Raw genomic sequence first — 53990 nt, 5'->3', positions numbered from 1 at the left:
TTTTATTTATGGCGCGCTTTACGCTTGCCGCACAACGACAGGAGGACACCGATGAGTGCACAGACAGATCAGACCGCCACGGTGATCCGCTTTCCGCAGGAGCGGCGTCGTACGCCGACCCTGGACGCGCTCACCGACGCAATCCTGCCCGAGACGCAATTGCGGTCGCTTGCCGAAATCCGGGCCGTGACGCCGCCCCGACAGGTTGAGCGCCTCCGCGCGTTCGGACGCGAGAGGGCGCGACAGATTTTCGGAGCCACCCCCTTGCCCGACACGCGGGAGGGTCGTCAGCGCATGGCGTCTGACTGGCTGACGCTTCTGGTCGGTCGGGCACTGGGCCGGGTTTCCGACGCACGGTCCCTCACGGAACAGGCGGAGCGGCGCGAGATCGAAGATCCGCAGCGCGATGGCATCTATGACGATCTTGCGCAGGCGCTGCGCGCCGAGATCGTCGCCTGGGAGACGGCCCAGAATATTCTGGGCGGATGGGAGGTCGTTCAGGGACTGATCGACGATCCGGACTCCTGCGCCGTCACGGACAGCGCAACGGGTCAGAGCAGACCCATCTGAACAGGCTGCTGCCGGGACAGGGTCGCAGCCAACGCCGGAGCCAGTGAGGTGCGGCCGGCATGATCGGCCGGCACGCCGTGACGGTCGATCAGCCTGCGCAACAGCGCCTGTTCGCCTCGGAGCGTTTCCTGCCGCAGTTCAGCGCGGTACAGGTCGAGCACCTGATGCTCGACCAGAAGAGCCGCGATCCGGCTTTCCACGTCTGACCAGGTCCAGGCGGGATCGCCGATCCCGCCACACGCAATGATCTGATCGAGGAAGGCGAGACGCCCCTGCGTCGAGCTGAAATACCGGCCCGCAAAGCCGTTCCGGTTAAAGCAGGTGATAAACCCCCACATCTGGCTGACGCGCTGGTACAGCGCCTTGCTGAACCCCTCCTCCGGCAATCCTTTCGCAACAAAGGCGAGGATTGCATTGGCCAGTTTCGCCTTCTCCTGTGGTGAGCTCCACTGGGTGGCGGTCAGGCCCTCGGCCTCAATGCGGACGCGCCGCAGGTGTGGCAACAGCAGGCTCATGCGTAAGCCTCCTGCGCGAGCGCGGACAGAGCTTCCGCGACAGCGCCGGCAAGATCGGGCCGCCGCGCAATCAGCCAGCCCGTCAGTGCGGTGCGATCCGCCGCGTCCACAAGGGAGACGACGCGGTCAACGTCGCAGCGTCTCAGCTGCTCCACACTGTCAGCGGCCACCGCCACGGCCGAGGCCCAGATCTGGTCGCGCGACTGCGGACCCGCAGACACCGTGTCAGGCGTAGCTTCGGACATTTTTCTTCTCCTGAAGGATTTCAAGGACGGCCGGTCAGGCCAGAAATTCGAGGGTTTCCGGGGTGATGGTCATGCGCAGTGTGTCGCCTGAGGCCTGCCTGAGGGCCTGCCGCACAAGCGTCGCCTCCAGGAACTCGCATCCGTCATCCCCGCCAAAAGCCTGGCGTTTGACGTCATGAGCCCTGCCCGCGTTCTGTGCCGGGTCCGCTTCGCGTGCATACGCGCACAGATTGGGCTTCTGACCGTCATCGGACGGCAGAAGGGGAAGCCCGTTCGACATCATGTAGATCCCGTGATCTCCAACCAGCCACAGACCCGCAGGGATCTTTGCAGGATCGACGTCGTCCTGACGGCCCCATTCGCGCGCGCCATGCCCGGGCTTGCGCAGGCTCTTGTCAAAGAGCTGCGTCAGCGTGGCACGGCGCTCGGACGCGGCCTCTGCATGGGCGAGAAGGCGCTCGATCAGCGCGCGGTCGAAAGTGACGATCATGGGATATTTCCTCGGATCAGAAATGAAAAAACCCCGCACGATGGCGGGGCATGGGGGCGTTCGGAGACGTGGAGGCTTCAGCCCCGACCGTGGGTCGTGTGGGAGGCGGAAGCGAGATAATGATGGGGCACCGGGCCCGCCAGAAAGCTCGGCAGGCACGTAAAGGCGAAGACCAGGGCGAGAAAACCGAAGACCCCACCGGCCAGTCCGGCAACGTCCTTGATGTCCTGAAGGGTCTGCTGGGAAATCTGCATGAAAGGTCACTCCTGTTGCCGTCATCTCTTTTCTCTGATGACCTCTCCGGCCCAGGCACAGGATGGCTGCGATGGCACAGGCGCCGCGCAGCGGCGGGATCTCCACGACCCGGAGCCCGCCAGGGCGAGGACGCGTGGAGACCCACCCTTTGCCAGCGCAGACAGCCTGTGCTGCCTCTCTCTCCTTCTGCTTCTTTCCCTCTTTCTTCTTCCTGCTCTCCCTCCACCCGGCTTGCGCGGGTGACGATACGGGGTTCAGGTGTGTCCATTTTGGCGCACGGATGTCTCCTGCCCGGCCTCATCCACCAGCTGATAGGCCGTCAGGGTCAGATGGCCCGTCCAGCGATGTCTCAGGACGATCATGGGAACACCCTCGACCGTGCCATGCTCGCCGCGGCGGCTCGCCTCGGCGATCTGGGCGCGCGTGACGCGTGGCGGCTGCGTCCGGGTTCGGAAGTCCGTCTCCGCCGCCTGTCGGTCCGAATAGGGGCCGTGCCAGTGCTGGGCGGCCTCTTTCGGCCAGAACGACGTCACGCGCAGATAGACACGCCCATCCGGTGCAACGCCAAGATGGACCTTGCGACGATCCAGAAGGCAGGTCTCGATCTGGAGAAGGCTTTCATCGACCATGGAAAACTCGCTCATCTTTTGAACCGTAGGATCTGGCAGGGGAGACCTGGTCCGCTCCCCTGCATTGGCCTCAGGCCGCCAGTTGGTCCGCCTGTGAGGCCGCACTCAGGACGGCGGCGGCCAGGGCAGGATGCTGGTGGGCGCGATAGCGCGACACCAGAGCGTCCCGGGTCTCGCTGCTCAAAGCGGCCGCAGGCGCGCCTCTGGTTTCGAGACTGGCTGCGACTTCCGCGGCCCATCCCTTGAAGCCAAGATGGCCGTCGTCAGACAGGCGTTCGGCCTCGGTGAGCGAAGCCTCGCGCGGCTCTGCACCGTCCATGCGGAACGGCGTGTACCGTGTTCCCCATGAGGCCACACCTGCCGTGCCCTCGTGGGGAACCGGGTCTGCAATCGTGGTTTCCAGCCATTCGGAGGTGCCAAGCGCCTCGGAATCGTAAGCCGCGTCGAAGCCGCGCGGCTTACGGCTGCCACGATTGACCGTGACCATGATCTTGAACGACCGACCAGGGTGCTGAAGGGCGGTATCGCGGCCGAAACTCAGGATGAGCGGCTTGAGGCCATCCACCGACTTTGCCTCGACAACGCGCCGCTCTCCCAGATGGGACATGAGCGCCATCGTGGTGCTGGTGAAATAGCCCTCGCGCTTTGCGGTGGCAGGCGTCGCACTGAGTGTAAAGAAAGCCATGTCGATCTCCAGATATGACAAAGGCCGCCTCGCGGCGGCCTGGAAGAACTGTGAAGGGGCGAGGTGGGGTCAGAAGACGTATTCGGCGCTGCCGAACACCTCCTGCCAGGGGCTCCGGCTCTTGGAGTGACAATCCGTCACGTCGTCATAGAACCCGGATCTGAAGCGCTTTCTGATGTCGGAAACGGTCTGGTGTTCCGTATCGTCCAGCGGAGCGTCGCAGCTGATCGACACCGACCCGTAGGAGGTTTTGCGCACCCGGAATGTGTGGTTTGGCAGGGCGGCTTTCAGCAGGCGGCGGATGTTCTTTCCTGCCAGCACCCCGCTCTGGTCCGATCCCTGCTCCAGATGGGCGTACTCGGGATCGGTGCGCAGGCGTTCGATTTCGGCCGCGTGCGCTGCCTCGGCCTGATCTTTCTGCGCCTGCTGTTCAGCACGGCACGCTTCGGCATGAGCGTGCAGCTGCGCAATTTCCTCAGGCTCAGCCTTGGGCTCGTCGTGGAAGATCGTCCACTGCACACCGTGCAGAATGCTCTCGGGCAGCCTCTTGCTGATACTCCCGCAGGCGAAGACGATGTCAAAGCTGGCATTGCCCCCCGCAGCGATGAAGCCGCCAGCAAGGCGTCGGATCGTCTCGGGACGCGGCGTGCCATGGACCGCATACACGACGCCCCGGCCTCTGTTGTACAGGATGGTGCTGACGCGGGTGCCCACGGTGACAGTCGGGTGTTCGGACATGCTGATCTCCTTCTCTTGATATCTCTTCAACTGTCCTCTCCGGGGTCAGGGCCTGGCTGGCGGGGCAAGGGCGACGCGTCAGCGGCGGTCCCGCAGGCGTCCGCCGAGGACACCACCCCTTGCGGCGACAGACAGGCTCTGGCACCCGCGCCCTCTCCTCTTTCTCTCTCTTTTCTCTTCGCTTTTCGTCCTCGTGCGGGCAGGCTCTTCCCCCGTGAAACAAGGCATCATCTCACTGCACGAAAAAGGGCGGAGCCATGCTGACTCCGCCCTTGAAAATCGTAACCGGTTCGTCCAAGTTCAGAGGTGAGCCGTGAGGGGCTTCGGGAAAAAACACCTCACGGCCCGGTTTACCTTAAGTGATTTACTCGGAGAGGCTCTTCAGTGCGGTGGCAACCGCCTGAAGGGTCTTCTTCGTTTTACGAAGGATCTTCGTAAACCACTTACGGTCCACCACGATCACGAAGATCATGGTTTCCCCTTTCACTCTGACGACTGTGGGCAAAGCGACCCCCGACCCACATCCGGTTACGATTTTCGAGGGCCGCGACGTCTGAACCGTAACCTGAACAGACGTTTCGTCACGCGGACTCATCAGGCAGCCCCGATCTCCTGTTGTGCCAGATCAGGCGTTACGCGCAAGCCTGGCCCGGAACCCTAGTCCGGCCCCGACCCTACCAATGTCACAGTCCTGCGTTCGGCAACGGATTTCAGCGCCTGCACAAGAGGGCTCAGTGTTTTGATTTCCTCTGACAGATCCTCCGTCCGGTCTGAGGCCGCCATTTCCAGACAGAGTACGTCGTGCGCCGTCGCGGCCATCCCGACGTCGATACGCACAGTCTCATGATCTCCACTGGCGATGCTGTCGGCCATGTCGACCAGATCGAGAGAGGCAAGACAGTCACCTGTTTCAAGATCGATGACACAGGCGCCACCACCATAACCGTCGAGGCGGGGCTTGCTACAGTCATAGCTCCACACCACACACCACCTTCTCCCTGCACAGAGCTTTTGACGGGCACACGCCTGAACAAATTCAATCAGTCCAGCGACATTACTACCACCGTCGTCATGAACCCACAGAGGTGCCGTTCCATCTGTCGAGGAATCCTCAATTTCCGCTCCAAAATGGTAGTGTTCATCGTGATGCGGCTGTCGCTCCTCCCACTGAGCGTTGTGGGCGTCCCGGAGCGCAAGCGCACACGCGCGTGCTTCTACGCTTCGGAATGGAATCAAGGCTGAGAATTTTGAATAGTAGTCTGCCATAGGGGCGCTTTCTTCTGTCTTCTTACAAAAAAGGCGGCACTCAGAAGAGCACCGCCTGATGTCAGGTTTCTTCCTGGCCGCGTGTGGCCTCAGATCCGAAGGATTTCCAGCCGCCCTCCCATGGCGGCCTGCATGGCCATCAGTTCCTGCGGCACTGCGAGGTCCGGTTTTGCTGCCGGCTCATCCTCAGGGACGTCCGGATCGCCAGCGTCTTCTCCGCCGTCCTCGTCGATCCCGTCTTCCAGATCCTCCGGATCAGCGCACTCCAGGCCGTCTTCATCCCCGGCTTCCAGATCGTCTTTCAGGGCGGCCCACTTCGCGCGGCGGTCCTGCCTGTTTCGAACCTCCTCGGTCCAGACGCCTGTCGCCTGCGCAAAGCCTGCGGCCTCCGGAACCCAGTGCCCGTCTCCCACGGCGTTCAGCAAAGCGGCCCGCATCTCCTTGCCTGTGTTGAGTGGTACGAGCCCATGCGCCTGAACCGCTTTGGTGATGCCGGGCTTGCTGTAGGTCTTCAGGAAGCCCTCATCGGCCATGCTCGGCATGTGGGCATCCGCGTCGAACAGACAGCCCAGCAGTTCCGCTGCCATGCCGGAGCCGGAGTGCATGCTGACCTCGCAGTTCATGAAGCTTCCGAGGCTTTCCAGCGCGTGGCGGCGGATGAGCGCCTCATCACGCACCAGTTCGCCTTCCGGAAACAGCGCTTCCATGGCGGTCTTCACCGCGTTCTCCTGAGGCGAACTGCTGTCGCAGCCGTAAATATGGACGTTGTTGGCATTCAGCGCGAGCAGCAGGCCGGCCACCAGATCCCACGGATCCGCGTCTTCGCTTTTCGCCTGCAGGGCCTTCTTCAGCGCGAGAGTCCGCACGGAGCCGATCATCTTCAGACCCGTGCCGGAGATGTCAGCGCGCTCCTTCTTTGGGGGTGGCGTCTGCTCCACCACGCGCGGTTCGGAGCGGACGGTCTCTTCACCCGTGTAGCGGAACTTCCGCTCTTCGACTTTCAGGGTACTCCGATTGAGCCAGTATCCGACAACATCGGTCTCCTGCTGGCCCATCCAGTTCGTGACGAAGTTATAGCCCTGAGGGCGGAGGGGAGACCCATACGCGTCCGTCTCGATCGCGAGCGTTCCTTCGGGGCGATGCTCGGCGATCCAGTCTTCCTGCGCCGCCCGAAACGCCGTGGCATCCGTGACGTAGCGATTGTCCTCACTGCCCTGCCCGAACAGATCTTCGGTCCAGACGACGCCATGCTTTTGTGCCAGCGCATCGTCAAACCGGGCATCACGCGCATACCACTCGTCCTGACGCAGGTGCCAGGTGAAGTCACGCCAGTCCACGGTATCATCCGGATCCTCGGCGTTGAGACGATATCCGGCCGGGTCCTCTCCCTCCTCCACACTCTCGGCGAACATCTCAGCCCAGGCAGCGGCCTGATCCTCCAGAGACGACAGGGCCAGTGTCCGACGCTCTTTCAGGTCGGGGCCGCGGCCAATCTCGATGGCGTGCAGGATTGGCGGATGCAGCTTCGCGAGAAGGGTTAGCCCCTTGAGATAGGCCGGTGTCACCATGAGGGCCACGCAAAGCTGCTGGTCGGTATAGCCAAGCTCCTCACGCATCCGGGTCACGGCACGCCACTGGTCCGGCTCGGTCATGCCTTCGCGGATCATGTTCTCACTGGCTGCCGCCAGATCCTCCAGACCGTTGTCGACCTTCGTGACATGGACCTGAATTTCCGTCAGACCCGCATAAATCGCCGCTTCCGTGCGTCGATGGCCCGCGATGATCATCAGGCTGCCGTCCCCCAGCTCACGCACGCGCGGCGGATGGACAAGCCCGACTGCGCGGATATTCAACGCCAACTGGCGAATGCTCGCCTGACCGGGCTTCGTCTGACGGGGATTGTTCGGGTTCGCGATCAGGGTGTTGGGATCGACAAGGCGCAGTTCGTCCATGATGGGCTCCAGTGATGTCGTAAGGGTGTCAAAAAGGTCTCGTGGGGGAGACGTCAGGCGGTCAGGCTGTGCGCGAGGTGGGAGACCACACGCTCGATATGCTCGACCTCAAGCTGCCGCGTTTCCAGCGTCAGCGTGGCCGTGCCGTACGACCCGTCTTCATCAGTGTCGTAATCGGTCTGCACGCGGCGGATAACGGTTTCGACGCAGTGCCAGACCACAAGGTCCAAGCTGTTCGGAAACAGAGGGGCAATCGTCTGGTCAGGTCCAAGCGCTGCAACGGCCTTCTCAAGGGACAGGTCTTCGAACAGATCCGGACTGTCGTCCGCTGTCACATGAAGCGTTGTCCACCAGCCTTCCTTGGCCTCGTACTCAACTTTGACCGTCTTCACGCCATGCGCTCGCATCGCCTCAAGGATCAGCGTCAGGTTTACTCTGAGCGCCACTTCGGCCGCGGGTTGTCCTGCCGGGTCTGACACGCCTCTCTCCTTTTTTCTGTCGTGATGATCTCGGCGCGGGCACGGGGCGTGGCTTCGCGCAAGGCCGCGCGTCAGCGCGCCCGGCCTGAGCCTTGCGCGGAGCCGCGACCTGTGGCGGCTCCCTCTCTCATTTCCGCTTGTTTTCCAGCCCCCTTCTCATCTCCCTGAGGCAGGCAAGGCGGTGGCGGTTCAGTCGTAAAAGGGCAGCGTCTCGTCGATCGACCCGTCCCGATCGAAGTGGATGTAGTGGCAGTCCTGCTCTCGCGCCTGAACCATCAGGGCGGCCAGTTCGGGAGATACGTCCTGCGGGACGTCCTCCGCCTCGGTGGGAACATAAATCATCCAGCCATAAGGCCCGCCAAGACAGCTTCGCCCTGCTGTGCCCCCGCTGCTGAGATAAAGCTCGCACGCATCGCGTTCTGCGGCCGGAAGATGCCCGGTACTGAGATCCAGGTGCCGGCAGACGACGCCTGCGGACGTCGGCAGAACGTCGCTCATGCCCGGGCCTCCGGCCGGACAATGAACGGGGTCAGACAGGTCGCCCCTGTCCAGCGATGAAAGGCCAGAATCATCTCGCCATACTCGTGCGTCTTCGAAAGTGTCCCGTTCAGACGCCTGCGTCTGACATCCTCGGGTGTCAGCACAGGCAGCGCATGGCGGTCCACGAAGTCGGCCTCGGCCTGAGCGGCATCCGCATACGGGCCATGCCAGTCATTCCGGTTGACCGGATAGGCGTCCACGGTGCGCAGCAGCACCTCACCGCTCGGGTACGTGAAAATTTCCACATTCAGGCCGCACAGGACTTTGGAAGTGGTGGTCTGGTCCGTCCGGCTCATGCTGCGCACTCCACGAATGGGGTCAGACCTTTCATGATGGAGTGGCGCTCGTGACATGGTCCATAAACTGTCGCCCGGTTATAGACAGGCGCGTCGTCCAGATTGGAGTATGCCAGAAAGATGGCCGCATCCTTCGGGTCACGCAGCAGGTTCAGCCAGGACCACACCGGGGTTTCGCCTGTCATCTCCGGGGCCTTGATGGCGGACAGCTCGTCCACACGCTTCTGGAGCCACGCTGAAACCGGCCCCTTGCGAAGCGCGAATTTTCCCGTGCAGGTCATGCCGCGGTCAAGAAGCGCCTGCGCGCCCACAGCATCCCGCAGAACAGTCCGGCACTTGCGAATATAGGTTTCTGCCTGCGTCTCGCTGGCACCGGAGAAGCGCATCCCCCCGCCCTCACAGGAGGCAGCATACTGCACCACCTGACGCATGATCTCCCAGTTCTGTCCCGCCCCAATCAGGGACCAGCTTCTCGCGCGCAGCGAGCCGCGCCCCTCATAGACATTATTATCGCCCCCCAGTTCCATCAGCAGATACTGATCGGCATAAAAGCTGCTATCCGCAACATGAGGGCGCAGGGTCGCTGCCGGAAGTCGCACGGCGGCGAGGTCATAGACGATACGATAGGACATGCTCTCTTCCTCTGATCTCTCTTTCAACCTCTCCGCGGATGCAGGGGCTGCCCGGTGCGGCAAGGCCGCGCGCCAGCGCGCCCGGCCTGAGCCTTGCCGCACCGGGCGGGCCATGCCCGCCCCTTTTCCTCTTCTTATGCTGCCGCTTCTTCTTCCTCGCCTTCTCCCCCATTATCGTTGACGCTCAGGCTCTCCATCGCGGCCAGAGCCTCGGCAGCCTCGGCCTCCCGCCGCGCTGTATCCTCGGCCAGATCCGCCTCCAGAGACGCCATTTCCTCCTCCTTCTCCTCCAGAAGTGCGGCCTCGCGGAACGGCATCCCGTCACGGGCGCGGTAGCCGGGCAGCTTGCGCTCCGTCTCGGCAACCACACGCTGCGCATCCGCAAGCTCGCTGTCGAACCGCAGCAAAGTGTTCTCGATGCGGGCGATGAATCCGAGCGGCGCGGTGTCGTGATCAAAGTCGATCCCGATCATCCGGTCCTCGGCCACGATGGCGATGGTCGCGTCCCATTCCGTCTCACCCATGAACGTCGAGCTCCAGGTCTCACACACCAGCTCGAACCCGCCGATCTCGCCCAGTCTCCACCGACCCTTTGTCTCTGCGCGTTTGGCCGTGCGCGCCTGACCCATCAGCCACCTGCCGGCATCCTGACGTTCGGTCATCACATCCGACTTGCGCACAAGCTCGAACGCCTCGCCCCGTGTGGACTGGCGTTTCGCGATATCCGCCCGGATTTTCAGAATAACGGCTTCGGCCACCCTCTGATCGCGTTCGGCTCGCTCGATCGCGCGACGCACGTTGAACTGGTCGTCGTAGTGGGCGGCCTTGAGACGACGCAGACGAGCCAGCTCCGCTTCCAGTCCTGCCTTTTTCATCAAGCGTTCGTCACCCGAGGCCAGTGCCTTCGCCATGGCAAACTGGTTCGCACTCTCGCCGATATCCTCCAGACGGCGGATCGACCGGTCTCCCGACATGGCCAGACACAGGAAGCGCTGCTTGCGCTCCAGAAGCTGCCAGTTCGTGGCATCCACCGAGCCCTTCAGGGCGTAGGCGTAAATCTGGATGACAGGGTTCTGGTTGCCCTGGCGTTCGATCCGCCCCTCACGCTGGATGATGTCGGCCACCAGCCAGGGCACATCCAGATGGTGCAGGGCAATCAGACGCTGCTGTGCGTTCACGCCCGTGCCCATTGTTGCACTCGAGCCGATCAGGATGCGTTTGCGCCCGGAATTGAGATCCCGGAACAGCCCCTGCTTGGCGGCACTCTTCTTGTAGTGCTGCATGAAGGCGATCTGCTCGCGCGGCACACCCATCCGCATCAGCTCGTCGCGGATCCACAGATAGGCCGAGAAGCCCCGTTTCTCCAGCGCGGCTTCCGTACCCAGATCCGAGAAGATCATCTGCACGGCCCCGGGCAGATCATACGGCTTGCCGGTATCGGGATCGGTGTAGCGGTTTTCGCTCGTCGCCTTCCAGATGTCGAAGACCTTCGCGATCATGACATTCAGCTTGTTGCTGTTGTCGTTGGCCTCCCAGGGCCGGACAAACCGCAGATCAATCGCTGCGTGACGCGCATCGTTGATCACGGACAGGATGATGTCCTGCCCTTTTTCAGGCTTGCCCTTGCGCTCCTCAATCACCTTGATCCGCGCTTCCAGTTCCTTCTGGTAATCGCGGAAGGCGGGTCCACTGTCTGCGACGACGATCTGTCGGCTGCCCGTGGCGATTTCAGGCAGCTTCACGTACTGGCGCAGGTCGTCCTGCTGAACGACGTCCGCAAAATGCCGGTACATGGCCATCAGATCGGCCACGTTCACGAACTCCGCAAACCGCGTCACAGGCTTGTACAGCCCGCTCGGCTGAAGCTCGAGTTCCGTGCGGGTCTCCCCGAAATTGGCGGCCCAGGCGTCGAACTCGTGCAGACCACGCTCGATCAGGGCGTCGATCTGCTGGAAGCGCTGCACATTGTACATCTCGCCCAGGGTGTTCGTAATCGGCGAGCCCGAGGCCATGACCAGCTCGCGACCGGGGTTGAGACGGCTCAGATAGCGGGCCTTGACGTACAGGTCCCAGGCACGCCCGCTGCCGTTCGGATCGACCCCTTTGAGGCTGGACTGGTTCGTACCGAAGCTGAGCTTGCGGAACTGCTGCGCCTCGTCCACGAGGATCTGGTCGATCCCGATCTCGCCGAGATGCACCAGATCGTCCTTGCGGCTGGCCAGCCCCTCCAGTTTGGCCTCCATCCCTTCCTTCATGCGCTCGATGCGCTTGCGCGACACGCGATCGTCCTTGTCCACGTCGCACAGCAGGCTCTCGTAAGACGCGATCTGCGCCTCGATCATCGCCTGCTCGAACTTGGTCTCGACCGGAATGAACTTGAAGGCATCATGCGTAATGATGATCGCGTCCCACTGACCCGTGGCCGCACGGGCCAGGAAGCGCTGGCGCTTCGCCTTCACGAAGTTCGTGTCATCCGCAACCAGGATCTTCGCGGTCGGATAGAGCATCAGGAACTCGCGGGCCATCTGCGCCAGACAGTGTCCCGGCACCACAACCATGGCCTTCGAGATCAGGCCAAGACGGCGCTGCTCCATGATCGCCGCACACATCGAGAAGGTTTTCCCCGAGCCAACGGCATGCGCCATGTAAGTGTTGCCCGTGGCGATGATGCGCCAGACCACCCGCTTCTGGTGGGCGCGCAGCTGAATCGTGGTGCTGGCCCCGGGCAACTGCAGATGCGAGCCGTCAAAGGCGCGGGGGACGAGGTTGTTGTAGGTGTCGTTATACAGCCGCACCAAACGCTCGGCGCGCTCTGGATCCTGCCACACCCAGGTTTGGAAGGCTGTCTTGATGGCGGCGAGCTTTTCCTTGGCGGCCTCGGTCTCCTGCGCATTCAGCTGCCGGTGCTCACCGTTCTCGTCGCGCCAGGTGTCCCAGATCTGCGGAATGGCCTGATTGAGCGCATCCTCGATCAGTTCCCCTGCGGGACGGCGTTCGGTGCCCCAGACGGACGTCGCTTCGGCCTTGCCCCGGAACGGTCCCTTGTCCAGGGTCCAGGACGCCACCTCCCTGGTGTGCCACACGCCGGCTTCGACCCCGATCACCTCGGCGATGAAGCCCTCGATGTCGGCGGTCGGGATCCACGGCGCCCCCAGACGGGCCGTAATGTCACTCGGCCGCAGGTCCTCGGGCTGGGCCTCTTCCAGCGCGGCCACGGTGCGGGCGAAGCGGGGATCGGTCTCAGCGGCCTTGCGGGCCTCCGCCAGCTTCGTGCGCACCGCCCCTGACAGGGCTTCGTCGGCCGGCACCCAGACGTCGCGTCCGGGCTGGCTGCGTCCGGCATCGAGGTAAATGGCACTGCCCAGCTCGGCGATGACCTCGTCCTCGGGTCGCCCCAGCAGCTCGGCAATGCGCGGGATCTCCACCACACCCGTCTCGTGCAGGCAGACCGCAAGCGCGTCATGGGCGCTGTGCACCTCCGGCTCCAGCGTCGCCTGGATCACACGCTCAGAGAACAGTGGTCCCTGTGTGCCGACCTGCTGGTCCTCGTCGTACTCCTCGATCGAACTGACCAGCCAGACGTCCGGATCGTCGTAGAAGGGTTGGAGGTTCGGGCGCCGCTGCGTGGTGCTCTCGTCCCCGGTTCTGGGATCAGTGCGCGTGCTGGTCAGCGTCAGGTTGATCGGCCCGAACTGTCGCACGAACGTCTGATAGGCGCGCTTGAGGTCCGCCTGGAGCGCACTGTAAGGCAGGTTCTCCACCTGGGCGCGCAGGACCGCACGGGCAGCATCGCGGACCGGGATCAGGCCTTCGATGATGCGCGCGTGCTTCTGGAAAATACCGTCCTTCTGCTCGCCTTTCTTCACCTTCACCGCCACCGACTGGCCGTCGATGATCTGGTGCAGCGCGCCCTTCTCGATCAGGTAGCTGCCTTCCTTGAGGCTCGCCCCCTCCCCTGCCGTGCCGACATCTGCACGCCGGCTTTCCCGCAGCGCCTCGACATCGAGCGTCTGCGGCACCGGGAAGCGGGCCAGCGCGGCGAGACGGGAGAGCGCGCTCGGAAGCGCATCCTCAAGCATCAGCATCGGGTTTGCAGTGCAGGTGTATTCCGGCCCGAACTGTCCGCTCGTCCAGCCGTGCCGACCCAGCACCTGCTGACCGTTCTCCGCAAAATAGCGGTTGATGCTGAGCGGTCCCTCCCCCTCGTCGGTGTCGGACAGGTCCGCAACGTCCAGCCAGGCGGTCTCGCCCGGGCTGTCTCCGATCTCGCGACGGCGCAGGACCAGCACGTCCACGACCACGTCAGTTCCGGCATCATCGCGCATCGCGCCAGCCGGCAGGCGTACCGCACCAACCAGATCCGCCGTTTCGAACAGGTGCCGGCGCGCAGTGGCGTCGCGCTTGTCCATCGTCCAGCGTGACGTCACGAACAGACCCATGGCACCGGGACGCAGGCGGGAGACGGAGCGTGCGATGAAGTAGTCATGCAGCGACAGACCAAGCCGCCCCAGTTCGTCCGTGCCGCGCACCGTGCGGTTGCTGAACGGCGGGTTGCCGATGGCGAGGTCGAACTGCTCGGCAATCTTCGCCGTCGTGAAGTCTTCAGACCGGACCCACTGGTTCGGAAACAGCTTGCGGGCGATGCGGGCGGTCAGCGGATCGTTCTCGATCGCCGTCCAGGCCGTCTTTGGGGCAAGTTTCTCCGGGATCGCGCCCATGAACAGACCCGTGCCACAGCCCGGCTCCAGCGCACGTCCGCCACGGAACCCCATCTGCGCGACGAGATCCCACAGCGCATGGACGATCAGTTCCGGCGTGTAATGGGCGTACTGCGTGGCCCGGGCCAGACCGGATCGCTCCTCCTTGCTGGTGAGCTGCTCCAGGAGCACGCCGATGTCCTCCCAGCCCTCCCGAAATGCTTCACCGGCTCGCGGAAACAGGCTGTTGGCCAGCTCGCCGGCACCAAATCCCGTGAACTTCGCCAGCACCGCCTGTTCCTGAGGCGTTGCATTGCGACCTTCGGCCTCAAGTTCGGACAGCAGTCGGATCGCCGTCAGGTTGTCCCGCGCCCGTGCCTTCCATCCCTGGGCGAGCCCACGCGTCCCGCGGAGGCAGAAGTCGACCTTCGGCGCGATAACCGGAGTGCTGACAGCCTGCGCAACGACCTTCGCGGCCTCTTCAAGAGCCTTGTCGCCAGGCAGCTCACCCCAGAAAAGATTGGCGTTCGCGCCCCCAAGGGCGGATGTGTCGAAGAAGCTCAGCTGTGCCTTGCTCATGGGAAAACTCCGGACAAGCGGCCGCGCCCGGTGCTGCGCGCGGCAGACCGGGGGGCCAGAAAAACGGGATGATGGAATTGCGGGGGCGAGCCGCGCCCGGCTCAGGCGCGCGGCATCAGGGGATCAGAGCGGTCCGAACCGAAGGCTGATCTGCTGGCGTTCACTGTCGGAAAGGCGCGCCAGGGCCTCGCGATGGTATTCGGAGCCGCAGCGCGCCTTCTGTGACACCCGCCACCAGGCGTGCTGGTCCGAACAGGTGACGCCTCGGATCTGGGTGTCCATGTTTTCGGGACCGCAGCCTTCGAGGATGGTCCAGCCCTCCTGATGGGCCTGAACCAGACTGAACTGCGATTGTGTGTCCGGGGACGTAAGGGCCAAGCTCGGCATCGTCATCTTTCTCCTTTCCTGACCCTCTCCGGCAACCGCGGCGTCGTGCTGGGGGGCAAGGGCGACGCGTCAGCGTCGGGACCGCCCGGCCCGCAGCGCCAGCGAGGACACGGACGGACCCACCCCTTGCCGCACAGGGCGATCCCGTGGTGCCCCCTTCTCCCTTTCCCTCTCTTTGTTCTTTTTCTTTTGTTTTCGCCGCTTCTGCAGGACAGAAAAAAACCGTGCAGCAAGTGTGAAGACGCTGTTATCCGGAGTAATGTATTGTCGTGGCTGACTTGCAGTCACCGTTCACAGAAACGATTTACAGCTCACCATCATTACACTGAGGGATTTCATGACTGACCTGACACCCGCCACAGAGCCCCCTCACTCTGACCTGCGTTCCCTGACGGCCGAAATCGTGGCCGCCTATCTTTCAAGAAACGATGTCGCACCCGACATGCTCCCGGGCCTGATCCGTTCCGTTCATACGGCCCTGACCGGTCCGGCGGTCTCCGAGGCCGCGGTCGAAGAGGCTCCGGTTCCCGTGGTCAATCCGAAGAAGTCGGTTTTCCCGGACTACATCATCTGTCTGGAAGACGGGAAAAAGCTGAAGATGCTCCGCCGTCATCTCAAAACGGCGTACAACATGACGCCTGATGAATACCGGGCCCGCTGGGGTCTGCCCCCGGAGTATCCGATGGTCGCTCCCGGCTATTCCGCACAGCGCGCAGCTCTTGCCCGGGAAATCGGCCTGGGCTCCAGAACCCGCGCTTCTGCGCCTCAGGAAGAAGACCTCCCTCCGGTAAAGAAGCTCCCCGAAAAACGGCGGGGCCGTCCGGCCCGCGCCTGAAACTAGAGGGGCCCTCCTCCGTTACCGAAGGCACCGGCCGGGAGAGTCCAGTTTTCTGTCAGAACCGTCTGTAACGGGCGGTCTGACAGGCAGGCTGCGACCAGATCGGGCCGCGACCGGGCCGCTTCATAAACCGTCCCTTCGGATGACAGCTGCGCGAGCCCCCTGTCACGTTTGATCGTGCAGCCGAAGTCTTTTTCATATCCAACCAGTTTCGCAAACCGGTTCGCATCCATCCATTTCAGGGTGGCGAACTGGTCTGCATTGCCGAAGATGCAGAACGCGCAGGACAGGCGCGAAAATCCAACCTGATATGGATAGGCTGGCATGACGCGCCAGCGCTCCAGGATCGCCCAGACCTCTGCTTCGGACCACTGATGTACCGGCCTCCAGTGATCGACATGGCGACGACGACGCGTCCCGTTTCTCGTGTCGGTACGGTGAGGCTCAAAGGCCGCATATCGAGCCCGTGCGGGACTCTCTTCAGCACGCTCGCCTGTCACGACCAGGGTACGGCGGTTGAGGAACCGGTCCTGTCCGCGAACGGCACGATCGGCTACGTCGACTTTGAGGCTTGCCGAACACCAGCGCACGGAGAGGCTGGCCGAGACCTGGGGAAAGCGCAGCCGGGTTCCGTTCTGGCCCTCCCCGCCGGCGACGACGCGCCCCTCCGGGGTCTCGAAGACCACGGGCGCGGTCGGCATATCGTGGCGCAGCATCTCGCGCTCGAAGCCACCCTCGCGCCAGGACCGATAGAGTGGCAGTCCGAAGTCGCGAGCCAGGGCTTCGACATACGGAGCAGTGGAGGGCCAGTCCATGAAGGATCCCCCCTCCCCGTCCACATCGTGGTGCCACAGCTCGATGCGTTCGGCCGGAGCACCGGCTTCCAGCAGGGCGAGCAGACAGGCCGTGCCATCCTTGCCCCCGGACACTGCGACAATGATGCTGTCATAGGACGCGAGATCCGGGCTCATGATGTCCACCGACTGACCGGGGCGCCTGTCCGCACAGAGCGGCACATCAGGGCGTGGGCGATCGGGCGCTCCCGCAGCAGCAGCGGCTTTTCATGGCGACCATCCCAGGTCAGTCCCTCACAACGTGTCAGCAGTCCCATTTGGACGGCGGCTTCGTCGCGACAGGCGCACACACGCTCATTGCCACCGGAGCTGCGGCGGCACGGCTCATCCGCAGGAGCGCCGCAGCCCGTGCAGGCAATCGTCAGTGCCGGATCACCGTCTTCCCAGTGCGTGTTGCAGCGGCGGCAGGTTGTGGGTTCCTGCGTGTCGGTCCAGCGCATCGGAGGCCGGCCACGGGGGGTTGGGACATAGGGAAACTGGTAGCGTCGCATGATGCTCGATCCATCTCTGGTTCTTCAAACATCCTTGCGACGGCCTGTTGGTCGCCCGCGCTGCAACAGTGCCGCGCAGCGGCAGGATCGGCGTCACCCGCACCCACGCGCAGGCGGCGCAGCCGGCGAGCATGGGGAGGACTGACGCCGACCCACCTGTTGCAGTGCGGGCGGCTGACAGGCAGCGGTTCTCTCATACGCCTATCCTACCTCTCCTTTTTTCCTCGTCTATTCTTCGTCTGTCAGTGCTGGTGAGGTAAGGGGGATACTTTCAGCAAGCTGTGGACAGCCAATGTTTCCGCGGTATTTACGGTCGGTCTACCGTTTACCGTCCATGACAGGACGAACGCATCAAGCGTCCGGGTCTACGGTCAGTCTACCAAGGGCAGGCACTGAAACACGGGGCAGGGAGTGTTCCCCACCCTCCACGTTCAGAACGTCGGGAGAAAGGAATACGGTCGGTCTACCGTTTACCGTCCATGACAGGACGAACGCATCAAGCATCCGGGTCTACGGTCAGTCTACCAAGGGCAGGCACTGAAACGTGGGGCAGGGAGTGTTCCCCACCCTCCACGTTCAGAACGTCGGGAGAAAGGAATACGGTCGGTCTACCGTTTACCGTCCATGACAGGACGAACGCATCAAGCATCCGGGTCTACGGTCAGTCTACCAAGGGCAGGCACTGAAACGTGGGGCAGGGAGCGTTCCCCACCCTCCACGTTCAGAACGTCGGGAGAAAGGAATACGGTCGGTCTACCGTTTACCGTCCATGACAGGACGAACGCATCAAGCATCCGGGTCTACGGTCAGTCTACCAAGGGCAGGCACTGAAACGCGGGGCAGGGAGTGTTCCCCACCCTCCACGTTCAGAACGTCGGGAGAAAGGAATACGGTCGGTCTACCGTTTGCCGTCCATGACAGGACGAACGCATCAAGCATCCGGGTCTACGGTCAGTCTACCAAGGGCAGGCACTGAAACGTGGGGCAGGGAGTGTTTCCCACCCTCCACGTTCAGAACGTCGGCAAAAAGGAATACGGTCGGTCTACCGTTTAATAGGGTAGGAAAAGGGAGCTTCCCTATTTGAACAAGAATCCCCCGTTACGGGCATTTTCATTTGATCATGGACGATTGTCACGCTCCAGTGCCGCTATAGCTAACTCAAACGTCTCCGCAACTTTCAAACCTAATTTGTCTGCGAGCTCATAAAACCGTTCTGCGTGTTCATTTGTAGTCTTCACACTCACTACGCGATGTCGTCCAGTTCGATACGCTCTTGGTTTCCTCGTGCCTTGATTAGATTGAGCCTTGCCTGCGGAGTTTTCGGGCTCGGATACACTTTCTCTACTGACAAATCGGGATCCTTCCGAGATCCGGTCAATCTCCTCAGGCGCGGGCCTTGTATCTTTGTTTTTCGGTGCGGGCTTGAATTTGGAAAGATCCATAGCTCCACCCTTTTGCGGATCCGAAAAGATGCTTGTGCGTGACTTCATCGATCTACGTCCTGTTCGCTGGATAGTAATTCTATCACTTCCCTAGCAAGGGCTTCGATATTCGCTGCGGCACTTGGAAGATTGCGCGCATTTTTGGGATCGAGAGTACGAATAGTACCTCCGAAAGAAAAAATCGCTCTGTATGCATCACGCTCATGAACTTGAACCGAGAACACGGGTACGCCGTTCTCCCGGAATTCCGCTTCAATAGCAGATAAAGTCCTCGGTCGTATTGCTGCGCTTGTGCAGGTAAATAAGATGGCACAGGGAATGTTGATTCTAAATGCCTCTTCCTGCTGCCTGACCTCTCTAACAGCAGAAACAGCTTCAACAGCGTCGAGGGCTGAACCTCTCGTAGGGATGATTACAAGATCCGCACGGCTCATTGCATAAGGTACCATTCTTGACGCGGTACCTTCGAGATCTACTATTACAAACGAACTCTCCTCTGCCTCGTGGTCAATCGTCTTTATGATAGTCCGCTCGGTGACGTCTTCAATCACCTTTAACGTCTCCGGTTTTCCAGGAAGTGATGCCCAACGAGCAACCGGCTTATTTGGATCAGCGTCAATTAGAGTTACGGAGGCACCGTTATGTGCGAACTCCGATGCCAAGAGAATAGCTGTCGTAGATTTCCCTGCCCCACCTTTCGGAGAAGCGAAGACGATAGTTGGCATTAAGGTTCTCCAAAATAGTATACTGCATGGAAACGGAAGACCTTCGGTATACCCCCCCATTCCGCTTGCAGACGAACATTACGCCTCCTCTTAGCTGCCTTGCCCGGGTAGGTCAACGGTATACCAATGGTAATCCCGTCTTTATGAGAGTGTTTTTGGCTTAACTGGGGGAGGGGAGGGAAACAAGGTTGCGCCTGTTCGGTCGACGTCAACTTTCGCAGCAGGATAAACTGCTAATGCCAGTCCCAAATTATCTAAAAAGCCTGTGCGGAAATGGTCCATACGGGCAACGCCTGGTCCAAATTGTAATTTTAAGGCCGCCCAAGTAACGGGTGTCGGTTTTTTTAAGACGTGTAAGCGATACGCTAGCCAGCAATAAATATCCAAAGCTTGGGAATGACCATTTAGATGCCTAATGGCGGCCTCTTCTATCGGAACCGGGTGGCGTTTTAATTGCTGAAAAAAATTCTCGGACAATTTTACTGCGTCAAGGAATGACGTTGGTTTCCCTGTCGCATCGTCGTACTCAGTGATCATTCCTGAGTCGATGATATTTTGATTTAGGAATCCTGTGCTATCGGCAGTTTTTATATGAAAGCTTAGACGACAACGCGCAATCCGTTCGGCTTGATCACGAACGTCTGCCACTGCCTTTCCTCCGATGGGAATGCCCATGCGGTTCAACCATGATCGGAGGCTTTTCCCTATCTCGATTTCCCGGCTATTTGTCTTGAGTGCCTCGGTCTGAAGATAAAGCATAATCAAACGGGCTTTACTTCCATAGGGAACTCCTACGTACTCAGGCTCGGCATCTTTTCCCGGTCTCCGTCCCGGTTCAACGAGCAGCGTTACGTGATCGCTCTTTACTTGCCATGCAGCGCTCGACTTAAGTCTTCTATGCGGCAATGCAGCTTGGGCCCAACCAGAATACAAGAAGCCAATGCCAAGTTCTTCGCTCGACATATACCCACTCGCGATGTCGATCACGCGTCGATCTATATCGAGCTGAAGCGCGCCTTGGCGCCCTATCTGCTCTATAATTCGATGAACTTCAGCCATGCCTATCTCTCCGACGTGGAGAGTATGACTAAAGCTAGTTAATCTGTCTCCGTGAACTTTACCGGGGAACGGAAATGCTTTGGCACGGCTGTGCACTTTAGAGGGAAGAAGCTTAGTAGAAGATATTAGTTTATATATTAGTTTGTCCCGTTAAAGTGCACAGGACAACACGGAAGAGTCCCGTTTTTAGCGTATCACTCTCCGGAAAAGTGCACACTTCCGACGCTAAAGTGCACACCTTGCCCGCAAAAGTGCACGGGATAGCCAAGATATCTTACCAGTTCCGAGCGATTCTCCTGCCCTCGCGGATGGCTCCGCTAAAGTGCACACTTGCGAGGCTTAAAAGAGGATCGAAAAGATCGGGGATTTCATCGCAAATCCCGGTAAAGTGCACATTCGGATTCATCCTCGGACCAATCAGAACCGATTGCGCCCTGGATGCTTGGTCATGGCGTCCTCGACCTCGATATATTTTTCCACCACGCCGAAGGTCTGGTGGCGCGAGAAACGCTTGAGCGAGACCAGATCCGTACCGTCACGAGCTCCTGTGGTGATCGCTCCGCGTCGCAGGCTGTGCCCGCTGAAATCACCTGTCACTCCCGCATCCAGGCAGCGCTTCTGAATGATGCGGGCCACAGACCGGTCAGACAGCGCCTCTGAACCCATGGCGGGCAGGGCAGGGGGCTGACCGGCCTCGGCAGCAGGCGGGAGCCACACGCGCCGGAAAACCGGTCCCTTGGCCTCGGCCAGTTTCGCCTTCCGAAGCCACGCTTCATAGGCCCGGACCGGACACAGGGCAGTAATCCCCCTCGGGATCGCCACCTCGACACCCTGACTGGTGCGATCGCCCTTTGAGCGGTCCAGCCGGATCCGCATTCCGTCATCATCGAGCGCCACGTTGTCCAGGCACAGCGCCGCCACTTCGGACCGTCGGAGGGCGCCGGCAAAGCCGAGCAGAAGAATGGCCTTGTCGCGGAGGCCCACCAGCTCATCCGTATCGATCTGCTCGATGACCTCGCTCAGCAGATCCCAGGTCAGCCCCTTGACCTGACGGGACGCACTTTCCGTTGACGTCCTGCGGATGCCCGCAACCGTTTCGGACACAAGAGCATGGGAGGTCGGGACGGGAACCTGGGCAACATGGTGCAGATAGCGCAGTGCAGCACGGTGCAGATCCACCGTCGCGGGTCGCTTCTTCTGCAGCGCAAGATCAGCCAGATAGGCGGCGACATCCTCGCTGCGGGCGGGCAGGGCAGGGAGCCCATGTCCTGCCGCCCATGCGCACCAGGAGCGCACGGCCGATCGATAGGTGCGACGTGTGTTTACTGCCTTCGCCGCCCGGGAATAGGTCTTTGAGGCGCGCTCCGCCGTCACCAGCGTCCCGTCATAGTCGGGCAGGGCCTCGTCGGTCAGGGCATCGAACCACTGCAGGACCGCGCCAGACTGCTGACCCAGAGGAGAGGCCAGCGGCGCCAGCGTGGCCGCCTGCGATCCCGCCTTGCGCCGTCTGGCGGCCTTCGGCCTGAGCCAGGCGACGAACACCGGTTCGGGTTCGAGATCCAGAGCGATCGCCAGTTCGTGCCCGGAGGGCAGGGCGGTCAGATGGGCGCTGGCGATGGCCAATGCCTCCTCGGCCGTCTCGACATCGGTGGACAGGACCGTGTCTTCGGCAAATTCGTTATCGCGGTATTCGATGCCCCGAATGACCAGAGAGAGACGGGGGGAGAAGCGACCGGTCGAGAGCAGGGCCACCGCTTCTGTCAGATCGCCGGCAGGAAGCTGCTGCCGGGTCTTCTGGTCCAGCCGGTCCAGGACGGCCTCACGGGCAGCCTTTGCCGAGCCTGCGATGTGAAGATGGCTGAGCATGTACGCCTCCGCGAAACCAGAACCTGGCTTCTGATAGCACGAAGCCGGGGTAGGGCAGAGAGGAGAACAAACACTGTCCAACGCAGGCCGGAAATGTGTTAACGAAGACTGAATGCCGATCCGACCGGAACTGAAAGCGCTTTACCCTCCCAACTGGCCCGAGCTGAGCCGACAGGTGCGGTTCGAGCGGGCAGGGGGTCTCTGTCAGCGCTGCGGCCGGCCGCATGGACATCACCTTCAGGTGCTGCCGGGTGGCCGGTGGAAGCATCCGGAGACGGGGCACTGGTTCAATGGCCGGGGCAGGCGGATCTCGCCTCCGGACCTGATCGAGCATCTGCAAATGCGACAGACGAAGGTGGTTCTGGCAGCGGCCCATTTGAATCATGATCCCACCAGCAACCGGCTGCGCAATCTGCGCGCGCTGTGTCAGCGCTGCCATCTGCTGCACGACCGGATGTATCATCTGGCTCAACGACGCCTGACCTTGCGACGGCGCCTGGCGCTCGGGGATCTGTTCGAAGGTCTGTATCGGGCCGGGGTCCCGCCTCTGGGCCTGTAACGGGTCAGATCAGGCAGCCGTCTGGAATGCGACGGGCCTTCAGCCGGCGGGGGAAGGGGGCTGTTTCCTATCGCTCACCGATCAGATGTTCAATGTGCGTAACGTGCCCGGCCCTGATGCCAACGCGCGTCTGCGCCTGCCGCACGAATTTCCGGTTCAGCTCGCGGGCCAGCGTTTCGCCGTCCCTGATCGGCACAACACTGTAGGTTCTGATTGCCCAGGAAATGTCGCACTGCCAGTCGGTATGGCGGCTGCGCGTATGCCATTGCTTCATGGCCTGGTCTCCGCACCGCGCCGCTTCGGTGTGGCTCCAGCCATTCACCTCTGCCATCCAGGCCAAAGCAGCATCCTGCCTGCCCTCGGTCATGGTCTTTCCCCAGTGACGCACGCCATGACAGTCAGGGCAGAGGGAAATCACCCCTTTGAGGGTCTGGATCCGCCGCTCGTCGTCATACGCCCACCCTTCGTCAGCCTCGACCGGCCATTGGGGACCCCGTCCTCCGCACACCCGGCAACGGGATCCGGATCGCGCATAGGCATCCTTCCGGATCCGGTTCCAGTCTTCGGGCGCCAGGAAGGCGCGAAGATTAAAGCCCCACAGAGCCTGGGGCACCATCCACGGACGGATGTAGGGGGCCTTGCGGTCCGGCCGATACCGGTAAGGCACGAAAGGCAATAGAGCGTCGAGCTTGTCCCGGTGCGCCATCCAGCACTTCTGCTCCCCGTTGAACGTGGCACCGCCCCGGGCTGCTTCCTTACGGCGCTCAAACGGGACGCAAAGAGGAATGAGTGTCGTCAAGGCAATCACCACAAAAGGGACGGCCGAGCGTGGCCGCCGTGGAAAGAGGGAATGTCGAGGCGCTCGGGATATATCCCGTCAATGCTGATGGGACGACCCCGGATCACCCTCCCGCTTCGGGGCCACGCTCGCGTTTCCCTCAGTCGCGTCAGCAGAACTGTCCTTCGGCCGCGGGCTTTCCGAAGAGGCCGTGCGGCTGCGCGCCTCCGCCACGAGGCGTTTGACGCGCTCGACTGCCATTGCACCACCATGCTCCATCGTGTTCATCGGCTTTCTCCGTTCAGAATGTCAGCTCCAGGTCGGGCACCTGCCCTGTGAAGGACACTAGCTGGCCCGTTTGTGAGTGCAGACCGGAAGAGCCCGATTTCCATAGCGCTGCCTGCGTCATTGTAGTAATGTCGCTACATAAGAAACAGGAGGCTCCCGAGATGACTGTCACCACATTTTCCAGTCGTGAGTTCAACCAGGACACGTCCCGGGCGAAAAAGGCTGCCGTTGAGGGGCCTGTCTTCATCACCGACCGCGGCAAGCCGGCGCATGTTCTGCTGAGCATCGACGACTATCGCCGGCTGACCCACAGACCGCGAAAGATCGCGGATGCACTCGCCCTGCCTGGTGCCGAAGATATCGACTTCGATCCGACGCCCATGACCCTCGGCCTGCGTCCCGCGGACTTTGGCTGATGTTCCTGCTGGACACGAACGTTGTTTCCGAACTGCGAAAGGTGCGGGCGGGCAGGGCCGACCCTAATGTCGCCAGATGGGCAGAGCAGGTGGAGGCCGAGACCCTTTTCCTGTCTGCCGTCACCGTCATGGAGCTGGATGTCGGTGTCATGCGGATCGAGCGCAGGGATCCCGCCCAGGGAAGCGTTCTGCGGAACTGGCTGGAGAACTACGTGCTACCCGAGTTTTCGAAGCGGGTACTTCCCATCGATCTGGCGGTCGCCCGCCGCTGCGCTCACCTGCATGTTCCGGATCCGGGCCCGGAGCGCGACACCCTTATCGCCGCGACCGGCCTGGTACATGGCATGACGGTTGTGACACGGAATACGAATGATTTCCGGTATTCGGGGGTGCCACTCCTCAATCCATGGAAAGCACAGCATGACTGATCACCGGCAAGACTGCAGCATGGCCGATTGTGAAGCCCTGTTCGTCGAGGGACTGAGGCAGTTCGTGGATGCCTGCGCGTATATCAACGCCGCCCTCCCGAACGAAGCGGAAGACGCCCCTTGGACAGTAACGATGCATCGTCTTGCAGCGAGCGCTGCTGAGGCAGCGGAGAACCTTGAAAATCCCTCCGCAAGTGAGATTGCCCTATGGGCAGATGAAGCAATGAAAGTCCGCTAAGGGGGGAAACCGGAATGTCCGGTTCTAGAAATGTGTGAAAGAATCCGGACGTCGATAATCTATGTTTTACTACCAAGACGATCCTGCCTTTTTGTCTCAAAATCGGATGCGTCGTGACGTTCATGAAGCTGGCTTGAGAAGTCTCCGGATGTTCGGTTGACCATACGGCCACGCTGAACGGCAGGCCGTTCCAGAAGTCGATCTGCCCATGCCCTGAGATGGGGATAGTCCTGAACGCTCAGGAATGTGGCAGCATCATTATAGAGCCACCCCTCTACCAGGCCACCGTACCACGGGAAAATGGCCATATCGGCAATTGTATAGTCTTCGCCAGCTATGAAAGGGCTTTCCGCTAGACGCCGATCAAGCACATCCAGTTGCCGTTTGGCTTCCATGGCAAATCGATTGATCGCATATTCGATTTTCTCTGGCGCATAAGCATAGAAGTGCCCTAATCCGCCACCGATATAGGGCGCACTGCCCACCTGCCAGAAAAGCCAGTTCAGGCATGCTGTCCGATGGGCAATATCCTTGGGAATGAAAGCACCGAATTTTTCGGCCAGATACAGCAGGATTGACCCGGACTCAAAAATGGCCAGAGGCTGATCGCCGCTATGATCGACAAGGGCCGGAATCTTTGAATTCGGATTGATCTCCGTAAAGCCCGAGCCGAACTGATCCCCTTCGCCAATGCGAATAAGCCATGCGTCATATTCGGCTTGTGTATGACCCGCAGCAAGCAGCTCCTCAAGGAGGATCGTGACTTTCACACCATTGGGAGTGCCCAGAGAATAGAGCTGGAGCGGGTGACGGCCAACGGGAAGGATCTGCTTGTGGGTGGCGCCGGCAGTCGGGCGGTTCGTACTGGCGAATTTTCCGCCGCTTGGTGCAGTCCATGTCCAGACTTTGGGGGGTGTATAATCGGAGGGTTCACTCATGAAACTGTTCCTTTTGACACTGGAAAGACACTGGTCGGGTACATGGCCTGACGCACATCTTCGTCTATCACGGTCTTGAATGCGTGCCCGTTCATGATGGCATGAGCACGATCGACTGCCGGACGAGCATTCATCCTGTCCATGAAACGGCTTAGATTGGGCCAGCGTTCAAGCGGCCGCTCATCACCTTTCATGATCCGTGCTGCCCGTTCCAGCCAGCCCCATGCCGACATGTCCACAATCGTATAATGATCGCCGACAATGAAAGATCGCCCTTCCAGGTGATCGTTCAGGACCTGATAATGCCGTTCCGCTTCACGACGATATCGATGGACCGCATAGTCCAGACCTTCCGGTGCCGCATGCTGGAAATGCACAGCCTGTCCTGAGAACGGACCAAGACCCGTTGCAACAAACATCAGCCACGACAGAAGCTGGGGACGATCCTCCGCCGTTCCAAGGAACTGTCCCGTTTTCTCAGCCAGATAGAGAAGGATGGCCGTTGAATCGAACAGGATTGCGGGACTGCCTTGTGGACCATCCGTGTCTACGAGAGCAGGTACTTTGCCATTGGGATTGATGGCCCGAAATGCGGGATCATGCTGGGCACCGCGATAGATATCGACCGGGACGGCTTCGAAAGTCATGCCTGTTTCAGTCAGGAACAGTGCAATCTTTGCCGGGTTCGGACCGGGGCCATAGTAGAAGTGAATCATGGGCTACTCCCTTGGGGTCAGTGCAGGAAAAGCTTTTGCCTGATGGCGACCGGGCTGGCCCTACCAAGAGCTGATAGGGCCATATCCGGACGCCAAAAGGCTCATAATCAGTTTGCCGAAGCCTGTGTTGCTTTTCGAAGTGCTGGCAGCATGTCTTGCGGCTCCGGACGGCGTGTGTAGTCCGGATTGACTTCGGCATAGAGGATCACGCCATCCTGCCCGATGACGAAACGGCCGGGCATCGGCAGGGTCCAGCTCTCATCACCATTGAAAGACGGAAGATCGTTTTTCAGGCTGGTGTAGAGATCCACGAGATAGTCCGGCAGTGCAAACCGCAGACCGAATGCCGCTGCAACGTCATTATGGACATCCGACAGGATGGGAAAATCGAGATGGTTCTGACGGACTGACTTGCGGCTGTTCACGGCCGTCTGCGGTGAGATGGCAATCAGACTTGCGCCGAGTTCGCGGAAAGACGGAAGTGCAGCCTCAAGAGCCTGAAGCTCCATATTGCAGTAGGGGCACCACACACCGCGATAAAAGCTGATGACCAATGGGCCTTTTGACAACAGATCTGCGGAGGATACCGGATTGCCTTCCGGATCATTCAAGGCGAAAGGCGGAGCTTTGTCGCCAGCTTTAAGCGCTTTTTCTGCTGCACCTGAAGCGATCAATTCAGCGGTTGCACGATGCATGACTTCAATCACGGACGCGGGAACATTGTAAGGCGGCTTGCCCGCTTCGAAGTCAGCTTTGAAAGCATCGAGTTTTGCTTGAAGAGACATGGGTATTTCCTTTGAAATGAAGCGACACCTGACGATAGGGCCGCTGGTTTTTTCAGGGATGATGGCACGAAGGACTATTGGTCATTCCCCGCCGGAATGGCCGTCAGTCTGAAGTCGGGGCCTTGGGATAATCGGTGTATCCTTGTATCCCGCCGCCGTAGAAAGTTGTGCGATCGTATGGAGTGAGCGGCAGGTTGTGGCGCAGACGATCCGGCAGGTCGGGGTTACTGATGAAAGACCGGCCAAACGCCACCGCGTCGGCATCACCTGCCTGAAGAATTGCTTCTGCGCTCTCACCAGTGAAGCCGCCTGCAGCAATGATGGTGCCATGGAAATGCTGGCGCAGTTGCTTTGCCGCTACCGGCTTTGATTCCGAGATCAGTTCCGTTCCCTTGATGCGGGGTTCGACGACATGCAGATAGGCAATGCCCAGAGCGCCAAGTTTTGCAGCGACATACCCGAAGGTCTCCTGCGGAGTACTATCTGACATGGAGCCATAAGTGCCACTCGGGCTAAGCCGGACGCCGACGCGATTTGCTCCCCACACATCAATGGCAGCCTGCGTGATCTCCAGCAGGAACCGCGCGCGGTTTTCGATCGGGCCGCCATACTCATCCGTGCGGTGATTGGTCCCGTCCTGCAGAAACTGGTCCGGGAGGTAACCATTCGCACCATGGATTTCCACCCCATCGAAACCGGCGGCTTTAGCGCGGGCTGCACCTTGACGGTACTGGTCGATCACAGCCGGAATTTCATTAAGCTCCAGCGCATGGGGCATCGAAAACGGTCGGGGCCCATTGGGCGTATAGGCGTCACCCTCGGCCTGAATGGCTGACGGCGCGACCGGGGCTTTACCGTTTGGCTGAAGGTCTGGGTGAGACTGCCGTCCAACATGCCAGAGTTGCATGACGATTTTCCCACCGCCTGCATGCACGGCGTCTGTGACAGCGCGCCATCCTTCGATCTGCGCATCCTCGTAAATGCCAGGGGCGCCAGCATAACCGTAGCCTTCCCGGGCCACCGGGGTTGCTTCGGAAATGATGAGGCCGCCTTGCGACGTTCTCTGAGTGTAATACTCGCGGATCAGCGTGCCTGCTTTGTCGCCGGGTTCTGACCGCAAACGTGTCAGCGGGGCCATGACGATACGATGATCGAGCGACAGCGGCCCTGCCTTGAACGGGGTAAACAGTTTGGACATGATTTTTCCTTGGAAGGATCTGTCTCAGTCCTTGGGGACCAGAGCTTCGATACGGGCAATGCCGCGTTGCACGGCAGGTCGGCTTTCGATATCCGCATACCAGCGGGCCACATGAGGCGTGTTCTCAAACGTGATATTGGGAAAACCGCGACGCCACAGCCAGCCGAAATGGGCGATATCGGCGATGGAAAACTCGTCTCCAGCCACGTACCGGTTTTTCTCCAGAAGCGTATCGAGGACATGGAGCGTGCGGTTTGCCTCGGTGGAGAAACGCTCTAGAGCAATCGGTTCGGGCGTTGCCGCAAACCGCTGAAAAAAGCCGGATTGTCCGAAGGCCGGGCTGAGGCCAGAGGCATGGAAGAACAACTGCTCGAAAACAAGCGCACGAGCTTCACCATGAGCGGGAAGAAGTCGGCCTGTTTTCTCCGCCAGGAAAACGAGAATGGCGGCTGACTCTGTTAGAGAAAATGCCTGTCCCGTCTCATCCGTTTCCAAGAGAACTGGCACCTTGCCATTAGGGTTCAGGGCTAGAAATTCCGGGGTCTTCTGCTCCCCTTTGCGGACGTTCACGCCATGAAGCGTGTAGGGAAGATCAAGCTCTTCCAGTGCAATTGTCACCTTGACGCTGTTGGGTGTTGCGAAAGCGTAGACGTCAAACATCGGCGGTTTCTCCCTGTCTTGTAGAAGACAGGCCGGACATGACATGCCCCAGAAGGGTAGAGGCAGCGTGCAGCAGGCTGCCTGTCAGCTGAAAAGCCAGAAGACTGTCTGCAACGACCAGTCCAGACGTAGCGCGTATGAATGAACCGGACATCTCTGGGCTCCTTTGAAACCCGGCCTGTCCGGGTTGATGCACCAGAGATGCCTCTTCCATGCTCGACAGGGCAGAGCTCTTGAGGCGATAAGGATCATTCCCTGGAGGAATATCATGGACCGGTATCAGGCAATGGCCACGTTCATACGCGTGGTAGACACGGGATCGTTCTCGAGCGCCGCACGACAACTCGGAGTGGGGCAGCCCGCAGTTTCGAAGACCATCGCGCAGCTTGAGGCGCGCCTTCAGGTCAGTCTGCTCATCCGTTCCACACACGGCCTGACACCGACCGAGGCCGGACAGAACTTTTACGAACGGGCAAGGAACGCCATTCAGGAGGCCGATGAAGCGGAGCTTGCTGCCAAAGGTGCGGGCGCAGGCCTTTCAGGGCGATTGCGGGTGTCGGCGGCAACGACGTTTGCAAGACTGCACATCATTCCTGAACTACCGCGGTTTCTAGCGGAACATCCGCAACTGACCGTCGAGATTATTCTTGATGACCGGATGATCGATCTCGTGGCGGAAGGCGTCGATATTTCCTTGCGGATGGGGACACTCGCGGATTCCACGGCAATCGCCCGCAAGATCGCCACAGGACGACGCTCGGCCCTCGCTACGCCTGCCTACCTCAAACGGGCAGCTGCCCTCCGCTCTCCCGCGGATCTGGCGAACCATGAGGCGATCATTTACAGCCAGTTACCAAGCGCCTGGTCCTTCCTGCGAGAAGGGGCCACGGTGTCGGTCTCTGTCAGCGGACGACTTAAGATCAGCGCTGCGGAAGGGCTCAGGGCCGCCGTTCTGGCAGATATGGGACTGACAATCGCGTCCGACTGGATGTTTGCACCAGAACTCGACACTGGCACCGTCGTTCGCGTTCTTGAAGCGTGGTCCCTGCCGACAATCGATCTCTGGGCCGTCTTTCCCGCAGGACGGATGATGACTGCCAAAGCCCGTCAGTTCGCCGATTTCGTGGAAGGCATTATGCAGGCATCCAAGCCGCCACCGCGGGAGACCTCCGTGTCTTACGTTAAGAAAAAATCGGTAATGTCCGGTATCGGGAAAGCGGGGCGCCTTGTCCTATGACCAACATGAGGCGTAAGCAGCAGGTCCGCTTACGCCTTGATTGTGTTGAAAAAGCCTTGCTGTGATTGCGGATGAAAGCACCGTGGGGTTAGCCTGATTGGCCTCTTCACCTCACTCTGCCGCCATCGCTACCCGCGGTGGGACGAGCTTGGCCATCTTGCGGAGGTTTTGGGCGGTTGCGGCGAGGAGAAACTCATCATGAGCGCCCTTTGGACCGCGCAATCGCAGGCGGTCCAGTTTTAGAATTCTCTTGAGATGGGCGAACAGCATCTCGACCTTCTTTCGCTGTCGACGCGCCGTGACATAGGCGTCCGTCAACGCGAGGTCGCGGGCCATATCCCGGGCGCCTTCATGGATCGAGCGCATGATTTTGCGGGCTGGCGTATTCGGCGTGCAGCGCTGTCGAAATGCGCAGCCGTCGCAATCGTGCTTGCTGGCACGGTAGCGAATGAACCCGTCCTGATCGACCTGTGAGCGAGACACCGCAGAGTTGCGTTGCGATGAACGCAATTCTTTGTTGGCCGGGCAAATATATCGATCGTGCTCGTGGTCAAACCTGAAATCAGACCGGGCAAACGTCCCGTCGCTGCGGGCAGATTTGTCGAACACCGGGATATGAGGTTCGATACCGCGTTCGTCGACCAGCCACGCCAGGTTCGGCGCATCGCCATAGGCGGTGTCGGCGGCCAGTCGCGCCGGCCAGACACCGAACCGCTCCTGCACGCGATCGACCATGTGGCGTTGGGCGGTGACTTCGGCCTGACGCACAGCAGTTGTGGCTTCCACATCCATGATTACGGCGTGATCCAGATCGATCAGGTAGTTCGTGCTGTAGGCAAAGAACGCTCGTTCCGGCGTGGCGGCCGTGAAGCGGGCGGCCGGATCCGTCGGCGCCAGCTTCTTCGGCACGACGGGTGTTGAGCCGCCGAAGGCTGCGTCGTCCAGCGTTTCAAGATATTCCTGCACCGCGCGGCCAGCGGCATCGGGCGGTAGTCCCTCGTCTCCGGGGACGGCCCGCTGCCGATTGACATCGGCCCGGATCAGGCTGGCGTCGACACCAAAGCTCTCGCCGCCTACCAGGTTCTCGGCAATGCAACGGCGAACGGTCGTCTCGAAAACCTGCCGAAGCAGGTCGCTCTCCCGAAAACGGCCATGCCGGTTCTTGGAAAACGTCGAGTGATCCGGCACTGCGCCGTCCAAACCAAGACGGCAGAACCACCGATAGGCGAGGTTCAGGTGAACCTCCTCGCACAGGCGACGCTCGGAACGGATTCCCATACAGTAGCCGATGATCAGCATACGGATTAGCAGTTCAGGATCGATAGAGGGGCGACCTGTATCGCTGTAGAACGGCTTCAAGTGATTACGAACCGCAGTCAGATCTGCGAAACGATCAATCAGCCGCATCATGTGGCGTTCAGGAACATGTTGCTCAAGCCTGAACTCGTAGAACAGCGCCTCCTGCATCACGATCCGCTCGCCCATCATCCGCATCGCCCTCCAGCCTGTGACGATACTGAATCAGCAGGAAACAATTACCGCAAGACGGAGTTTTTCAACACAATCGCCTTCATGTCGGACGTAAAGGATCTATCTTTATATTCTTGAAAGCGGATGTTCCCGGGTGATCACAATTCAAGATTGGATAAGGGCCCAACCACTTGAACGATGAGTAAAAATCTTCTGGAAAATCGTTGTTGGCATAAGTGAATGAAGCCTTACCGGAATCGCGAAGTAACTCCATAACATATTCGCACCGAATTATCAGGATCAGGATTTATAGCCAGAACATGATGGCTGTCGTGCAGAAATAATCGAGAAGAAGCGGCGCCCGGCATCTGTCATATCTGCGGGCTTTCCGGCCTGACATTCTGGTTCCCTCCCCTTTTTTACCACAATGGATATAAATATGACGGGTGCCTTGTGAAGTTGCTCACTTATCGAATTGCAGAAAAGCTTTGGAGAATACCGACCATCTTCCGCCTGTTTTGATCAGATTAAGATATTCACAACAGTCAGAGCCAATGGCATCATTTTCGGTAATAATGCGCACGACCGCCGTGACAGGAGTAATGTCGAGTATATCGATATGAGATGTGATTTCCGGGGAAGCTCCGTGGGCCCTGATAAATTCGGCCGCCAGATTGCCAGTGCCCCCCACAAGCTCACCGTCGACGATACCATGCGTCACGACATCTTTATGAAATATGCCGGACATGCTGTCGGCATTGCCAGTGCGCAAGGCCTCGACATATCTTTCAAGGAGCCCTCGAACATCTTTATATTCACTTACCGGTATATTTTTCTTGTTCATGATCAGCCCTTTTTTGTCCCAATGCCTAACGATAAACGTGAAATTTTAGATCTGTTGCGAAAAGGTATCAAGATACGCCTTGCATGTTGTCCCTCTCTCTGCATTCGATCTCGGTGACACGCACCTTATCCGAAATGACCCGGTAAGAGATTTCCAGCTATGAAAGACATATTCAGCCTGGCGCTCATATGTGAGATTGCCGCCGAATTTCGTGCCGTGGATATCTCTTTTGATGCCGACGCCTTCATCGCGCGTTCAATGGAGGGCCTGAACAAACTGGAACTCACCGGTCGTGCTGCACATATCGCGGACGCCATGCGTGTATATCTGCCTGTGCGGTTTGCTGAAGCCGCCGCTGTCATTGACGCATCTCTTGGTCCAGAATTGCCGCCGACCGGTAAAATTGGTGGTGCGGCGCTTCGTTACATGCCGCATGTCCTTTTTGTTCGAAAATATGGCCTTGACGACTATGAGGCAGCCATGCGGGTTCAGGCTGAACTCACCAAGAGGTTTACTGCTGAATTCAGTATCCGAGCCTTTCTGGTGAAGTATCCGGAACGAGCCTACGAGCAGATGCTGGTATGGGCTGATGACGACAACGCGCATCTGCGTCGATTGGCTTCGGAGGGGATGCGCCCGCGCCTGCCATGGGCGCCTCGTTTGCGCGCGTTTCAGCACAATCCGCGCCCTGTAATTGAATTGCTTGAACGTCTCAGAGACGACCCTGTGCCCTATGTGCGACGTTCGGTCGCGAACAATCTGAACGATATCGCTAAAGATCATCCTGAATTGGTTATCGAGACCTGCCGCCGTTGGGCGCAAGAAGCGCCTGAGGGACGTACCTGGATTGTCCGCCATGCTCTTCGCTCGCTCGTCGCCACTGGCAATCAGGATGCAATACGCATATTGGGAGGTGCAGCAAATCCTTCGATACGTTTATCAGGCGTCGCGATCGCCCCGCAGCGTGTCACACTGGGTGGAAACACGCGCGTTTCTTTTGAAGTCGTGAGCACTGCACAACAGAGCCAGCGCTTGCTAATCGGCTATACCGTGCATTTTGTGAAAGCCAACGGAAGTTCACGCGCAAAGTTTTTCAGGCTTCGCACCCTTACGATACACTCCGGAGAAAAGATCGCGCTCAGTGCTACGGTGTCTTTGGCGACTATGACCACACGTCGTCATTTTCCAGGCAACCACCGTATTGACGCCATCATCAATGGCGAAGCCCATCCCCTCGGGAACTTCGAAGTAATAACTTCAATGTCCGTCCCTGCGTGATGCAATTTACCGGGAAGAAGATTCGTTTGAATGACCGGTATATGAGGGTACATCGGTAAACCGGACGTTCTGCTTACCCCCCAAGTCAGCCGCGAGCCTCAGAATGGTTACAGACCTGCGTAAGTTGAAACGGCAATCGCGAAGAGGGCCAGAGACGATCAGGCTGTCTTTCTGGAAGCAGACGTTGTCCTTGCATGAGCATCATTGGAACACGCCTCGAAAAGACCTTTGTGGGTCTTTTTTGTGCTTCACCCCTATGTCCGATAAAGTAAAAAAATGGACATAGATTTTATGGCGGAAAACTGCGGATTTTTGGTATTCCTTGAGGTTTCTGAACGGCTGTTTGTCTAAATGCCCATCACGCCCTTCATGTCTCCGAACTATACGCCGTTGACGTATGAGCCAATGACGTATAGATTTTTGTGAATGTCAAAGCTGCAGACCGTTGTCGAACTGCCTGAATTCATAAAGCGGGCAAAAGCCCTGATGTCAGACGACGACCGGACGGCTCTGATCGACATGCTCGCTGCGATGCCAGATTCTGGCATTTCTTTAGGTGGCGGTCTGCGAAAGGTCCGCTTTTCCCGCGAGGGTGGTGGGAAGAGGGGAGGGTACAGAACTCTCTACGTTTTTGGCGGAAGACAGATGCCTCTGTTCCTGCTGACCGTTTTTGCCAAAAACGAGAAAGACAATCTGACGCGATCTGAACAGGCCGCCCTGGTAGACTTGAGCAAGACGCTTGTTGCGAAATACGGAGAACCATCATGAGCGCTTATGACAGCATTCTGCAGGGGCTGAATGAGGCTCTCGCCTATGCGGAAGCTCCGGTCGAGGACAGCGTGACCCACCAGGTCCGCGTTCCGTCGGTTGACGTAGCGGCCATCAGAACCCGGACCGGACTCTCTCAGGCACAGTTTGCCAGAAGTATCGGGGTCGCCAAGGGGACCCTTCTGAACTGGGAGCATGGCCGTCGTCAGCCAACCGGACCAGCCCAGGTTTTGCTGGCGATGTTGGAGAAGCGGCCGTCGTTGGTGAGTGATCTGCTTTCCGCGGCTCGCTGAGAAAACATAAGTCCCGATACGCTTATTAAAATGGCCGCTATGGGGGGGACAGCGGAACATCTGTTGTACAACGGAAGCCGAAAAAAGCTGACGTTGTTGGCAATCCAGCATCACGATGCTGCCCAATCATGAAAATCAGATAGGTTCCCGATCGCAATCACTGACTGAGTGAGGAACCCCGCGGCAGCATGCGTCCAAGCACTTTGTCTTTCAGGACAAACTGATGAAAAAGCGCCGCCGCGCCATGGCCTGTCGCAAGACCCATAATCAACCAGGCGTTCCAGTAATGTAGCGTCTGAAACCACGTCACGGTTTCCGCCGGGAACCGCGCGAACGGGGATGGAATCAGGAGGCCGAAAAAACTCATCGTCTGCCCGGCACCCCATCGCCAGAGATAGCCCAGCAAGATTTCCGCCAGAAGCAGCACATAGAGCGTGTACTCTGCTCCAAGGGCGAATACCCGGTCCACAGGCACGAGAAGGTCCGACAGATGCCGGCCTTTCGTCAGACGCCAGACAATGCGGAACACCATAATTGCGGTCAGCAGGATGCCGGCTGTCAGATGCGCGACCACCATCAGATGATGGACGGGTTTTGTTGGCCAGTTCCAGGTTTCGCCAAGAGCAAACTGAAGCAGCACCAGAAAGGCCGTCATCCAGTGAAGGATGATCGTCGGCCTGTCGTAACGCAGCAGGCTATCTGTGATGTCCGGCGTTGAATAAGGCATATACGTCTCGGCAAAAAAGAACCCTGAATCCACTTCCGTATCATGCTTACCTGACAGGATTCTGAACAGAACAGATTTTCCTAAAACATAAATAATATTGAAAATAACTCGCAATATCAGAATGAAATATCTGTTGTCGCGGCAAATGATGCATCTTAACCTTTATTTGTATTCACCAGAAGCAGCAGGTCATCTTATGTCGCGTCTCCATCCTTTGGCCGAACGTCATGCCGTCGAGAAACTGGGATGGCTGCGTGCGGCTGTTCTCGGCGCCAATGACGGAACGCTGTCGACCGGCAGCCTCATCGTCGGCGTTGCCAGTTCTCATGCGACACGCGGCAGCATTCTCGTCGCGGGACTGTCCGCGCTTGTCGCGGGCGCCCTGTCCATGGCGGCGGGCGAGTATGTCTCGGTCAGTTCCCAGGCCGATTCCGAACACGCCGACATCGCCCGCGAGAAACAGGAACTGGTCACGGACTGGGAGGGCGAAGTCACCGAACTGGCCGGGATTTATCAGAAGAGAGGGCTGGATAAAGACCTCTCGCGCAAGGTCGCCGTTGCCCTCATGAAGCATGATGCGCTCGGTGCCCATGCAAGGGATGAACTGGGTCTGTCCGAAGCCACGGCGGCACGCCCCATACAGGCGGCATTCGCCTCGGCAACCGCCTTTTCATCCGGAGCACTACTGCCTGTGCTGGCGGCGGTTCTGACGCCCGTGGCGTGGGTGTCCTGGGGCGTGTCCCTGACGTCCGTCGTGGTTCTCGCTGTTCTGGGGGTCGTTGGCGCGATTGCCGGCGGCGCAGCGCCTCTGCGCCCAGCACTGCGTGTGACGTTCTGGGGTATTGTGGCAATGATCGTCACGGGCGGGATCGGCCGCCTGTTCGGCGTGTGAAGCCGCGTTCCAAGCTCTGAACGAGGCATGTCCTGGGTAGTCTTGACTTCATCCCATATATCCGTGATCGTCGATTTATGGATACAGAATCCGCACTCTCGGCCCTCAACGCGCTGTCCCAGTCCACGCGGCTGGAGATCTTCCGCCTGCTGGTGCGCCACGAACCGGACGGGCTGCCCGCCGGGGACGTCGCGCGGCACCTCGATGTCCCGCAGAACACCATATCGGCCCATCTCGCCACCCTGACGCGCGCTGGCCTGCTGACCTCGCAGCGCCATAGCCGGCTGATCGTCTATCGTGCGTGTCTTCCGCGCCTGCGCGACCTGATGCTTTTCCTCGTCAGGGACTGCTGTGCGGGCAGCCCCGAACTCTGCGCGCCCCTGATCGCGAACCTGTCTTCCTGCAGCCCGAGCCCGGCCTCCTGCCCATGACCGTCACCATCTACCACAATCCGGCCTGCGGCACGTCGCGCAACGTGCTGGCACTGATCCGCAATAGCGGCGAGGAGCCCAGGATCATCGAATATCTGAAAACGCCACCCAGCCGCGCGGAACTGGTCGATCTGATCGCCCGTATGGGGGTTCCGGTGCGCGCGATCCTGCGGGAAAAGGGCACGCCCTTTCACGAACTCGGCCTCGACAACCCGGCCCTGAGCGATGATACGCTGATCGACGCCATGATCGCACACCCGATCCTGATCAACCGGCCCATCGCCGCAACGCCACTCGGTGTTGCGCTCTGCCGTCCGTCCGAAACGGTGCTGGATATTCTTCCCTCCCCACAGCGCGGCGCATTCGCCAGGGAGGACGGCGAGAAGATCGTGGATGAGGCCGGAAAGCGGATCGTCTGATGCTGGCCCTCGCCATTTTCATTGCAACGCTGGTCTTCGTCATCTGGCAGCCACGGGGTCTCGGCATCGGCTGGAGTGCGATGGCCGGTGCCGCCGTGGCACTGGCGACCGATGTCATCCACTGGCACGATATTCCTGTCGTCTGGCACATCGTCTGGGACGCCACCTTCACCTTTGTCGCGCTGATCATCATCTCGCTGCTTCTGGATGGGGCCGGGTTCTTCCATTGGGCGGCCCTGCATGTGGTGCGCTGGGGCAAAGGGCGAGGCCGGACGCTGTTTCCCCTCATCGTGCTACTGGGGGCGGCCATCGCGGCCGTGTTCGCCAATGACGGTGCGGCCCTGCTGCTCACGCCCATCGTCATTGCCATCCTCACACAACTCCGTCTGAACCATGGCGCGGCGCTGGCCTTCATCATCGCGACCGGCTTTGTCGCGGATACCACCAGCCTGCCGCTGGTGATTTCCAATCTGGTGAACATCGTCAGCGCCAATTTTTTCGACATTCCCTTTGACCGCTACGCCGCGATCATGGTCCCCGTCGATCTGGCTGCCCTTGGCGCGACACTTGCCGTCCTGTGGCTCTATTACCAGCGGCAGGTGCCTGCGACCTATCCCGTCGCCGAACTGCCCGCACCTGCCACGGCCATTCGTGACCCTCATGTATTCCGGGCGGCATTTCCACTGCTGGCCCTGGTTCTGGCGGCCTATTTCCTGACGGCGCCGTTTCATATCCCGGTCTGTGTCGTGGCCTGCCTGGCCGCCGGAATCCTGTTGCTCGTCGCCGGATATGGTCGGGTCATCCCTGTTCGCAAGGTGCTGCGGGGCGCCCCGTGGCAGATCGTGATCTTCTCCCTGGGCATGTATCTGGTGGTCTACGGGCTGCGCAATGCTGGGCTGACTGACTACCTTGCGACCGCACTGGTCTGGCTCGGTCATCAAGGGACGTTCACGGCCACCATCGGCACCGGCTTTCTAGCGGCTGTTCTGTCGTCCATCATGAACAATATGCCGAGTGTGCTGGTCGGGGCGCTGGCGATCCAACAGGCTCACGACATCACGCCACTGACACGCGACCTGATGATCTATGCCAACGTCATCGGCTGCGACCTCGGGCCGAAATTCACGCCGATTGGTAGTCTCGCAACACTGCTGTGGCTGCATGTGCTGGCATCCAAGAACCATCGGGTCACATGGGGGCAGTATATGAAGGTCGGACTGGCGATTACGCCGCCCGTCCTGCTGGCAACACTCGCGGCGCTGGCCCTATGGCTGCCCCGGATCAGTCACCCGTAATACACGACAGGACCGATATATATGACCGAACCTGAGCTGCCAGCCTTGCATCCGGAGTATCTCGAACGGGTCGATCTCGCGCGGCTGGAACCGCAACCGCGTGTGGACCATCCGCCGCGTATCCTGCTGCTCTACGGCTCTTTGCGTCCCCGATCCTTCAGTCGGTTGCTGGTGCTTGAGGCGGAACGCATCCTGAAGGTGCTGGGGGCCGAGACACGGGTGTTCGACCCGACCGGCCTGCCGATAGCGGATTCCGTGCCTGCCACGCATCCGAAAGTGCAGGAACTGCGGGAACTGTCGATCTGGTCGGAAGGCCAGGTCTGGTGCAGCCCCGAACGGCACGGCAACATAACCGCTGTGTTCAAAAACCAGATCGACTGGTTGCCATTGTCCGAAGGCTCGATCCGTCCGACGCAGGGCCGCACGCTGGCGGTCATGCAGGTCTCAGGCGGATCGCAAAGCTTCAATTCCGTCAATGCCCTGCGGGTTCTGGGCCGATGGATGCGGATGTTCACCATCCCCAACCAGTCCAGCGTGCCAATGGCCTATACCCAGTTCGGTGACGACGACCGGATGAAACCGTCTCCCCTCTATGACCGCATGGTGGATGTCATGGAGGAACTGATGAAGTTCACATGGCTATTGCGGGACCGGGCCGACTACCTTGTCGATCGCTACAGCGAGCGCAGATCAGAACACTGCCTGCCTGAAAAGCTGTGAGCCGGGAAATGGCGGAACAGTTCGATGTGTTTAGTCCCAGGATTTGATGGATAGAGCGTCAGAGTTCCTGGTCCGTTCAGACGTAATCTTTGATCTAACTGACCTGCAATCGAACTGTCACCAGGACGCCTCTGTCCGTTCCAGGTATAGGCGAACTCACCACCATGTCTGCATGCAGCTGCTGAGCTATCTGTCGCGCAATCGCCATGCCGAGGCCGCTGCCTTCGGCATCGGTCTCTCCTCTGACGAAAGGCTTTTCCATATCCCGCAAAACTTCAGATGGCAGCGTTTCGCAATCATTGCAGATCAGGACTTTATGATCTTGCGTGATGATCACACTGACGGCTTGCACAGATGAACCATGAAGAACGGCGTTTTCGAGAAGATTGCGAAACAGGATACCTGTTGCATCCATATCGCCCCGGATCATGAGATGAGATGCTCCAGAAAATTCAATCGTCTGGTTTTTTTCCCGCTCAAGTTCTTCTGCCAGAAATCGAATGACAGGCACCAGATCGAACATGCTCCCGGTGAGTGCGATCCCTGATGTCGCTCGTGAAAGCTGAAGCAGCTTTTCCATCATCCGGCCAATTCTGCGGGCCTGCTGCATGATGATCGTTGCACGCTCTTCATAGTCCGACCCTACAAGAAAATTCCTGAGAACCTGAACCTGTGCAAGAAGCGCTCCTACTGGATTACGCAACTCATGGGCCGCGTTGGCCGCAAAAGCGCGCTCTGTCGAAAGCGCCATTTTCAGACGTTCAAGCAGGAGATTGACGGCCGAGTGAATGGACACCAGTTCTTCGGGGAGATCCAATGGGGGAACGGGTGCCAGATTCGATCCTCCCCGGCTCCTGATTTCCTGCTGAAGGCTGGTCAGAGGACGCATGGCGCGACGGACACGCCAGCGGACCAAAATCCAGATCGCCGGGAAAAATATTACCATTGGCAGAACTGAAATCAGAATAGCCCGCCTGACAGCTTCATTTCTGTGAAAAGTCGGCTCACCCACCAGAATGTAATGGCGACCAGACGCTGATGGTACGACATACACTCTGAATAATGAGATGTTGTAAAATCCTGACTTCAGACGTGGTACGAATAGCGTCTCCGGCGCATTCTGTGACCTGACCTCAAGGCGACCGTCCGGTGTGGTGATCTGGTAGGCCAACGTTCGCCGGTTCACCCCGGGGAGTTGCGCGATCTGACCACCTGGGGTGGCAGAAGCCCTGTCGGTTCTGTCCAGTTCACTGATGACAAACTCCAGACGCTCGGCCACTTCCTGTAACGAGTTGTCAAGACGCTCCGTAACTTCATAGCGGGTAAAGGCCGCAACAAGAATACTGAGAAGCACCAGGGCACCAAGCACGATGATCAGTGTTCCGGACACGATACGGGACGCCAGACTCCAGCGCTTCATCGGGACGTGTTCTCCGCGAGACAATAGCCTCTCCCCCTGACCGTCATGATCAGACCCGGTCCGGTTTTCTTCCTTATCCTGCTGACGAAAACTTCAATGGCGTTGCTTTCCACATCGTCACTGAGACCATAAAGGGCGTCTTCAATCTGCTCACGACTGCAGACTGCTCCAGGCCGGCGCGCAAGAAGTTCGACAATAGCCCATTCACGCGCAGACAGATCGACTGTCTGTCCATCGCGTTCAAGCTGACGGCGCGCGAGGTCGATCCTGATAGTACCAATCATGACCACATTGTCTGGCAGGGCCGCATAACGTCTGGCAACAGCGTCAATACGGGCGACGAGTTCGTCGAGATCATAAGGTTTGACAATATAATCATCCGCGCCTTCTGACAGCCCCGCGATCCTGTCACTGACCTGATCCTGAGCTGTCGTGATCAGGATGGCCAGAGATGAACAGTCCCGCCGGATTTCCCGCAGCAGGGCCCGACCATTACCGTCTGGAAGACCAAGATCCAGAAGCAGGAAATCATAAGAAGAGGCGATCAGGGCTGCACGGGCATCGGTCAGGGTCTTGAACCAGTCGACGACGTGTCCGGCCTGGCGCACACGGTCTCTTACTGCCGAGCCCAGTGCAGGTTCGTCTTCGATAATCAGGATTTTCATGCAATGCGATTTTTCATGATACGCGCGTAGAGAGAGGGCAGCACAAGCAGGGTAAGGAGTGTCGAGGAGATCAGACCACCAATAACGACCGTAGCCAGAGGGCGTTCAACTTCGGCGCCGGCACTGGTTGAGACTGCCATGGGAATGAAACCAAGACTGGCGACCAGAGCTGTCGCCATGACCGGCCGGAAACGTTCTTCCGCGGCTTCATATGCGGCACGAGCAGCATTCAGGCCCGCCACGCGCAGCGAATTAATGGCGGTGATGAGTACCACGCCATTCAGAACCGCCACACCAAACAGCGCAATAAACCCGATCCCCGCGGAGACGCTGAATGGCAGGCCACGCAGAGCGAGGGCCAGGATGCCACCTGTCGTGGCAACTGGCAGATTGACGAAAACAAGTCCGGCCAGCCAGACGGAATTCAGCGCAATGACAAGCAGGGCAAAAATCAATACCAATGCGATCGGCACGACAACTCCCAGACGTGCCATGGCTGATTTCAGGTTCTGGAACTGACCCGCCCACACGATGCGATAACCGGGAGGCATGGTGATTTTTCTGCTGACTGCCTTCTGTGCTTCGGTAACAAAGGAGCTGAGGTCTCGTCCACGAACATTGGCCTGTACGATCAGACGACGGCGGATATTATCCCGGCTGATACGGGGAGGACCGTCCTGTACCGTGACCTCCGCGATTTCTGAAAGCAGGACCGCTCCTCGGCCATCGGCACGGCGTACCCTTAGGCGGGCAATCTGGTCACGTGTGCCTGCCTGGGCTGGATCGAAACGGACCTGCGTGCTGATCAGGGCGTTACCAACTGTTACGGGCCGTCCAATATGACCACCGACCGCTTCGACCACGTTCAGAAGTTCCTGCTGGGAAATACCCAGCCGTGCCGCCTTTCGACGATTAATGTCGATATGGATGAAAGAAACGGTACCATCTCCCTGTGGAGCCACGTCGGCCGCACCGGGAATGGTTTTCATGATGCTTGCTACCCTGTCCCCCAGACGCGCCAGCGTAGCGAGATCATCCCCATAGATCGAAACGGCAATCTGGGTCCTGACACCGGACAGGAGGTCATCCATCCGCATCTGCACTGGCTGGCTCCATGACTGCTCCATTCCAGGCAGTTCAGTGCCCAGCACCTGACTCATTGCCGTAACGAGTCCCTCCTGTGTATGCGCTGTGGTCCACTGTGATGGTGGCTTCAGAAAAATGAAACTGTCTGTCTCGTTAACACCCATCGGATCAGTCGGAATGGCTGATGTTCCTGTATTGCTGACAACGCTGGTAACCTCGGGAAAGCGACGCAGAATACGCTCCTGAAGGCTAACCTCCTTCAGGGCCTCGGGCAGCGAAATGCTGGGCAGTCGTGTCGTAGTTACCGTCAGGGCCCCCTCATCGAGAGACGGAATGAATTCGCCACCCAGATGCAGACCGGTCCAGACAGAAAAAGCAAAAATCGCGAAAGTTGTGCCAAACAAGGTCCGTGGTCGGTTTTCACACCAGTTTAGCATGGGACCATAACCACGACGAAGAAAAGCAACCAGACGGGTATCGTCATGATGGTTGGCAGACCTCATCGCCAAAGCCCCAATCACCGGTATCCCGACAATACAGTAAAACAGAGAGGCCAGCAGGGCCATGATGACCGTCTGCGCCATGGGGCGAAACATTTTTCCCTCGATATCCTGCAATGTCAGGATCGGCAGGTAGACCATCACAATAACAAGAATGCCGAAACTTACGGGACGGAGGACTTCGGTTGCCGCTGAGACTGCGAGGGAAGCCAGCGGCGTAGTCTGTCCACTGGCCCGGTCACGCGCACGATGGGTCATGAGATTTTCAACCACGACGAGCGAACTGTCGACGATCATGCCGAAGTCGATGGCGCCGAGGCTGAGCAGATGGAGGGTTCGAAAAACCCTCTGGTTTTGAGACTCTCTGTGTGATTCCATCACTCCTGCATTGATTGACGGAATGGATGATGAAGCAGCCGGGTTTCTTTGATGTTGCAGAGCGCTTTGCTCGATTGAGCGGGTTAGGTGACCAACTCGAAGCGTTTTCCCAGACTGTGGATTTTGAGGCGTTTCGCCCTGATCTGGCCAAGGCTCTGTCTTACGCCGATGGCAGTAAAGGCGGACGACCGCCATTTGATCCGGTGCTGATGTTCAAAATACTGGTGATCCAGACGCTGAACAATTTGTCTGATGAACGGACGGAATATCTGATCAACGACCGCCTCTCCTTTATGCGCTTTCTTGGTCTGGGACTTTCAGATCGGGTGCCTGATGCCAAAACAGTCTGGCTGTTCCGTGAACGCCTGACACAGGCGAGAGCCATTGAAAGACTGTTTGACCGGTTTGATGCAACTCTGCGAAACGCCGGTTATCTGCCGATGTCAGGCCAGATCCTGGATGCCACGCTCGTAGCGGCTCCGAAGCAGCGCAATACCAACGCTGAGAAAGCGGATCTCCGGGCAGGACGTATTCCTGAAGACTGGCAGGACAAGCCATCCAAATTGTCCCACAAGGATCGCCATGCGCGCTGGACGCTGAAGTTCACGAAAGCGAAGCGGCAGGATGATGGAACCATGCCGTCGAGTGATCTCGCCATCCCGTTCTTTGGATACAAATCCCACATTTCCATCGACCGGAAGTTTCGGTTCATCCGGAAATGGAAGACGACGGATGCCGCCGCCAATGATGGCGCGCGATTGAGAGAAGGGCTGCTGGATAAAACCAATACGGCCTCAGGCGTCTGGGCGGATACCGCCTATCGCTCCAAAGCCAATGAAGACTTCATGGAAAAGCAGGGTTTTGTCTCAAAGGTTCACAGGAAGAAGCCGCATCTCAAACCTATGCCTCGGCATATCCAGAAATCGAATGCCGGAAAGTCCGTGATCCGATCCCGTGTTGAGCACGTCTTTGCCGATCAGAAATCGCAAATGGGTCTGTTCGTCCGAACTGTCGGTATCACCCGGGCCACCATGCGGATCGGCCTGGCCAATATCGTCTACAATATGCGCCGCTTCCTCCTCCTGGAGCGGATCAGCGCGAATGCATAGCAATCCAGCGGGGAGCAGTCCCCGATCTGCTCAAAACGCAGACCGAAAACGAACCCAAAAGTAGTCAATCAAATCGCCAAAAGCCTGAAATCATCAGCCAAGCGTATCAATTAACGGTTCTTCGATCCCTCCAACTTCAGTGTCCAGCGCGCATGACGGTCCTTATGCGACAGCTTTGCGGGTTTTTTTGTGCCCAACCCCCTATGTCCGATAATAAGAATTAACGGACATAGGGGGGTGAAGAAGGGGTAATTTTTAGAAAAGGCGGAGAATTACCTTTTATATGAATTGAGGTTCTTCGGCATCACGCATTCCGCCCCGGAACAAACTCTTTGGGTGTCGGCAAGCATCTAGATGACGTGATGGCAGGCAGATTGATCCAAGGTATAACGCGTGCTGCTTCTTCGTTCGCAGAGTTACGACGACTTCTCGATGAAGCCGGTTGAAATCAGCCTGTGCTTAAATTCGCTCTCTGTATCTTCTGCGCTGACCTGAACGAGCACGTAGCTGTCGCGTTCTTCAAAGTTGAATTCAACTCCGGCCCACTGGGCATCATTATACTCTTGTTCGATTTCATCGTTCGTTTTGTCTCCAAGCGGAATTTCTTTTTCAAATATGCGGAGCACGGCTGTTCGACCTTTCTGATGATGGGTTGATTTCGGGTCTTCTAAATTTTCTGTGGAGGACACGGCTAAACTCACTAAAGGCGTTATGGCCTCAGCTTCCTGAAAGCCTGCCTCGAGGTTATTGATGGCTTCAATGATCTCATGTTTCTTTAATGTTGTGTATGTGTCGGTTGATTTCGGATAGCGAAACGCGAATTTCGTAGCCCGAGATGCACCATCCGCGACAATCTTAACAAGTTCGTCGAGCTGCTTAAATTCTAGCATTCCGACCTTGTATGCCTCAGAAACCAGCGCCCTGAGGTCATGTCCATATGGGCCACGTTCTAAAGCCTTTAGAGATAGGCCACGCACACAGAGGAAGGCCTTAAGATGACATTCAATGGCATGCGATAGGGCAGTACAGAGTGGCAAAAGTAGGGAGCCAGTCTCCACAGAATAGTGCGGGCTTTCTGCCAGAACCTTAGCTGCTAAAGAGAACTGGCACGCAGCGGTTTTCATCATCCTACTATCCTCGGGACCGGAGCTATTTACTCCGGTATTGGGAGGGGTCTCTTGCGTCACGTTCATTTCTTTCTCTGTCGACTATGTGTCACTTATAAGGATCGCTTACTGGTTAAAGATGTAACGACTGGTTGCGCGCTTAGTTTTGGTTATTGCCGCTTTGTCGCGCTGCGCGTATTCTCTTGGCTAGGCGAGAGATATAGTGCGCCTTCCGGCCTGTGAAACAACGGAAAAGTCTCTCAAACAGACTGTCATAACGTCCCGTTCGGAGTGTGACGCAAATCAGGCCCTGTGACTCAGTCTTCCGGTCGAGGATTTCAGATGACGATTTCTCTTGAAGCGCTCAAAAAGCAGGCCCGACAGGAAAGCCGGTCTGGCATATTGTCTTACACGCAGGCGCTCGAACAACTCTCCAAACGGCACGGGTTCCGGACGTTTGCTGCCCTGAAGGCCAGTCTCTCCAGGTCAGTGCCCGTGGATCTTCTTCAGCACTCAGACACTAAGAAAATACTTACGTCTCCTTGCGGGCTGAAGTGGACGCTGGTCGAGCCGGTTTTCGTCGGAGACTTAGAGGATGCTCCTCCATTTTCTATGGATCAGATCGAGCCGATAGGCGACCGGATGATTAAGACCACTCATTCCATTCCCCTGCCCAAAGAGCTTGTCGAGTATCTGGAGCCCTTATGGAACGCCAATGTCGCGGACGTTTCTAAGAACGACGCCTCGTAGAGTACGTGCCTGCTCCCCCGTTCGCCGAAAGACTGACCCAGTTCAGTCTTGAGCTGGGGCGTCTGGATCAGGCGCTAAGAGGGGCATCAGTGGCGCCCGCTGTTATCTTCAGACAACGCTTGGCCGCCATCCGGCGCCACGGCGCTGTCGATGGCTGGGTAATTGATCCCTGGTATCTCGTCGCTGAACTCCACGGTCTCGTTCCGAGAGTAATCGGGCAGGACAGCTTTGAGCGCGGCACGACCGTGGATGCTGCCTCTCATGCCTTTACGATCTGGCGTTGGTATGCTCGCCCAGATGAGATGCAGGCGAGCGCCATTGCCGAAGCTGAAGCGTTTCTGAGCGAGCAGTCGTCAGGCTGGGGACCTCTCCTCGATGCAGGGATCGCTTTTCATCGCTGGTTGGAGTCCGGTCGTCCCCGTGCTTCCTTCTGTGCAGCGTTAGGCCGCTACTGGCACTCCCATGATATTCTCGGGACGCCTTTGATCCTGACAGGCATTGAGTCACTCACGCCAGGAACCCCTTGGGAGATCGAGTCCTGGCTGTGCTGGTGGCTTGATGCTCTTCTGGCCGAAGTCCGCGAGGCGCACGACCTCCTACGTCAGTTGGAGCGAGCCAGAAGGCAGGCGCTTGAAAGATGCGGCGCGCAACGTCGGCATTCGCGCGCACCCCAGGCGATCAACGTGCTGGCGATCCAGCCGCTCGTGTCCGCGTCCATGCTGGCGGATCGTCTCGGCATGTCGATGAAAAGCGCGCTGCAGCTTCTCAGCGTGTTCCAGGACCGGGGCATTGTTGTGGAAGTCACGCACCGGGCGGCTCATCGCCTGTTCGGTCTTGCTGGAATGGAATCCCTCAGCGACGTTGTGACACCGCCCAAGCGACCCACTCCCGGCCGAAAGCGCGGGCGACCGCGCAAGAATGATCCGTTCACGGCGCACTCTGTCCTGGCGGACGAGATGACGCAGCTCCCGCCGCTAACCCGGCTGGATCCGGTTCAATTCGATTATGAGGATCTGGCTGCAGCCATGGATCAGGCAGATGAAGCCATGATGCGAAGTTCCCGGCTAATCGCCCGCCTCAAGGGAAAGACGGCCAGCTAGATCGCTCATCTGTTCAGAGAACCTGAAGGGATGACTCTTTCAGCGGTCTCTGCAGTTTCAGGGCGTCCGGTGTGGGGGCCGTCAGCCAGGTCTCGATCTCTTCCCGGTCTTCCAGAATGACGGGCATGGCTTTGGGATGGTAGGGCGCGACCACTGCGTTTGCTTCTGTTGTCAGGAAGCCGAAAAGATCGGCCGTGACCTCGCCTTCCTTGAGTTTGCGCACCGAGGTCCAGGACGTCCAGATCCCGGCAAAAAAGCGGAGAGGCTTCGCCTCATCGGCGGCAAACCACACTGAACGAAACGATCCGTCCCCCTGACGCGCCTGTTCCGAGAAGGCCGTAAACGGCACCACGCAGCGATGCGGAACGCCCAGCCAGCGTCGCCAGTGCGGAGACGCCGTATTGCGGATGTTCGTTACCCCCCGGTCGACCTTATGGCCTTTCAGGGCAAAGGCCGGCGACGGCATGCCCCATCGGGCCAGAACCAGTTCCCGGCCGTTCTGCCCGTTGCGCACAATCGGCGCCGCGTAATCCGGATAGACATCCGGCATGAGGGGAAGATTGCCCGTATGGTCATTGAGAACCTCCGCAAGAGCGCGGATTTCATCCTGTGAGGATGTCTGGGCATAGAGGTTACACATGACTGCTCTTCTGTTTTGAAGCCGAATGTCCCATGCAGGACAGACTATCAAAGAAGAAACACCGACCGCTGTGCCTCTGTTTCCTTTTCAGAAGAAATAGAGTGTCTTTTGTTGTTGGTGCGGTGGAGTTGTGGGCAGAGCAGCGCCCCTGGGTCAGCTCGCAAGAGCTGTCCCGGGGGCGTGAGTGACCGCCTGCAGGCGGCTGTCCACAAATCCACGGCCAGGAACAGCCTGTCTGGCTAATTATTCCTATGCCCTGTCGCTGAACGAAGGCTGTTACTTCGAGTTGGTCTTTTGCACTCGGCAGCCTTCACCCGACGGAAAGGGCTTAAGAGCAATCTCGAAGCCGAGAGCCTGTACGGCGGGCGCCAGACGCATCTGATAGCCTTCACCAGCAAGTTGCAGCGCTGTGCTTCCAAACGCCTTTTCAAAGGCTCCAGGCGGATAGCTTGCTTCTCCGGCCTTCACGATTTTCTTGGCGATCTCGTTTACTTCACTGTCAGAAATATGGCTCATTGACGACATCTGCGTCTCCTCTGATACAGTATGAGCGGTTTGCTCGCTTTACATCGGACCTACCGCTCGTCGGTGAGTCCGCGGCGGCACACGTGCTGTCGAACATGTTGGAGACCCCTCCTACGGATGTTGCGAACAGTCCTTGTGGCTGCCTCCAATGAGGATATCTGCGTCCAATGTGAGTGCGACCCGAACCCACTCTTAGGGGGCGAAAAGCCAGTTTCGTCATGCCATGCTGCGACCGCAATCCAGTTCTTGTGATGATGCGATAGCCTCATGCCGCACTCACACAGGTCATCGGTACAGTCTGTCTGTAGCAACTCAGCGACTGAGATGCCCTAACGGAGATGACCATGACCACACCGACAAACACCGCACGTTCCGAAGCCTCTCACCTTCTGTCCCGCGCTCTTCTGAACATCCGTGCCAAAGCTCAGAGCGTGCTCGGATCCAGCGAAGCGCTTTCCCCTGATCATCGTCATGTACTCTCGGCCATTGAGGCTGCTGCCGACGCTGTGCACAATCTTCCGCACCTGCTGGCGGAGCAGACAGAATCAAACGAGGTCGCCCTTATCAGCGAAGTGACGACCGCAAAGGAATCTCTGACAACGCTCAAAATGGGCTGATAAGCGGCCCTTTTGAACCTATTGGGCGGAGAGATGACGCTGTCTTACATAGCGATCCCTCTTAAAAATTAACTTGCGTCCCGCGTTCGTTTGTTCTCTTTCTGTTCTCGTTAAGGAGAACAGTCATGACTTCGAACGCGCTGGCGCGTCTGCGCGAGCAGGTCCGATGCCTGGAGCGTCGAAGCCTGCCTCACTCTATTTTCCGGGTGCTGCCAACAGGCCTGCAGCCGGTCGATGACCATCTAGGCGGTGGCCTCAAAACCGCTAGCCTGCATGACATTCTGGTGCCCGATCCGCTTGAAATTGGTTCCAGCCTCGCCCTGCTTCTGCCTCTGCTCGCGCGCAGTGGCCAGCCTGTTTTCTGGCTGGGGGCGGTCCCCCCTCAGCTCCATGCCTGGGGACTGCACCAGACCGGGATCTCGCTCCGACACCTGATCTGCGTTGAGAGCGATGACGCCAGTGTTCTGGCTGTGGCCGAGGATATCCTGCGCGGTCCCGAGCGAGCCCTTGTCGTGATAGCTGGTCCGCATATCCCCTCCCTGACAGAAGTGCGTCGCCTGAATCTGGCTGCCGAAAGCAGCGGGAATACTGGCTTCTTCCTGCGCTCTGTCAGCGTCTCCCGCTCATCCGGAAAGGACCCCTGTGCCTGCGCCACACGCTGGCAGGTTACTTCTCATCCTTCAGCCCCTCTCTGTTTGCCGGGACTGGTTCTGCCGCTTCCCGGCCCCCGCCGTCTTTCCGTCTCGCTGTTGCGGGTGCGTGGAGGACGTCCTGCCCACTGGCTTCTCGACTGTCCTGACCATGCGCCGCTTCCTCGCCCTGTGGCTTCCTTTCTGGCGCACCGAGCGCCTTCAGCTCTGCCAGCAGGATCATTACCCCCCCGATCGCCCGCTTGTCGTGCACGCGCCTGAGCACAACCGCCAGACGCTCACGGCCGTCAATCCGGTGGCGCTGGCAGCGGGCCTGAGACCAGGCCAATCGCTGGCCCAGGCACGGAGCCTTGTGCCGGACCTCCTGTGCGTCGAGCAGGACACTGACGCCGATGATGCGGCTCTTCACGAGCTCTGTTGCTGGCTGCTGTGGCTGTCGCCCCTGCCCGCTCTGGATGCGCCGGATGGCCTGTACAGTGACACAACTGGCTGTGCCCATCTTTATGGTGGTGAAGAGGCCATGCTGTCTCTTGTCCGGACGCGCCTTTCCGAGAAAGGTCATGCCTGTTCTCTGGCCCTGAGCGACAGCGCGGCGGCCTCGCGCGCTCTGGCACGCTCGCGCCTCGACGGCGCCTGCGTCATCCCGCCTGGTCAGCAGAAACAGGCTCTGGACCGGCTGCCCTGTTCGGCCCTGCCAATTGCCCCGGAGACAGCATCCCGTCTCAATCGTCTGGGACTGACAACCATTGGTGCGCTTGCAGCCCTTCCCCGCGCGCCTCTGGCCAAGCGGTTCGGCGCGGAGCTTCTCACCTGTCTGGATGAAGCCGTTGGCTTTCAGGCAAGACCGCTGAGCGTGGTTCAGGTGCGAGACCGGATCTCCCTGTCGCGCTCGCTTGTCGAGCCTATCGGCACAGCCGAGGCGATTGCGACCGTCATCGACGCTCTCGTGCCGGAAGCCTGCGTCCTGCTGTCACGTCGCGGCGAAGGCGCACGGCAGATCGATTTTCTCTGTGTCCGTGTGGATAACACGGTCCAGGCCATCCGTGTCGGCACGTCCGATCCGACCTCGGATATGCCCCGCATCCTCCGTCTCCTCAAGGATCAGATTTCCCGGATTGAGCCCGGCTTTGGTATTGAGGCTGTTACTTTGACGATCAGCGCCAGCGAGCCCATGGAGGCCGGCCCGGCTCGCCCGGTGCTCTCAGACCCAGAGGACTGTCAGGCGGACACACTGCCTGCGAGCCTCATCGACCGGCTGATCAACCGCCCCGGGATCACCTCCGTCTATCAGCTCTCGCCCCGGTTTTCCGCCTGGCCGGAAGACGGACAGTCTCGCGTTTCCCCGGACGACATGGCAAAACAGCCTCTCGCGAGCCAGATGCTCTGGGCGCGGCCGAACATTCTGTTCGATCTGCCCGTCCGGGTGCAGGTCACTGCCCTGCTCCCGGACGGTGCGCCCCGCCAGTTCGTCCTGAAGCGGCAGACGCATCGCATTGCGGCAGCCGATGGCCCCGAACGTCTGCTGGGTGAGTGGTGGCAGACGGCCGAAAGCTATGGCGCGATCCGTGACTACTGGCAGGTCGAGACCACGACCGGCCTGCGCCTGTGGCTGTTTCGCAAAGGCGACGGAACCCACGACTGGTCCGGGTCGGGCGCGTGGTTTCTTCAGGGGGTATTCTGATGGAGCCCCGTGATGATCTGATCCCGGCCAGCACCTCGGACGTGGCCGAAGTCCTGATGCACGCGCTGTGCTATGACGGACGCAGGCGGACGCATGACGCCGCCGAACTGATGGCCCGTCTCGTGGCCGAGCGTCTGGTCGCCTATCTGGAACGCTCCGGATTTGTCGTGATGCGCGCGCCGGCCAGCAACGCGCCTGACAGCAGGCGGCACCCGCATCCACACAGGCGCTGAGCCATGAGCGCGCCTTACGTCGAATTGCAGGTGACGTCTTCGTTTTCGTTCCTGCGCTCAGGCAGCCAGCCGGATGAACTGATGTTCCAGGCGAAAGCTCTGGGCTATGACACGATCGGTTTGGCCGACTGGAACACTGTTGCCGGGGTCATCCGCGCCCATCTGGCAGCGCGGGAGGCCGGTCTCCGTCTCCTGCCCGGATGCCGTCTGGCTTTGCGCGATGGAAGCACGCTCCTGGCCTACCCCCGCAATCGCGCAGGCTGGGCGGGTCTGTGCCAGCTTCTGACGCTTGGTCATCATCGGGGCGAGCGGGACGTGTTCCTTCTGGGATGGGAGGATCTCGTCGCAGCGGCACCGGACCTCCTCCTGATCCTCTTGCCGCCCGAGGACCTGGCAGCGCTTCCCGGGCACGTTCAGAGCCTGCTGGAGCTGCCCGGGCAAGGGGCAGGCGAAGAAGAGATCCGGTTTATCGCGCTGACAATGCTCCGGGAGCCCGGGGATCTGGCGCGTCTTCATGCGATTGCCGCCTTCTGCACATCGCAAGGTCTAGCCTGCGTTGTGACGGGACATGTGCTCTACCACGATGCGCGCCGGCACGTTCTTCAGGACGTGGTCACAGCAATCCGGGAAGGCTGTACCGTCGATGATCTCGGCCACCGCCGTCACGTTCACGCTGATCGCCATCTGAAAGCGCCTGAAGAACAGGCGCGCCTGTTCACTGCCTTCCCGGACGCTCTGGCCAACACGCGGCGAATTGCCGAGGCCTGTGCTTTTAATCTCGATGACCTGACGTACCAGTATCCGGCCGAAACCGAGCGCACAGGCGAAACCGCGCAGGACACCCTGACACGTCTGGTCCAGGCCGCGCTACCGCGTCGCTACCCGGCCGGGGCACCGCCTGAGGTCGAGACGCAGATTGCCCACGAGCTGAAGCTGATCGGCTCTCTGGCCTACGCGCCGTATTTTCTGACCGTGAACACCATTGTCCGTCATGCCCGCTCGCTTGGGATTGTCTGTCAGGGGCGGGGATCTGCCGCAAACTCGGCCGTCTGCTATGTTCTGGGCATCACGAGTATTGATCCGGTCCGCTCGGGCCTGCTGTTCGAGCGGTTCATCTCGGCCGAACGGCAGGAGCCCCCGGATATTGACGTGGATTTCGAGAGCGACCGCCGTGAAGAGGTCATCCAGTGGATCTACCGGCATTACGGCCGCCACCGCGCGGCCCTGTGCGCGACCGTGCAGCGCTATCAGCCCAAAGGCGCGTTGCGGGAAGTCGGCAAGGTTCTGGGGCTCCCGGAAGATCTGACCGGCCAGCTTTCAAAACATATCGCCTCGTCGTTAGCCGATCCCGATCTGTGCAAGGCGCGTGCGGCCGATCTTGGCCTGAACCTGAAGGAGAGACGCCTCAGCCTGACATTTCATCTTGCCCGCCAGCTTCTCGGCTTCCCGCGTCAGCTTGGGACGCATCCGGGCGGATTTGTGCTGACCGAGGATCGCCTGGACCAGCTTGTTCCCCTGATGCCGACCGCCATGGACGGACGGCAGATCATCGTTTGGGACAAAGACGATATCGACATTTTGCGTTTTATGAAGGTCGATGTCTTGGGTCTGGGAATGCTCGGCTGTCTGCGTCGCGGGTTCGAATTGCTGCACACCGTGTATCAGACCCGTATGGATCTCGCTTCGATCCCGGCCGAGGATCCACAGACCTATCGCATGATCCAGAAAGCGGACACGCTCGGGACATTCCAGATCGAAAGCCGGGCCCAGATGTCGATGCTCCCGCGCATGAAGCCCCGGACTTTCTATGATCTGGTGATTCAGGTCGCGATTGTTCGGCCGGGACCAATCCAGGGCGATATGGTCCATCCCTATCTCCGCCGAAGAGAGAAACTGGAGCCTGTCACCTATCCGTCCGAGA

Annotated in this window: 60 protein-coding genes and 1 pseudogene (1 of these 61 running past the window's edge); 23 read left to right on the top strand and 38 right to left on the bottom strand. The window is 59.3% G+C overall.

What is annotated here, in order from left to right; translation table 11 throughout:
• Positions 1 to 51: 51 nt before the first annotated feature.
• Positions 52 to 570: a hypothetical protein gene (locus ABDK74_RS13770; protein WP_346004311.1), complete on the top strand. Its 519-nt coding sequence runs from the start codon at positions 52 to 54 to the stop codon at positions 568 to 570.
• On the opposite strand, the gene ABDK74_RS13765 is transcribed toward ABDK74_RS13770, so the two are convergent.
• The 16 genes from ABDK74_RS13765 to ABDK74_RS13690 form a co-directional block, all read right to left on the bottom strand.
• A complete protein-coding gene (locus ABDK74_RS13765; RefSeq protein WP_346004310.1) occupies positions 552 to 1085 on the bottom strand; it encodes a hypothetical protein in 534 nt (177 codons plus the stop codon). The two genes, ABDK74_RS13770 and ABDK74_RS13765, sit on opposite strands and share 19 nt — an antisense overlap.
• A complete protein-coding gene (locus ABDK74_RS13760) occupies positions 1082 to 1330 on the bottom strand; it encodes a hypothetical protein (protein ID WP_346004309.1) in 249 nt (82 codons plus the stop codon). Before ABDK74_RS13760 ends, ABDK74_RS13765 begins: the two co-directional genes overlap by 4 nt.
• 34 nt (positions 1331 to 1364) lie before the next feature.
• Positions 1365 to 1820, bottom strand: a complete 456-nt coding sequence (locus ABDK74_RS13755; protein ID WP_023945891.1) for a DUF3085 domain-containing protein — start codon at positions 1818 to 1820, stop codon at positions 1365 to 1367.
• Between the two features lie 77 nt (positions 1821 to 1897).
• The gene (locus ABDK74_RS13750; protein ID WP_157774492.1) at positions 1898 to 2074 is read right to left on the bottom strand and encodes a hypothetical protein; all 177 of its coding nucleotides are present in this window, start codon (positions 2072 to 2074) and stop codon (positions 1898 to 1900) included.
• Positions 2075 to 2329: 255 nt separating this feature from the next.
• Complete coding sequence (locus ABDK74_RS13745) at positions 2330 to 2719, bottom strand: hypothetical protein (RefSeq protein WP_346004308.1); 390 nt, start codon at positions 2717 to 2719, stop codon at positions 2330 to 2332.
• Positions 2720 to 2774: 55 nt separating this feature from the next.
• Complete coding sequence (locus ABDK74_RS13740; RefSeq protein ID WP_346004307.1) at positions 2775 to 3389, bottom strand: hypothetical protein; 615 nt, start codon at positions 3387 to 3389, stop codon at positions 2775 to 2777.
• A gap of 69 nt (positions 3390 to 3458) precedes the next feature.
• A complete protein-coding gene (locus ABDK74_RS13735; RefSeq protein WP_346004306.1) occupies positions 3459 to 4127 on the bottom strand; it encodes an LPD29 domain-containing protein in 669 nt (222 codons plus the stop codon).
• A 364-nt stretch (positions 4128 to 4491) separates the two neighbouring features.
• Positions 4492 to 4722: a hypothetical protein gene (locus ABDK74_RS13730; RefSeq protein WP_346004305.1), complete on the bottom strand. Its 231-nt coding sequence runs from the start codon at positions 4720 to 4722 to the stop codon at positions 4492 to 4494.
• A 62-nt stretch (positions 4723 to 4784) separates the two neighbouring features.
• Positions 4785 to 5393: a hypothetical protein gene (locus ABDK74_RS13725; protein ID WP_346004304.1), complete on the bottom strand. Its 609-nt coding sequence runs from the start codon at positions 5391 to 5393 to the stop codon at positions 4785 to 4787.
• A gap of 89 nt (positions 5394 to 5482) precedes the next feature.
• On the bottom strand, positions 5483 to 7345 hold the full coding sequence (locus ABDK74_RS13720) for a ParB N-terminal domain-containing protein (protein WP_346004303.1): 1863 nt from the start codon (positions 7343 to 7345) through the stop codon (positions 5483 to 5485).
• 53 nt (positions 7346 to 7398) lie between these two features.
• Positions 7399 to 7824: a hypothetical protein gene (locus tag ABDK74_RS13715; protein ID WP_346004302.1), complete on the bottom strand. Its 426-nt coding sequence runs from the start codon at positions 7822 to 7824 to the stop codon at positions 7399 to 7401.
• 189 nt (positions 7825 to 8013) lie between these two features.
• On the bottom strand, positions 8014 to 8322 hold the full coding sequence (locus ABDK74_RS13710) for a hypothetical protein (RefSeq protein WP_346004301.1): 309 nt from the start codon (positions 8320 to 8322) through the stop codon (positions 8014 to 8016).
• Positions 8319 to 8660, bottom strand: a complete 342-nt coding sequence (locus tag ABDK74_RS13705; protein ID WP_346004300.1) for a hypothetical protein — start codon at positions 8658 to 8660, stop codon at positions 8319 to 8321. The genes ABDK74_RS13710 and ABDK74_RS13705 overlap by 4 nt, the downstream gene beginning before the upstream one ends.
• Entirely contained in the window at positions 8657 to 9292 is a 636-nt protein-coding gene (locus ABDK74_RS13700) for a hypothetical protein (RefSeq protein ID WP_346004299.1), read from the bottom strand. Before ABDK74_RS13700 ends, ABDK74_RS13705 begins: the two co-directional genes overlap by 4 nt.
• A gap of 134 nt (positions 9293 to 9426) precedes the next feature.
• Positions 9427 to 14568 carry a DEAD/DEAH box helicase family protein gene (locus ABDK74_RS13695; protein WP_346004298.1) on the bottom strand — a complete coding sequence of 1714 codons (5142 nt, stop codon included), beginning with the start codon at positions 14566 to 14568 and terminating at the stop codon, positions 9427 to 9429.
• Positions 14569 to 14691: 123 nt separating this feature from the next.
• Positions 14692 to 14961 (bottom strand): hypothetical protein, encoded by a 270-nt coding sequence (locus ABDK74_RS13690; protein WP_228120869.1) that lies wholly within the window; start codon positions 14959 to 14961, stop codon positions 14692 to 14694.
• A gap of 331 nt (positions 14962 to 15292) precedes the next feature.
• Between ABDK74_RS13690 and ABDK74_RS13685 the strand changes: the two genes are divergently transcribed.
• Positions 15293 to 15790: a MucR family transcriptional regulator gene (locus tag ABDK74_RS13685; protein WP_194263244.1), complete on the top strand. Its 498-nt coding sequence runs from the start codon at positions 15293 to 15295 to the stop codon at positions 15788 to 15790.
• 2 nt (positions 15791 to 15792) lie between these two features.
• Here the strand turns inward: ABDK74_RS13685 and ABDK74_RS13680 are convergent, their stop codons facing one another.
• The 5 genes from ABDK74_RS13680 to ABDK74_RS13660 form a co-directional block, all read right to left on the bottom strand.
• Positions 15793 to 16764: a phosphoadenosine phosphosulfate reductase family protein gene (locus tag ABDK74_RS13680; RefSeq protein WP_194263243.1), complete on the bottom strand. Its 972-nt coding sequence runs from the start codon at positions 16762 to 16764 to the stop codon at positions 15793 to 15795.
• A complete protein-coding gene (locus tag ABDK74_RS13675) occupies positions 16761 to 17138 on the bottom strand; it encodes a hypothetical protein (protein WP_034954418.1) in 378 nt (125 codons plus the stop codon). Before ABDK74_RS13675 ends, ABDK74_RS13680 begins: the two co-directional genes overlap by 4 nt.
• A 1487-nt stretch (positions 17139 to 18625) precedes the next feature.
• Entirely contained in the window at positions 18626 to 19306 is a 681-nt protein-coding gene (locus ABDK74_RS13670) for a ParA family protein (RefSeq protein WP_194263242.1), read from the bottom strand.
• A 141-nt stretch (positions 19307 to 19447) separates the two neighbouring features.
• Positions 19448 to 20365: a replication protein RepA gene (locus tag ABDK74_RS13665; protein WP_194263241.1), complete on the bottom strand. Its 918-nt coding sequence runs from the start codon at positions 20363 to 20365 to the stop codon at positions 19448 to 19450.
• A 417-nt stretch (positions 20366 to 20782) separates the two neighbouring features.
• Positions 20783 to 22231, bottom strand: coding sequence for a site-specific integrase (locus ABDK74_RS13660; protein ID WP_346004297.1), 1449 nt, complete (start codon positions 22229 to 22231; stop codon positions 20783 to 20785).
• Positions 22232 to 22343: 112 nt separating this feature from the next.
• On the opposite strand from ABDK74_RS13660, the gene ABDK74_RS13655 reads away from it, so the two are divergent.
• On the top strand, positions 22344 to 22790 hold the full coding sequence (locus ABDK74_RS13655; protein WP_211576390.1) for a hypothetical protein: 447 nt from the start codon (positions 22344 to 22346) through the stop codon (positions 22788 to 22790).
• Positions 22791 to 22857: 67 nt separating this feature from the next.
• Here the strand turns inward: ABDK74_RS13655 and ABDK74_RS13650 are convergent, their stop codons facing one another.
• Together ABDK74_RS13650 and ABDK74_RS13645 are read right to left on the bottom strand one after the other, a co-directional pair.
• Complete coding sequence (locus ABDK74_RS13650; RefSeq protein WP_346004355.1) at positions 22858 to 23598, bottom strand: hypothetical protein; 741 nt, start codon at positions 23596 to 23598, stop codon at positions 22858 to 22860.
• 69 nt (positions 23599 to 23667) lie between these two features.
• On the bottom strand, positions 23668 to 23856 hold the full coding sequence (locus ABDK74_RS13645; RefSeq protein ID WP_062446539.1) for a hypothetical protein: 189 nt from the start codon (positions 23854 to 23856) through the stop codon (positions 23668 to 23670).
• 161 nt (positions 23857 to 24017) lie between these two features.
• Between ABDK74_RS13645 and ABDK74_RS13640 the strand changes: the two genes are divergently transcribed.
• The 3 genes from ABDK74_RS13640 to ABDK74_RS13630 are packed head-to-tail and all read left to right on the top strand — an operon-like array spanning position 24018 to position 24938.
• Entirely contained in the window at positions 24018 to 24272 is a 255-nt protein-coding gene (locus tag ABDK74_RS13640; RefSeq protein WP_024716583.1) for a type II toxin-antitoxin system Phd/YefM family antitoxin, read from the top strand.
• Complete coding sequence (locus ABDK74_RS13635; RefSeq protein ID WP_064275563.1) at positions 24272 to 24700, top strand: type II toxin-antitoxin system VapC family toxin; 429 nt, start codon at positions 24272 to 24274, stop codon at positions 24698 to 24700. The genes ABDK74_RS13640 and ABDK74_RS13635 overlap by 1 nt, the downstream gene beginning before the upstream one ends.
• Positions 24693 to 24938 (top strand): hypothetical protein, encoded by a 246-nt coding sequence (locus ABDK74_RS13630; RefSeq protein ID WP_062106882.1) that lies wholly within the window; start codon positions 24693 to 24695, stop codon positions 24936 to 24938. The genes ABDK74_RS13635 and ABDK74_RS13630 overlap by 8 nt, the downstream gene beginning before the upstream one ends.
• 59 nt (positions 24939 to 24997) lie before the next feature.
• Here the strand turns inward: ABDK74_RS13630 and yghU are convergent, their stop codons facing one another.
• From yghU to ABDK74_RS13600, 6 genes are all read right to left on the bottom strand, one after another.
• The gene (yghU, locus tag ABDK74_RS13625; protein ID WP_211555723.1) at positions 24998 to 25876 is read right to left on the bottom strand and encodes a glutathione-dependent disulfide-bond oxidoreductase; all 879 of its coding nucleotides are present in this window, start codon (positions 25874 to 25876) and stop codon (positions 24998 to 25000) included.
• Positions 25873 to 26592, bottom strand: coding sequence for a glutathione S-transferase family protein (locus ABDK74_RS13620; RefSeq protein WP_211555725.1), 720 nt, complete (start codon positions 26590 to 26592; stop codon positions 25873 to 25875). Before ABDK74_RS13620 ends, yghU begins: the two co-directional genes overlap by 4 nt.
• 107 nt (positions 26593 to 26699) lie before the next feature.
• The gene (locus ABDK74_RS13615; RefSeq protein WP_346004296.1) at positions 26700 to 27377 is read right to left on the bottom strand and encodes a peroxiredoxin-like family protein; all 678 of its coding nucleotides are present in this window, start codon (positions 27375 to 27377) and stop codon (positions 26700 to 26702) included.
• Positions 27378 to 27480: 103 nt separating this feature from the next.
• Positions 27481 to 28575 (bottom strand): alkene reductase, encoded by a 1095-nt coding sequence (locus ABDK74_RS13610; protein WP_346004294.1) that lies wholly within the window; start codon positions 28573 to 28575, stop codon positions 27481 to 27483.
• Positions 28576 to 28599: 24 nt separating this feature from the next.
• Positions 28600 to 29235 (bottom strand): glutathione S-transferase N-terminal domain-containing protein, encoded by a 636-nt coding sequence (locus ABDK74_RS13605; protein ID WP_346004293.1) that lies wholly within the window; start codon positions 29233 to 29235, stop codon positions 28600 to 28602.
• Complete coding sequence (locus tag ABDK74_RS13600; protein WP_154670671.1) at positions 29228 to 29389, bottom strand: hypothetical protein; 162 nt, start codon at positions 29387 to 29389, stop codon at positions 29228 to 29230. The genes ABDK74_RS13605 and ABDK74_RS13600 overlap by 8 nt, the downstream gene beginning before the upstream one ends.
• A 114-nt stretch (positions 29390 to 29503) precedes the next feature.
• Between ABDK74_RS13600 and ABDK74_RS13595 the strand changes: the two genes are divergently transcribed.
• On the top strand, positions 29504 to 30472 hold the full coding sequence (locus ABDK74_RS13595; RefSeq protein WP_346004292.1) for a LysR substrate-binding domain-containing protein: 969 nt from the start codon (positions 29504 to 29506) through the stop codon (positions 30470 to 30472).
• Between the two features lie 111 nt (positions 30473 to 30583).
• Here ABDK74_RS13595 and ABDK74_RS13590 read toward each other — a convergent pair whose 3' ends face one another.
• The gene (locus ABDK74_RS13590; protein WP_099287338.1) at positions 30584 to 31960 is read right to left on the bottom strand and encodes a transposase; all 1377 of its coding nucleotides are present in this window, start codon (positions 31958 to 31960) and stop codon (positions 30584 to 30586) included.
• Between the two features lie 445 nt (positions 31961 to 32405).
• Positions 32406 to 32786: a nuclear transport factor 2 family protein gene (locus tag ABDK74_RS13585; protein WP_099287323.1), complete on the bottom strand. Its 381-nt coding sequence runs from the start codon at positions 32784 to 32786 to the stop codon at positions 32406 to 32408.
• Positions 32787 to 32945: 159 nt separating this feature from the next.
• On the opposite strand from ABDK74_RS13585, the gene ABDK74_RS13580 reads away from it, so the two are divergent.
• The 3 genes from ABDK74_RS13580 (at position 32946) to ABDK74_RS13570 (ending at position 35125) form a co-directional block, all read left to right on the top strand.
• Positions 32946 to 34064, top strand: a complete 1119-nt coding sequence (locus ABDK74_RS13580; RefSeq protein ID WP_099287324.1) for a DNA alkylation repair protein — start codon at positions 32946 to 32948, stop codon at positions 34062 to 34064.
• 426 nt (positions 34065 to 34490) lie between these two features.
• Entirely contained in the window at positions 34491 to 34832 is a 342-nt protein-coding gene (locus ABDK74_RS13575; protein WP_099287325.1) for a type II toxin-antitoxin system RelE/ParE family toxin, read from the top strand.
• A complete protein-coding gene (locus tag ABDK74_RS13570) occupies positions 34829 to 35125 on the top strand; it encodes a DNA-binding transcriptional regulator (RefSeq protein WP_099287326.1) in 297 nt (98 codons plus the stop codon). Before ABDK74_RS13575 ends, ABDK74_RS13570 begins: the two co-directional genes overlap by 4 nt.
• 157 nt (positions 35126 to 35282) lie before the next feature.
• Here ABDK74_RS13570 and ABDK74_RS13565 read toward each other — a convergent pair whose 3' ends face one another.
• Positions 35283 to 35852: a cytochrome b gene (locus ABDK74_RS13565; RefSeq protein WP_061276397.1), complete on the bottom strand. Its 570-nt coding sequence runs from the start codon at positions 35850 to 35852 to the stop codon at positions 35283 to 35285.
• A 196-nt stretch (positions 35853 to 36048) separates the two neighbouring features.
• On the opposite strand from ABDK74_RS13565, the gene ABDK74_RS13560 reads away from it, so the two are divergent.
• From ABDK74_RS13560 to arsH, 5 genes are all read left to right on the top strand, one after another.
• On the top strand, positions 36049 to 36744 hold the full coding sequence (locus ABDK74_RS13560; RefSeq protein ID WP_035379753.1) for a VIT family protein: 696 nt from the start codon (positions 36049 to 36051) through the stop codon (positions 36742 to 36744).
• Positions 36745 to 36821: 77 nt separating this feature from the next.
• Positions 36822 to 37175 carry a helix-turn-helix transcriptional regulator gene (locus tag ABDK74_RS13555; protein ID WP_003618728.1) on the top strand — a complete coding sequence of 118 codons (354 nt, stop codon included), beginning with the start codon at positions 36822 to 36824 and terminating at the stop codon, positions 37173 to 37175.
• Complete coding sequence (gene arsC / locus ABDK74_RS13550) at positions 37172 to 37594, top strand: arsenate reductase (glutaredoxin) (protein ID WP_061487225.1); 423 nt, start codon at positions 37172 to 37174, stop codon at positions 37592 to 37594. Before ABDK74_RS13555 ends, arsC begins: the two co-directional genes overlap by 4 nt.
• The gene (locus tag ABDK74_RS13545; RefSeq protein WP_346004291.1) at positions 37594 to 38889 is read left to right on the top strand and encodes an arsenic transporter; all 1296 of its coding nucleotides are present in this window, start codon (positions 37594 to 37596) and stop codon (positions 38887 to 38889) included. Before arsC ends, ABDK74_RS13545 begins: the two co-directional genes overlap by 1 nt.
• A gap of 21 nt (positions 38890 to 38910) precedes the next feature.
• Complete coding sequence (arsH, locus tag ABDK74_RS13540; protein WP_346004290.1) at positions 38911 to 39609, top strand: arsenical resistance protein ArsH; 699 nt, start codon at positions 38911 to 38913, stop codon at positions 39607 to 39609.
• A 94-nt stretch (positions 39610 to 39703) separates the two neighbouring features.
• On the opposite strand, the gene ABDK74_RS13535 is transcribed toward arsH, so the two are convergent.
• The 3 genes and pseudogenes from ABDK74_RS13535 to ABDK74_RS13525 all read right to left on the bottom strand — a co-directional run.
• On the bottom strand, positions 39704 to 41029 hold the full coding sequence (locus ABDK74_RS13535) for a HAMP domain-containing sensor histidine kinase (RefSeq protein ID WP_062020861.1): 1326 nt from the start codon (positions 41027 to 41029) through the stop codon (positions 39704 to 39706).
• Positions 41026 to 41694 (bottom strand): response regulator transcription factor, encoded by a 669-nt coding sequence (locus ABDK74_RS13530; RefSeq protein WP_062020857.1) that lies wholly within the window; start codon positions 41692 to 41694, stop codon positions 41026 to 41028. The genes ABDK74_RS13535 and ABDK74_RS13530 overlap by 4 nt, the downstream gene beginning before the upstream one ends.
• Positions 41691 to 43610 (bottom strand): annotated as a pseudogene (locus tag ABDK74_RS13525) (efflux RND transporter permease subunit); the annotation flags it as partial. The gene ABDK74_RS13530 and the pseudogene ABDK74_RS13525, both read right to left, overlap by 4 nt.
• A gap of 74 nt (positions 43611 to 43684) precedes the next feature.
• Here ABDK74_RS13525 and ABDK74_RS13520 point away from each other — a divergent pair.
• On the top strand, positions 43685 to 44767 hold the full coding sequence (locus ABDK74_RS13520; RefSeq protein WP_174694504.1) for an IS5 family transposase: 1083 nt from the start codon (positions 43685 to 43687) through the stop codon (positions 44765 to 44767).
• 416 nt (positions 44768 to 45183) lie between these two features.
• Here ABDK74_RS13520 and ABDK74_RS13515 read toward each other — a convergent pair whose 3' ends face one another.
• Positions 45184 to 45894 carry a hypothetical protein gene (locus ABDK74_RS13515; protein WP_346004289.1) on the bottom strand — a complete coding sequence of 237 codons (711 nt, stop codon included), beginning with the start codon at positions 45892 to 45894 and terminating at the stop codon, positions 45184 to 45186.
• A gap of 321 nt (positions 45895 to 46215) precedes the next feature.
• On the opposite strand from ABDK74_RS13515, the gene ABDK74_RS13510 reads away from it, so the two are divergent.
• Positions 46216 to 46623, top strand: coding sequence for a hypothetical protein (locus ABDK74_RS13510; RefSeq protein WP_346004288.1), 408 nt, complete (start codon positions 46216 to 46218; stop codon positions 46621 to 46623).
• A gap of 5 nt (positions 46624 to 46628) precedes the next feature.
• Positions 46629 to 47723: a hypothetical protein gene (locus ABDK74_RS13505; RefSeq protein ID WP_211569332.1), complete on the top strand. Its 1095-nt coding sequence runs from the start codon at positions 46629 to 46631 to the stop codon at positions 47721 to 47723.
• A gap of 13 nt (positions 47724 to 47736) precedes the next feature.
• Here ABDK74_RS13505 and ABDK74_RS13500 read toward each other — a convergent pair whose 3' ends face one another.
• Both ABDK74_RS13500 and ABDK74_RS13495 read right to left on the bottom strand, forming a co-directional pair.
• The gene (locus ABDK74_RS13500) at positions 47737 to 48363 is read right to left on the bottom strand and encodes an SOS response-associated peptidase (RefSeq protein WP_346004287.1); all 627 of its coding nucleotides are present in this window, start codon (positions 48361 to 48363) and stop codon (positions 47737 to 47739) included.
• Positions 48364 to 48639: 276 nt separating this feature from the next.
• A complete protein-coding gene (locus ABDK74_RS13495; RefSeq protein ID WP_346004286.1) occupies positions 48640 to 48879 on the bottom strand; it encodes a hypothetical protein in 240 nt (79 codons plus the stop codon).
• Between the two features lie 353 nt (positions 48880 to 49232).
• Between ABDK74_RS13495 and ABDK74_RS13490 the strand changes: the two genes are divergently transcribed.
• From ABDK74_RS13490 to ABDK74_RS13470, 5 genes are all read left to right on the top strand, one after another.
• Positions 49233 to 49505 carry a hypothetical protein gene (locus ABDK74_RS13490; protein WP_346004285.1) on the top strand — a complete coding sequence of 91 codons (273 nt, stop codon included), beginning with the start codon at positions 49233 to 49235 and terminating at the stop codon, positions 49503 to 49505.
• A 125-nt stretch (positions 49506 to 49630) separates the two neighbouring features.
• Positions 49631 to 50416 (top strand): ImuA family protein, encoded by a 786-nt coding sequence (locus ABDK74_RS13485; RefSeq protein ID WP_010505267.1) that lies wholly within the window; start codon positions 49631 to 49633, stop codon positions 50414 to 50416.
• Positions 50307 to 51836, top strand: coding sequence for a DNA polymerase Y family protein (locus ABDK74_RS13480; protein WP_346004284.1), 1530 nt, complete (start codon positions 50307 to 50309; stop codon positions 51834 to 51836). Before ABDK74_RS13485 ends, ABDK74_RS13480 begins: the two co-directional genes overlap by 110 nt.
• Positions 51836 to 52069, top strand: coding sequence for a hypothetical protein (locus ABDK74_RS13475; protein WP_346004283.1), 234 nt, complete (start codon positions 51836 to 51838; stop codon positions 52067 to 52069). The genes ABDK74_RS13480 and ABDK74_RS13475 overlap by 1 nt, the downstream gene beginning before the upstream one ends.
• A 3-nt stretch (positions 52070 to 52072) precedes the next feature.
• Positions 52073 to 53990, top strand: the 5' portion of a protein-coding gene (locus tag ABDK74_RS13470; RefSeq protein WP_346004282.1) for an error-prone DNA polymerase. The gene runs 1223 nt beyond the window's last position; only the first 1918 of its 3141 coding nucleotides appear in the window; the start codon lies at positions 52073 to 52075; its stop codon lies off the right edge, out of view.

Origin of the sequence: Gluconobacter sp. OJB, from assembly GCF_039638275.1 — a bacterium.
GTDB lineage: Bacteria > Pseudomonadota > Alphaproteobacteria > Acetobacterales > Acetobacteraceae > Gluconobacter > Gluconobacter cerevisiae.
Note: the sequence above shows the minus strand (reverse complement) of the source record. Positions and strands in the feature narration are given on the sequence as shown.

What these genes read in the sequence shown, in the direction of transcription:
- ABDK74_RS13530 (WP_062020857.1), bottom strand. Translation starts at nt 41,694, where the DNA reads ATGAAAATCCTGATTATCGAAGACGAACCTGCACTGGGCTCGGCAGTA.
- ABDK74_RS13475 (WP_346004283.1), top strand. Translation starts at nt 51,836, where the DNA reads ATGGAGCCCCGTGATGATCTGATCCCGGCCAGCACCTCGGACGTGGCC.
- ABDK74_RS13510 (WP_346004288.1), top strand. Translation starts at nt 46,216, where the DNA reads ATGACGATTTCTCTTGAAGCGCTCAAAAAGCAGGCCCGACAGGAAAGC.
- ABDK74_RS13725 (WP_346004304.1), bottom strand. Translation starts at nt 5,393, where the DNA reads ATGGCAGACTACTATTCAAAATTCTCAGCCTTGATTCCATTCCGAAGC.
- ABDK74_RS13600 (WP_154670671.1), bottom strand. Translation starts at nt 29,389, where the DNA reads ATGTCCGGTTCATTCATACGCGCTACGTCTGGACTGGTCGTTGCAGAC.
- ABDK74_RS13710 (WP_346004301.1), bottom strand. Translation starts at nt 8,322, where the DNA reads ATGAGCGACGTTCTGCCGACGTCCGCAGGCGTCGTCTGCCGGCACCTG.
- ABDK74_RS13665 (WP_194263241.1), bottom strand. Translation starts at nt 20,365, where the DNA reads ATGGCTGAAGTTCATCGAATTATAGAGCAGATAGGGCGCCAAGGCGCG.
- ABDK74_RS13605 (WP_346004293.1), bottom strand. Translation starts at nt 29,235, where the DNA reads ATGTTTGACGTCTACGCTTTCGCAACACCCAACAGCGTCAAGGTGACA.
- ABDK74_RS13720 (WP_346004303.1), bottom strand. Translation starts at nt 7,345, where the DNA reads ATGGACGAACTGCGCCTTGTCGATCCCAACACCCTGATCGCGAACCCG.
- ABDK74_RS13590 (WP_099287338.1), bottom strand. Translation starts at nt 31,960, where the DNA reads ATGATGGGCGAGCGGATCGTGATGCAGGAGGCGCTGTTCTACGAGTTC.
- ABDK74_RS13655 (WP_211576390.1), top strand. Translation starts at nt 22,344, where the DNA reads ATGCCGATCCGACCGGAACTGAAAGCGCTTTACCCTCCCAACTGGCCC.
- ABDK74_RS13490 (WP_346004285.1), top strand. Translation starts at nt 49,233, where the DNA reads ATGACCACACCGACAAACACCGCACGTTCCGAAGCCTCTCACCTTCTG.
- ABDK74_RS13535 (WP_062020861.1), bottom strand. Translation starts at nt 41,029, where the DNA reads ATGAAGCGCTGGAGTCTGGCGTCCCGTATCGTGTCCGGAACACTGATC.
- ABDK74_RS13640 (WP_024716583.1), top strand. Translation starts at nt 24,018, where the DNA reads ATGACTGTCACCACATTTTCCAGTCGTGAGTTCAACCAGGACACGTCC.
- ABDK74_RS13705 (WP_346004300.1), bottom strand. Translation starts at nt 8,660, where the DNA reads ATGAGCCGGACGGACCAGACCACCACTTCCAAAGTCCTGTGCGGCCTG.
- ABDK74_RS13500 (WP_346004287.1), bottom strand. Translation starts at nt 48,363, where the DNA reads ATGTGTAACCTCTATGCCCAGACATCCTCACAGGATGAAATCCGCGCT.
- ABDK74_RS13685 (WP_194263244.1), top strand. Translation starts at nt 15,293, where the DNA reads ATGACTGACCTGACACCCGCCACAGAGCCCCCTCACTCTGACCTGCGT.
- ABDK74_RS13515 (WP_346004289.1), bottom strand. Translation starts at nt 45,894, where the DNA reads ATGATGAAAACCGCTGCGTGCCAGTTCTCTTTAGCAGCTAAGGTTCTG.
- ABDK74_RS13545 (WP_346004291.1), top strand. Translation starts at nt 37,594, where the DNA reads ATGCTGGCCCTCGCCATTTTCATTGCAACGCTGGTCTTCGTCATCTGG.
- ABDK74_RS13660 (WP_346004297.1), bottom strand. Translation starts at nt 22,231, where the DNA reads ATGCTCAGCCATCTTCACATCGCAGGCTCGGCAAAGGCTGCCCGTGAG.
- ABDK74_RS13595 (WP_346004292.1), top strand. Translation starts at nt 29,504, where the DNA reads ATGGACCGGTATCAGGCAATGGCCACGTTCATACGCGTGGTAGACACG.
- ABDK74_RS13580 (WP_099287324.1), top strand. Translation starts at nt 32,946, where the DNA reads ATGAAAGACATATTCAGCCTGGCGCTCATATGTGAGATTGCCGCCGAA.
- ABDK74_RS13760 (WP_346004309.1), bottom strand. Translation starts at nt 1,330, where the DNA reads ATGTCCGAAGCTACGCCTGACACGGTGTCTGCGGGTCCGCAGTCGCGC.
- ABDK74_RS13620 (WP_211555725.1), bottom strand. Translation starts at nt 26,592, where the DNA reads ATGATTCACTTCTACTATGGCCCCGGTCCGAACCCGGCAAAGATTGCA.
- ABDK74_RS13750 (WP_157774492.1), bottom strand. Translation starts at nt 2,074, where the DNA reads ATGCAGATTTCCCAGCAGACCCTTCAGGACATCAAGGACGTTGCCGGA.
- arsC (WP_061487225.1), top strand. Translation starts at nt 37,172, where the DNA reads ATGACCGTCACCATCTACCACAATCCGGCCTGCGGCACGTCGCGCAAC.
- ABDK74_RS13555 (WP_003618728.1), top strand. Translation starts at nt 36,822, where the DNA reads ATGGATACAGAATCCGCACTCTCGGCCCTCAACGCGCTGTCCCAGTCC.
- ABDK74_RS13630 (WP_062106882.1), top strand. Translation starts at nt 24,693, where the DNA reads ATGACTGATCACCGGCAAGACTGCAGCATGGCCGATTGTGAAGCCCTG.
- ABDK74_RS13675 (WP_034954418.1), bottom strand. Translation starts at nt 17,138, where the DNA reads ATGCGACGCTACCAGTTTCCCTATGTCCCAACCCCCCGTGGCCGGCCT.
- ABDK74_RS13645 (WP_062446539.1), bottom strand. Translation starts at nt 23,856, where the DNA reads ATGAACACGATGGAGCATGGTGGTGCAATGGCAGTCGAGCGCGTCAAA.
- ABDK74_RS13485 (WP_010505267.1), top strand. Translation starts at nt 49,631, where the DNA reads ATGACTTCGAACGCGCTGGCGCGTCTGCGCGAGCAGGTCCGATGCCTG.
- ABDK74_RS13615 (WP_346004296.1), bottom strand. Translation starts at nt 27,377, where the DNA reads ATGTCTCTTCAAGCAAAACTCGATGCTTTCAAAGCTGACTTCGAAGCG.
- ABDK74_RS13635 (WP_064275563.1), top strand. Translation starts at nt 24,272, where the DNA reads ATGTTCCTGCTGGACACGAACGTTGTTTCCGAACTGCGAAAGGTGCGG.
- ABDK74_RS13560 (WP_035379753.1), top strand. Translation starts at nt 36,049, where the DNA reads ATGTCGCGTCTCCATCCTTTGGCCGAACGTCATGCCGTCGAGAAACTG.
- ABDK74_RS13610 (WP_346004294.1), bottom strand. Translation starts at nt 28,575, where the DNA reads ATGTCCAAACTGTTTACCCCGTTCAAGGCAGGGCCGCTGTCGCTCGAT.
- ABDK74_RS13745 (WP_346004308.1), bottom strand. Translation starts at nt 2,719, where the DNA reads ATGAGCGAGTTTTCCATGGTCGATGAAAGCCTTCTCCAGATCGAGACC.
- ABDK74_RS13755 (WP_023945891.1), bottom strand. Translation starts at nt 1,820, where the DNA reads ATGATCGTCACTTTCGACCGCGCGCTGATCGAGCGCCTTCTCGCCCAT.
- ABDK74_RS13670 (WP_194263242.1), bottom strand. Translation starts at nt 19,306, where the DNA reads ATGCCAACTATCGTCTTCGCTTCTCCGAAAGGTGGGGCAGGGAAATCT.
- ABDK74_RS13765 (WP_346004310.1), bottom strand. Translation starts at nt 1,085, where the DNA reads ATGAGCCTGCTGTTGCCACACCTGCGGCGCGTCCGCATTGAGGCCGAG.
- arsH (WP_346004290.1), top strand. Translation starts at nt 38,911, where the DNA reads ATGACCGAACCTGAGCTGCCAGCCTTGCATCCGGAGTATCTCGAACGG.
- ABDK74_RS13570 (WP_099287326.1), top strand. Translation starts at nt 34,829, where the DNA reads ATGAGCGCTTATGACAGCATTCTGCAGGGGCTGAATGAGGCTCTCGCC.
- ABDK74_RS13520 (WP_174694504.1), top strand. Translation starts at nt 43,685, where the DNA reads ATGATGAAGCAGCCGGGTTTCTTTGATGTTGCAGAGCGCTTTGCTCGA.
- ABDK74_RS13695 (WP_346004298.1), bottom strand. Translation starts at nt 14,568, where the DNA reads ATGAGCAAGGCACAGCTGAGCTTCTTCGACACATCCGCCCTTGGGGGC.
- yghU (WP_211555723.1), bottom strand. Translation starts at nt 25,876, where the DNA reads ATGAGTGAACCCTCCGATTATACACCCCCCAAAGTCTGGACATGGACT.
- ABDK74_RS13680 (WP_194263243.1), bottom strand. Translation starts at nt 16,764, where the DNA reads ATGAGCCCGGATCTCGCGTCCTATGACAGCATCATTGTCGCAGTGTCC.
- ABDK74_RS13565 (WP_061276397.1), bottom strand. Translation starts at nt 35,852, where the DNA reads ATGCCTTATTCAACGCCGGACATCACAGATAGCCTGCTGCGTTACGAC.
- ABDK74_RS13495 (WP_346004286.1), bottom strand. Translation starts at nt 48,879, where the DNA reads ATGAGCCATATTTCTGACAGTGAAGTAAACGAGATCGCCAAGAAAATC.
- ABDK74_RS13730 (WP_346004305.1), bottom strand. Translation starts at nt 4,722, where the DNA reads ATGAGTCCGCGTGACGAAACGTCTGTTCAGGTTACGGTTCAGACGTCG.
- ABDK74_RS13735 (WP_346004306.1), bottom strand. Translation starts at nt 4,127, where the DNA reads ATGTCCGAACACCCGACTGTCACCGTGGGCACCCGCGTCAGCACCATC.
- ABDK74_RS13585 (WP_099287323.1), bottom strand. Translation starts at nt 32,786, where the DNA reads ATGAACAAGAAAAATATACCGGTAAGTGAATATAAAGATGTTCGAGGG.
- ABDK74_RS13690 (WP_228120869.1), bottom strand. Translation starts at nt 14,961, where the DNA reads ATGACGATGCCGAGCTTGGCCCTTACGTCCCCGGACACACAATCGCAG.
- ABDK74_RS13575 (WP_099287325.1), top strand. Translation starts at nt 34,491, where the DNA reads ATGTCAAAGCTGCAGACCGTTGTCGAACTGCCTGAATTCATAAAGCGG.
- ABDK74_RS13740 (WP_346004307.1), bottom strand. Translation starts at nt 3,389, where the DNA reads ATGGCTTTCTTTACACTCAGTGCGACGCCTGCCACCGCAAAGCGCGAG.
- ABDK74_RS13770 (WP_346004311.1), top strand. Translation starts at nt 52, where the DNA reads ATGAGTGCACAGACAGATCAGACCGCCACGGTGATCCGCTTTCCGCAG.
- ABDK74_RS13700 (WP_346004299.1), bottom strand. Translation starts at nt 9,292, where the DNA reads ATGTCCTATCGTATCGTCTATGACCTCGCCGCCGTGCGACTTCCGGCA.
- ABDK74_RS13480 (WP_346004284.1), top strand. Translation starts at nt 50,307, where the DNA reads ATGCGCCGCTTCCTCGCCCTGTGGCTTCCTTTCTGGCGCACCGAGCGC.